The following is a 57,671-nucleotide window of genomic DNA, read 5'->3' as shown; positions in this document are numbered from 1 at the left end:
GGCCGTGGTGACCACCGGCCGACAGCGGGGCCGCCGGAAGCGTCAGGACGAACACCGCGCCCGCGGTTCCGGGCGGCGGCTCGACGCAGCGGAGGTCACCGCCGTGGGCCCGGGCGATCCCGCGTGCGATGGCCAGGCCCATACCCGCGCCGTCGCGGCGACGGTCGCGGGCGGCGTCGAGACGGACCAGGCGGTCGAAGATGTGCTCGCGTTCCGAGGCGGGTACGCCCGGACCGGTATCGGTGACGCGGATTTCGGCGACGGGGGACCCGACGTGCGGCGGGGCCGGCGCGGCGATCGCATGCGGGTCGCCGCCCGGTTCGTGACCCGGCACAGCGGGGCCGGCGACGGTGACGCTCACCGTTGCGCCCGGTCCCGCGGCCTGGCGGGCGTTGGCCAGCAGATTGACCAGAACTTGGCCGATGCGTTCCGGGTCGACGACCGCCCGCACCGGCCGGCCGACGAGTCGGACATCGATATCGGGATGCAGGACTCGCAGTCGGTCCAGCTGGATGCGAACCAGCTCGTGGAGATCGACCGATTGCGGGTGCAGCGTGAGGCCGGCGTCGATGCGAGCCATATCCAGCAGATCCTCCACCAGCCGTCCGGCTCGCTGGGCCTCGCGCACCAGCAGCAGGTACATGTGTTCGCGCTCTTCGGTGGCGGCGTCGGCGGGCTGGTGCAGCACCGCCTCGGCCATGGCCTTGATCCCCGCGATCGGGGTGCGCAGCTCGTGGGCGGCATCGCCGACGAAGGCGCGCATCTGCTGCTCGGAGGCTCGCGCCCGGGCTTCGGCGCCCTCCAGGGCGTCCAGCATCTCATCGAAAGCGCTTGCGGTGCGGCCCAATTCGGTATCGGTGCGGGCGGGGGAGAGGCGACGGCCGCGGCCGCCGCGGGCGATCTCGCGGGCCAGTCCGGTCATCGAATCCAGTGGCGCCAGCGCCCGCCGCAGCCCGAACCACAGTGCCGCGGTGATGACGACGAGCGCGGTCGCGGTCACGCCGATCAGAACCAGCCCCAGGCGCGACCGTAGTTTGTCCAGCAGCGGCGTATCGACCTGCAGGGTGAGCCGGGCGTGGTCCACCGCACCGCCGGCGAGGGTGATGGTTCTGGTGCGGGCGCTGCCCTCACCGGCGTGCCGGGGCGAGAGGCCGCCGTAGACGCTGCCGTCGGCCAGGATCAGCCGCGCCCGCACCGAGCGATTGTCCAGGCGTGTGATCAATTCCGTGGGCGGGGTGTTCTGCCGCGCGAGTTGGCGGGCCAGCTGGACCCGGTCGGTCAGTACCGTGTTCTCACTGCGCGCCACCACGATTCCGAACAGGCTGTGCACCGCCAGCGCCACCACGATCAGTGCGAGGCCGGAAACCGCTGCCGCCGTGACGGTTACCCGGCGTCGTAGCGATATCGTCGGCAGGGTGCGCGGTTCGGGTTCCGCTGCGGACGGTGCGGGGGAAAGCCGGTCTCGGCCCGGCGGGGAACCGGGCCGGGAAGTCCCGGAATCGTCCGGAGGACCGGGCGACGCGGGTGCGATGTCATCCGGGTCGCCGCTCATCGCGGATTCGCCCGTAACGCGTAGCCCATACCGCGCACCGTGTGCAGCAGGCGCGGGCCGTGTTCCTCCAGTTTGCGGCGCACCGCGCTGACGTAGACCTCGACCAGATTCGGGTCGTAGTCCTCGTAACCCCACACCGCGGTGAGGATTTGGGTCTTCGTGACGACTCGGTCGCGGTGGGCGGCGAGGTAGGCGAGGAGTTTGAATTCGGTGGCGGTGAGGCTGATCGGTTCGCTGCCGCGCAGCACCACGCCGGAATCGGTTTCCAGCACCAGGTCGGCGATGGTGATGCGGCTGTGCATACGTCCCATCCGCCGCAGCAGCGCCTCGATCCGTGCCATCAGTTCGGCCAGGTCGAACGGTTTCACCACGTAGTCGTCGGAACCGGAGCGCAGTCCGCGCACCCGGTCCTCCACACCGTCGCGCGCGGTCAGCATGACCACACCGGCGCCGCTGCGGGCGCGCACCACCTCGAGCAGGCCGAAACCGTCGCGACCCGGCAGCATCACGTCGAGGACGGCGACATCGGGTCGGAATCGCTCCAGATCGGCCTCGAGCCGATCGCCGTGCTCACGGGCCAGGACCTCGTGCCCGGCGGCGTGTAGGGCCGCCGCGACCGCCGTGCGAATGGCGTCGGCGTCTTCGATCACGAGAATGCGTCCCGGCTGCACCCGCACATTATTCGTCGCCCGGGCTGAGACCTCGCTGAATACTGCTCGAGAGTCGGGTGCGCGGTTCTGCGCGAGCGCCCCTACTTGTCGGTGGGCGGGCGTAGAATGACCGTTATCGGGATTTGGAAAAGGTTGGTGCACTTGGGAATTCGTCGATTCATCGAGAAGGTGACGGGGCGTCGCGCTACCGGCGACGGCACATCGGAAAAGCGGCAGCGGAGCAGGCGGGCGGCACGCGAAATCGCCTCGCTGCGCCGCGCGAACGAACGTTCGCGACCGCGGGAGGGCAACCCGTACGGGGAGTCGGGCACAGCGGGAATCGCGGGCTGACCCCGCATCGGCTCGATCGGCCGGACGGGTGCGGATCGGCGGTGCGGATGCGGCCCACCTACGATTCCTGTGCCGGGGCGCCCCTCGGCCGCCGGATGTGGTTGTCGCTGACTATCGGGAGTGGGTGTCGCCGGATGGGATTGGCCGGATCGGTGCGAGTGACGGCCCGGGTGCTGGTGGCCGTCACCGCCGCCACGGTGGCGGTGGCATGTGCCAACGGTGAGGGCGAGTCGACGATCACCGTCGGCGCCGGTGATTCGGCGCAGTCGGAGGTCGTCGCCGAAATCTACGCCCAGGCGCTCGCGCGCACCGGCACGCGGACCACGGTGAGAAAGCATCTCGGACAGCGCGCGGACTATCTGGCGGCCCTGGACGCGGGCACGATCACGCTGGTCGGCGACACCAGTGGTGATCTTCTGACCGCCTTCGACTCCTCGTCCTCGGCGACCGCGCCCGATCGCGCGACGGCCGCGACCGTCGCAGCGCAACACGAGCCCGGCCCGCCGATCGACAGGACCGCGGGGACGCCGATGACGTTCGAGGCGCGCTCGATCGGCTCGGTCGCCGACGATCTGAGCCGGGCCGTTCCGGAGGGGCTGACGGTGTCCGATTTCGCCGACGCCACCGATCTGCGGCCGCAGCTCGCACTCGGCGCCGCCGCGGCCGCGCGCTATCCGGCGAATGCCGCCGACCTCGCCGAGCATTGCGGTGAGCTGACCGTGGGCATCGCCGGCGGGCGCGAACTCGACCCGCTCCGGACGCCGCCGGACCCGCAACGCGACGTGGTGTCGCCGCTGCGCACGGTCTACGGCTGCGATATCACCCACCACGTCGGCTTTCCCGGTGATGCCGCACTGCGAAAGGCATTGCGCGACGGCACTGTCGACGCGGGCGTGTTCACCTCGGCCGTCGCACTGCTGCCGGGCGGCCCCGGTGATACGGCCGGCGGCACCGAACCGGCCGTCGTCACCGATCCGGCGTACGCCTTCCGCGCCCAGAACGTCGTCCCGCTGCTGCGCCAGGGCGCCTTGGACCAGCGGCAGATCAAGAAACTCAACTACGTAGCCGGGGAACTCACCACGGCCGACCTCGCGACGATGGTCCGCCGCGTCCGTGACGAACACGCCTCGGCGGCCGACCTGGCCCGCATGTGGCTCGACGAACACGCCCTCTGAGTACCCCGCTCGTCCGCCGTTCCCGCCCATCGTCCATGATCAGGTCCGAGACGGATTCGGGCGTACAGTGCGAATAGATCACCTGAGCGGGGGTCCGCATGGTCCTGGTCATCGCGTTGGGAGTGCTGGCCGCATTCCTGTTCGCCGCGGCCGGTTATCTGCAACAACGCGCGGCGCGCACCGTGGTCGCCGAACAACCCCGGGCGGCCCGGGTCTTCGGTATGACCACACTCATGCAGCGCCTGCTGCGCAGTGGCACCTGGCTGCGCGGCTGGATCACCAATCTCGCGGGCTTCTTCACCCAGGCGGTAGCACTGCATCTGGGCTCGGTGGCCGCCGTGCAGCCGTTGATGTCGACGCAGCTGCTGTTCGCTGTCCCGCTCGAGGCGTTCGGACGCCGGCGTCGCCCGCGCGGTCGCGACATCTGGTTCGCACTGCTGGTCTGCGCCGGCCTGGGCGTGCTGTTCGGCGTCGGCGGCGTGGCGCCGCTGTCGGGGGATCCGGATCGTGGCCGCGTGCTGCTGGCCACCTTCTCCGCCGCGGGGCTGGTGGCGCTGCTGGCCCTGATCAGCATCCGCTGCCCGATCTGGGTGGCCGCGAACCTCGTGGCGGTGGCCGCCGGCGTCTGTTTCGCGATGAGCGCCGTCTTCATGAAGTTGACCACAGAGGATCTGGTCTATCGCGGCGTCCCCGCCACCGCCACCGACTGGCCCGGTTATCTGCTCGCCGTCTCCACGCTCAGCGGGCTGGTGCTGGAACAGACCGCCTTCGCCGCCGGGCCGCTGCCCTGGGCGATCGCGGCGATGAGCGTGACGAATCCGATCGTCAGCTACGTGGTCGGCGTGCTGGCCTTCAAGGTCGAGCTGCCGCATACTCCCGGGGCGCTGGCCGGAGTCGCGGTCGCCGGCGCGCTGATCGCGGCCGGTATCGGCGGACTCGCGCATTCGCCGCTGGCCCGCGCCTTCTATGCCGGTAACGAGGAGATAACCGACGAATCGCCCAGCCTGATGTCGTAAAAGCTTGCGACGCATGTGTTATGACGGTTCTGTGGGCAATCCGTCGCGTCCGGTGCTGTGGCGGGACTGTGCGGCCGGGCTCGCGGTATTCGGGCTGTACCTGGCGGTCGATGCCCTGCACACCCCGGCCCGCCGCGAACTGGCCGACCGAAACGCCCACCGTATCGTCGATCTCGAGCAGTGGCTCGCGATCGACTTCGAGCGCCCGCTCAACCGCTGGCTGGAGTCGCGGGCGCTGCTCGCGACCCTTGCCAACTACGAATACGCCTTCACCTACATCGTCAGTGCGTTCGCGCTGCTGTTCTGGATGTATTTTCGCCGCCGCGCCGAATACGCCCGCGCCCGCGACTCGTTCCTGCTGCTGAACATCCTGGCCATCGCGTGTTTCGCGCTCTTCCCGGTCACCCCGCCGCGACTGCTGCCCGAACTGGGCTTCACCGACACCGTCGTCGCCGGCCACACCTGGGGGTCCTGGGGTTCGTCCCTGGTGTCCGGGGCGAATCAGCTCGCGGCCGTCCCCTCGCTGCACGTCGGCTGGGCGCTGTGGGTGAGTGTGGTGCTGGCCCGGGTCTCCGGCGGGTGGATCGTGCAGGTGCTCAGCGCGCTGCACGTCGGGCTGACCACCTACGTGATCGTCGCGACCGCCAACCACTTCGTCCTCGACGCGATGATCGCGGTGGCCTTCGTCGCGGCGAGTATCCAGCTGGTCGACCGCTGGTACGCGCGAGCGCCGGTGGTGCCGCCCGCCGACGCGTTCTTCCTGCACATCGAGAAGACCGGCATTCCGCAGCAGGTGGGCGGCATGGTCGTGTTCCGGCCGCGGGCCGACGGCGGGACCGACCTCGCCGCGGTGCGGAAACTGGTCCAAGGCGAGCTGGCACATCTGCCGCGATTCCGGCAGCGTCTGGACCAGCCGGGGCGGTGGCGCCGGGCCCGCTGGGTGGACAGTCCGGTCGACTGGGACTGGCACGTCACCGAGCGCACTGTTCCCGGCACCGATCCGGATGCCGTCGGCACGGCCGAAGCGGCCATGACACCGAGCGCGGTGGCGCGTCAGGTGGACGGAATCAGCCGGGTGGTCACGGATCTCGCCGCCGAGGTCCTGCCCAAGGATCGGCCGCTGTGGCGACTGGTTCTGGTGCGCGACCCGGAGGCGGGCGCGGTCGGCGTGGTCCTGCTGCTGCATCACGTGGTCGCCGACGGCATCGGCACGGTGGTGCAGGCCCTGCGCCTGCTGCGGCCGACCGTCGATCTGCCGGTGGCCGAGCGTGAGCCGCCGAGCTGGGGGACCACCGTCGCCGGTACCGCGGCCGGTCTGGCGCAGTTGGCCGCCGATGCCCAGCCGAAGGGAACGCTGCCCGACGACTGTGTGCGACGCGTGTTCACCGTCTGTTCGCTGGACCTGGAAACCGTTCGGGCCGTGGCCCGTTCGCATCATGCCCGGGTGACCGACGTACTGCTGAGCCTCACCGTCACGGCGCTGGCGCGTCTGCGCCCCGATCTGGGGGAGCGGTTGCGCGGGCAGATCCGGGTTGCGGTGCCGTTGATGGTGCGCGACCCCACGTCGGGCGCGGAGGGCAATTCGACCGCCGCCGTGATGATCGACATTCCGCTGACGGCCGCGACCCCGGCGCAGCGTCTTGCCGAGATCCGCACCCGCAGCGACCGGCTGCATTCCGGAACCCGCGCGTTCGCCTCGCATTTCGTGATGGATCGAGTGCTCAGGCTTTTCCCCGAACCGGCCGCCGGGGCATTCGCGCGGTCGGTGTACGGCGGGCGGTTCTTCCACGCCATCGTCTCCAACATGGCCGGTCCCGAACGGGCGATGACCTTCGCGAATATGCCGATCACCCAGGTGTTTCCGATTCTGCCGTCGGCTCCGGGAGTTCCGCTGGTCGCCGGGGTGCTGAGCTGGAACGGGGCAGTGGGGATCGGGCTCTCGGTGGATCCGGCGCTGCTCGACGCGCGTGCGGTCGCCGCCGAGTTGCCCGATGTCCTGGCCGAACTCGCCGATACCACGTTCGTGTCCGATAAGCGTCCGTAGCCCGGTTCCGGCGAGTAGTCTTCGAGCGAGTTGATCATCGAGCCTACCGCACCGAGGGAGGCCGTCTTATGTTCGATCGCGCGATAGTGGCGAAAATGCTTGCGGCATGCGCACTTACCGCATTGGTGACCGCCGCTGCCGCCTGCGGCAGCGATGATTCCGGCAGCAAATCCGCCGAATCGTCGAGTAGCGGCACGCCGACGGTGACCCAGGCGGTGACTCGGAACTTCGAGCGCTTCTTCGACGGATCCACCTCCGCCGACCAGAAGGTCGCGCTGCTGGAGAACGGGCCCGCGTTCGCCGCCGCGATCAAGGCGCAGGCCGATTCACCGATGGCCAGATCCGCCTCGGCCAAGGTCACCAATGTCGCCAGCACCAGCACCGACCACGCCGACGTCACCTTCGATGTGCTGTTCAACGGCACACCGGCGCTGTCCGGCCAGCAGGGCGGCGCGGTGCAGATCGAGGGCACCTGGAAGGTGACGGCCGCGACCTTCTGCGCACTGCTGACGCTGGAGGGCGCGGCCCCGCCGGTCTGCGGCGTGGCCTCGGGAACGCCGAGTCCGGGGGCGACGCCCGCCGCGCCGGGCGGCCCCACCATCGTTCCCGCGCCGACCAGTTGAGGCCGCGATGACGTCGTCGGACCGCCGCGGTGCCCGATCGCGGTGGTCGCTGCGTCGCGCCGCCTCGGCCGCGCCACATTCCGGAGCGGGAGCCGGGGCCGAATCCACCGCGCCGGACACCGAGCCCGCCGTGAGCGCTCACGCCGAGACCGGCGCGGCGACCGGTGCGGACCGTGGCGTCGCAGCGGATTCCGTTGCGGCACAGGCGGTGTCGAGCGGCGCACAGCGTCCCTATGTGGCGCTCGCGGTGGTCACGGCCGTCCTGTTCGTTACCTTCCTCGACACCACGATCGTCAGCGTGGTCCTCGGCGATATCCAGTCCGACGTCCATGCCGGTGTGGTGTCGCTGCAATGGGTGGTGAACGCCTACACGCTGGTGTTCGCGAGTCTGATGCTCACCGCCGGAACCCTCGGCGACCGGTGGGGCCGCAAACGCGTCATGGTCGGCGGGCTGGTGGTGTTCGCCATCGGCTCGGTGTTGTCCGCGGTGGCCGGAAGTGTGTCGATCCTGATCGCCGGTCGAGCGGTGATGGGCGTCGGTGCGGCGGCCTCCGAACCGGGCACCCTGTCGGTGATCCGGCACATCTTCCCCGATCGCGGCGCCCGCGCGAAGGCGCTGGGGGCGTGGGCGGCGGTCTCCGGATTGGCGCTGGCGCTGGGGCCGGTGATCGGCGGGCTGCTGGTCGGGGCGTTCGGCTGGCGCTCCATCTTCTGGTTCAACCTGATCATCGGCGTGATCGTGCTGGCGGCGGCGTGGAAATTCGTGCCGGAAAGCGCCGATCCGCAGCCCGGCCCGGTCGATTGGGCCGGATTCGTCCTGGGCGCAACGTTTCTCGCCTGCGTGATCTACGCGGCCATCTCCGGTGAGCAGGTGGGCTATTCGGCCGCCTCGGTGATCACGCTGTTCGTGATCGGCGGGATCGCCTTCGTCGCCTTCCTGGTGGTCGAGTCGCGCGCGGCCAATCCGATGTTCGACTTCCACTACCTGGAGCGTCCACTGGTACGCAGTGCGCTGGTGGTGGCGTTCGCCGTCTACTTCGGGATCTTCTCGATCTTCTTCTTCACCGCGCTGTATCTGCAAGAGGTGCTGGACTATTCGGGGTGGCGAACCGCCGCGGTGTTCGGCCCGATGGCCGTGGCGATCATCGTCGGCTCGCTGATCTCCGGATTCTGGGTGGCGCTGCGCGGCTCCCGCACGCCGATGATCGCCGGGTGTGTGCTCGGTGCGGCGGGCATCCTGCTCACGCGCCAGTTCCTCGGCGTCACGGTCGAATTCACGCCGCTGGCGCTGGCCCTGATGCTGGCCGGCCTCGGTTTCGGTATCGCGGTGGTGCCGCTGACCTCGGCCGTGCTGTCCGGCGTTCCGGCCGAACATTCCGGTATGGCGGCCGCCGCCACCAACACCATGCGCCAGGTCGGAGCGGTGGTGGGTGTGGCCGTACTGGGTTCGCTGGTCAATTCCTTCCTGAACTCGGACTTGCGGGATCGATTGCGGCAGATCGGCGTGCCGGCGAATTTCCAGGCCATCGTCATCGACGCCATCGAGACCGGCAACGTCCCGGCCGGGGGTGACGCGGCGGCCTCGGCCGCCTACGGACCGATCGTGAACCGGGTCATCCACGCCACCTACGAGGCCTTCCACCGTGGACTCGAGGTGGCGCTGCTGGTGTCGGCGATCATGATTCTGATCGCCGCCGTGGTCACCGCGCTCTGGCTACCGCGGCGCGGCGATCGGGCCGGATACGTGCACGAGAACTGAGATCACGCAGGCAGCGCGCTGCCGTGATCAAGCGGGCAGCGCGCTGCCGTGATCACGCGGGCAGCGCGCTGCCGTCGGCCGACCCGGCGAGCCATTCGGTGAGCACGGGATGCATGGCGAGTGCGGGCAGTGCGCCGACCAGGGTGTCGATCAACTCGGTGCGGCCGATCTGCTCCTCGCGCAACCAGATCAGGGTCGTCTCCTCGACGAACGCGATCCAGCCGCGGAACACCAGGCGAAGTCGCGGCAGTTCGGGATCGTCCGCGGCCAGCGGTGTTTCGGTGAGGATGCGATCGACCATGGCATTGCGGGTGGCGTCGGCGAGCGCCATCAGTTCGGGGCTGCCGCTGGCGGGGCCGCGGAGCAGGCCCTGGTAGGAGATCCGGTTCTCGCTGACGTACTCGACGTAGCGTTCGACCGCGTCACGCAGCATGCTGAACAGATCGAGGCTGCGGTCGGGCATGGTGCGAGCGAGTAGTTCCTCGTTGGCGCGGCGCACGATGGCGCGCTGGAAATCCTGCTTCGACGCGAAGTAATGGAAGAGCAGGCCGCGGGAGATGCCCGCCTGCCGGGCGATGTCCCCGATGGAGATGTCCTCGAGCGTGCGGTCGCGCAGCATCTTCACGCCCAGGGACACCAGCTGTTCGCGCCGCTCGTCCGGGCTCAGCCGCACCCGTTTGGTGCCGGGAACGTTGTCACTCACGGTTGCCATCCTACTGAACGGTAGTCAATACTGTTGACTCCTGCTCAATAGGATCGTAGGGTTGGATACATGAGTCGTAGGGTTACAGACAACGGCCGTAGCGACGCGCTCGGAGGCGGTAGCTTGGGTGACCACGGAGAGCGCCGCGAAGGCCGTAACGGGCGGAGCCGCGGTGCAGCGGGGGCGCGTCATGTGCATACGTTGATCGTCGGCAGTGGATTCTCGGGCCTCGGCCTGGCCATTCGGTTGAGCCAGCAGGGTCGCGACGACTACCTGGTGCTCGAGCGCGGCAACGATGTCGGTGGTACCTGGCGCGACAACACTTATCCCGGCGCCGCCTGCGATGTGCCGTCGCAGCTGTACTCCTACTCGTTCGCGCTGAATCCGAACTGGTCGCGCTCGTTCTCCAAGCAGCCGGAGATCCAGTCCTACATCCAGGGCGTGGCCGATCGTCACGGCGTGCGGGACAAGCACATCTTCGACTGCGAGATGACCGGCGCCCGGTGGAACGAGGAACAGGCCCGCTGGGAGGTGCAGACCAGCCAGGGCGCGTTCACCGCCGATATCCTGGTCTCCGCCGTCGGCGCGCTGTGCGAGCCGAACCTTCCGGATATCAAGGGCATCAACGATTTCCAGGGGCGCATCTTCCACTCGGCGCGCTGGGATCACGATGCGGATCTGACCGGCAAGCGGGTCGCGGTGATCGGCACCGGCGCCTCGGCCATCCAGATCGTGCCGTCGATCGCGCCGAAGGTGGCCCATCTCGACGTCTACCAGCGCACCGCCCCGTGGCTGCTGCCGCGCATGGACCGCCCCTACACCCTGCCCGAGCGACTGGCCTTCAAATACGTTCCGGGCGTGCAGAAGTTGTCGCGTGCCGCCATCTACGCCGCCCGCGAAACGCAGGTCGTCGGCCTGGCGAAATTCCCGCCGGCCATGCTCGCGCTGGAAGGTCTCGCCCGGCTGAAGCTGCGGCTCGAGGTGCCGGATGCCCAGCTGCGCGAGAAGGTCACGCCGAACTTCCGCATCGGCTGCAAGCGGATGCTGATCTCCAACGAGTACTACCCGGCGCTCGGCCGCGACAACGTCGACGTGGTCACCGACGGTATCCGTGAGATCCGCGCGAATTCGATCGTCACCGCCGACGGCACCGAGCGTGAGATCGACGCCCTCATCGTGGCGACCGGATTCCACGTCACCGACTCGCCGGTGTACGAGACGATCGCCGGCCGCGACGGGCGCACCCTCACCGAACTGTTCGACGAGATCGGGCAGCAGGGCTACAAGGGCGCCGCGATCCACAACTTCCCGAACTTGTTCTTCCTGCTCGGCCCGAATGTCGGCCTCGGCCACACCTCGATGGTGTACATGATCGAATCGCAGATCAATTACATCGCCGACGCGATCGCCACCTTCGACCAGCGCGGCCTGCGTACGGTCGAGGTGCGGAAAGACGTGCAGGACAGCTACAACCGCGATCTGCAGGACCGCATGTCCAACAGCGTCTGGCTCAACGGTGGTTGTGCCAGCTGGTATCTGGACAAGCACGGCAACAACACCACGCTGTGGCCCGATTTCACCTTCCGCTTCCGCAAGCTGACGGAGAAGTTCGACGTCGCGGCATACGACACGACCCGATCGACCGACGGGGCCGCGGGTCCCGATCTGAAAGTGGTAGCAGCACAGTGAGCAATGACGCTTATTTCACGGGCAAGGTATGTGTGATCACGGGCGCCGGTTCGGGTATCGGCCGCGCGCTGGCCGAGAATCTGGCCCGTCGGGGCGCGAAACTCGCCCTCTCCGACATCGATACCGAGGGGCTGGCCGAAACCGTCCGCCGCGTCGAGGCGCTGGGTGCGCAGGTGAAGTCCGATCGGCTCAACGTGGCCGAGCGTGAGGCGGTGCTGCTCTACGCCGACGAGGTGAAGAAACACTTCGGCGTGGTGCACCAGATCTACAACAACGCCGGCATCGCCTTCCACGGCGAGGTGGTCGACTCCCAGTTCAAAGACATCGAGCGCATCATGGATGTCGATTTCTGGGGCGTCGTCAACGGCACCAAGGCCTTCCTGCCCGCCCTCATCGAATCCGGCGACGGCCACGTGATCAACGTGTCCAGTCTGTTCGGCCTGATCGCGGTGCCGGGCCAGAGTGCGTACAACGCGGCCAAATTCGCGGTGCGCGGCTTCACCGAATCGCTGCGCCAGGAGATGATGGCGCGCAAGCACCCGGTCAAGGTCACCTGCGTCCATCCCGGCGGTATCAAGACCGCCGTGGCGCGCAACGCCACCTACGCCGAGGGGATCGACGCGCAGAAGTTCTCCTCCTTCTTCGACAAGCAGCTCGCCCTGCACACCCCGGAGATGGCCGCGCAGACCATCACCGAGGCCGTGCGCAAGGGGCACGGCCGCGTGCTGATCGGCTGGGAGGCGAAGGCGCTCGATCTGTTCGTGCGCACCACCGCGTCCTACTACCAGCGCATCGCGAACGTCGTCAACAGCCGGTTCCTGCCCTGATTCGCCGCGGGAACAGACTGTGATGCCTGGTCTTTCGAAACCCTTGTCCTTGCCGCTGCCCGTCGCGCGGGCCGTCCTCGGGCCGATGTTCCGGTTCGCCATGCACAGCCGGCTGCCGTGGGAGGTCCAGCGCTATCTGCTCGACGCCGGTTCGGTGCTGCAGACGCTGCCCGCCGGCACCCGGGTGCATCGGATGCGGCTCGGTGGCCGTCCCGCCGAGCGGGTGACCGCCGGACCGGCCGACGGCCCGGGCGTGGTGCTGTACCTGCACGGTGGTGGATACACCATCGGCTCGCCGGCCACCCATCGGTCGCTGGCGGCGCATCTGTCGCGCGAAATCGGTTGTCCCGTCTACGTTCCGGACTACCGGCTGGCGCCGGAACATCCGTATCCGGCCGCGCTCGACGATGCCGAGGCGGCATTCCTGGAGCTGGTGTCCACCGGACTCGCGCCGCAGCAGATCGCGGTCGCGGGGGACTCCGCCGGCGGCGGACTGTCGCTCGCGCTGGCGTTGCGCCTGCGTGACCGGCACGGAATGCGGCCCGCCGCACTGGGTTTGATCGCCCCGTGGGCCGACCCGAACGAACTGCCGGCCCGCGAGCGCGACCTGGTGGTCAACAAGGCGTGGTCGCGGTTGTGCGCCGCCGCCTATCTGGGTGACGGCGATCCGCTGGATCCCGGATACGCGCCGCTGCTCGGAGCGCTGGGCGGTCTGCCCGCGACCTACGTCCAGGTCGACGAGGGCGAACTGCTGCATTCGCAGTGCGTGCGCCTGGCGGCCGCGTTGCGGGCCGCCGAGGTGCCGGTTCAGTTCTCGGTGACGCGCGGGCTCTGGCACGTCTCGCAGCTGCAGGCGTCGCTGGTGGCGCCGGCCGCGCTCGCCGCGCGCGAACTGGCGGGATTCCTCGGTCAATCGCTGCAACCAGCGCAAACCGGATCCATAGGATAGAAGCCGTAGGACAGGTTCCGTCCGGCCGCACCCATGTCGAAATTTCTCGACCGGGCGGCCGGGCGGAGCCTGCCGTTGCGGCTGGCGTAAATTACTGGCGAGTAGACCACGTGGAAGGGCACCGATGCGAGAGTTCGAAGTCCCGGCTACCTACACCATCCCCGAAGACGCCAATATGTCCGATGGCGCCTTCCGGCACGCCGAGCGCACGCCCGGCCTGGTGGTGTTCAACAGGCCGGACGGCAAGGGCGGTTGGACAGATGTCACCGCCGCGGAGTTCGCGAAACACGTCACCGCGGTGGCCAAGGGACTGATCGCCTCCGGCATCGAACTCGGCGACCGGGTCGCCATCCTGGCCTCCACCCGGTACGAGTGGGTCGTGCTGGACTTCGCCATCTGGGCGGCCGGCGGCTGCACCGTCGCGATCTTCGACAGCTCCTCGGCCGAGCAGGCGCGCTGGATCCTGTCGGATTCGGCCACCAAGCTGATCGTGGTCGAGAACGCCCGGCACCGGGCCACCATCGCCGAGATCGAGGACGGCCTGCCCGAACTGGGCGAGCCGCTGGTGATCGACGACGGCGCGATCGACACCCTGGTCGCCCGGGGCGAGGATCTCGGCGACGAGGCCGTGCACGAGCGGCGCAAGCAGGTCAAGGCGGCGTCGCCGGCCTCGCTGATCTACACCTCCGGCACCACCGGCCGGCCCAAGGGCGTCATGCTCTCGCATGCCAACCTCTACGCCGAATCGGCCGCCGACCGTGCCGCGATGCCGCAGTTCCTCAAGCCGGGCCATCGCTCGCTGCTGTTCCTGCCGCTGGCTCACGTCTTCGCTCGCGCGGTCGCGCTGGCGGCCTTCGACGCCGGAGTCACCGTCGCGCACACGGCCGACTGGTCGACGCTGGTCGAGCAGTTCGGCGAGTACAAGCCGGACTTCATCCTCTCGGTGCCACGGGTATTCGAGAAGGTGTTCAACGGCGCGAAGCAGAAGGCGCACGACGGCGGCAAGGGCAAGATCTTCGATCTGGCCGCCGACACCGCGGTGGAGTACAGCCAGGCGCTCGACAACGGTGGCCCGGGCCTGGTGCTCAAGGTCAAGCACACCGTGTTCGACAAGCTGGTCTACGGCAAGCTGCGCGAGGCCATGGGCGGGCAGTGCAAGTCCGCGGTCTCCGGCGGCGGGCCGCTGGGCGCGCGGCTGGGCCACTTCTTCCGCGGCGTCGGCGTCACGATCTACGAGGGCTACGGCCTGACCGAGAGCACCGCCGCTGTTTCGGTGAACACCCCCGAACATCTGAAGGTCGGCTCGGTGGGCCGCCCGCTCGGCGGTCACGCCGCGAAGGTGGCCGAGGACGGCGAGTTGCTGCTGCGCGGCCCGGTCGTGTTCGCCGGCTACTGGAACAACCCGACCGCCACCGAGGACGCCTTCGACGACGGCTGGTTCAAGACCGGCGATCTCGGCGCCATCGACGAGCAGGGCTTCATCACGATCACCGGCCGCAAGAAGGAAATCATCGTCACCGCCGGCGGCAAGAACGTCTCCCCGGCGATGCTCGAGGACTCCCTGCGCTCGCATCCGCTGATCAGCCAGGTGATGGTGGTCGGTGACGGCAAGCCGTTCGTCGGCGCGCTGATCACCCTCGACCCGGAGGCGCTGCCGGGCTGGAAGACCCGCAACAACGTGCCCGAGGACACCCCGATCGAGAAGCTGATCGAGCTGCCCGAACTGACCGCCGAGATCGACAAGGCGGTCAAGGACACCAACAAGCTGGTCTCCCACGCCGAGGCGATCAAGAAGACCCGGATCCTGCCGGTCGACTGGACCGAGGAGAGCGGTGAGCTGACGCCGAAGATGTCGCTCAAGCGCAATGTGGTGATGAAGAACTACGCGAACGAGGTCGAGGCGATCTACGGCTGAGCCCGCTCGTCCGGCGAACGGCCCGTCTTCTCGAAGGCGGGCCGTTCGCGTTCGTGACGTGCGACGATATGCGCGATCGACCGCGATGAATTTTCCCGGCTGTCGCCGTCTCATCTGTTGGGGCAGTGGCCGCCGGCCGCAGGCCCGTATCCATTCCGGAGGAGGCAATCGTGAAGTCGGCTACCGCATATCTGATGTTCGACGGTGAGGCCGAGGAGGCATTCACCTTCTATCAGTCGGTTCTGGGCGGAGAACTGCAGATGGTCCGCTATCGCGATATGGGTGACGGCGGTGGCGGGAGCCTGCCCGAGGAGGTGGGCAAGCGCATCGCCAACGCCGCGTTGACGTGGCGCGAGGATCAGCTGCTGATGGGCTCGGACTGTCCGCCCGAGCAGCAACTCAACCGCGACAACGTCCCGTTCAGCGTCTGCCTGGATGTGGACGATGAGGCCGAGGCGGGACGGATCTTCACCGGACTGTCCGCGGGCGGACAGGTCACCATGCCGCTGGGCAAGACCGAGTGGGCACAGCAGTTCGGCATGGTCACCGACAAATACTCCGTGCCGTGGATGATCAATCTGTACGGCGGCGAATAGATTTCGACCGCACGCCGTGTCCTCTCCGCATCGTCCGCGGCGGGGCGGCGTCGGTTGTGGGGAGCTAGCTGTAGGGAAGGGGTTCGTTGGCGCGCGCCCACGCCTTCTCGGCCTCGCTGCCGGCGTCCGGTGGGAACAGTCCGTCGATCATCCACAGATCACGCGGGGATTCGTAGGTGTGGAATTCCCAGTGCAATCCACGCGCGCCGGTGTAGGGCTCCATGATCGAGTTGAGCCGCTGCGTCGACCGCTTGCGCATCTGCGGGTCGTCCAGATGGCGGGCGAGATGTTCCACGACGATTCGCACGGTGTTGTTCGACGGTTTCCCGCCGACGAAGAAGGACGTCTCCTCGATCTCCCGGAACAGGACGACGACGTAGAACTCCGGCAAGCCGAAGGAGGCGTACAGTGCGGTGATATCCCGGGCGAAATTCTGTTTGTCGGCGTCGGAATAGGTGCCGGCGGGGTGGTTGACATGCCACAGTGGCATCGGTGATTCCCTTCGAAAGATGATGTGCGAGAACGGATTCAGCGGGGAAGGGTCAGCGCGAGCCCTTCGACGGGGCCGGACAGCGCCGCCTTCACGCCGCGTGTGACGTCGTCGACCAGCACTTCGGAATCGCCGCGTAGCACGCCGTCGAAGACGGCCTCGGCCACCACGTTCGGCGCGATCTTGTCGCCCGGCAAACGCCGCACCATCTCGGTATCCGCGAATCCCAGATGGACGCCCACCACCTGCGTGCGCTGTGCGGCCAGCTCCAGCCGCAGCGAATTGGTCAGCGACCAGAGTGCCGCCTTGGAGGCACCGTAGGCCGCCGCACCCGCGGCCCACGACAGCACCGAATGGATGTCGATCAGCACGCCGCCGCCGTTGTCCGCCAGAATCGGCGCGAACGCCTGGGCCACCCGCAGCGGGCCGAAGACGTTGGTGTCGAACGTGGTGACGATATCGGCCATATCGGCGGTGAGCAGCGGCGCCGGGAGGAGAACGCCGGCATTGTTGACGACGATCTCGACGTCGCGGGCCCGACGTGCCGCGGCGGCAACCGAATCGGCGTCGGTGACGTCCAGGGCGAGGGGCTCGATGCGTGCGTCGCCGGCGGCCTTCGGGGCGCGGGCGGTGGTGTAGACCTTGGCCGCGCCGCGCCTGAGCAGCTCGTCGGTGAAGGCCTTGCCGAGCCCTCGTTGCCCACCGGTCACCAATGCGACCGCGCCTTCGATTCCGGCCATCTCTCGTCCTTTCGGATCGTCCGGGGCGACAGCCCGCCCTCTGGGTAACGATCTCGTTAGTTAGATGACAGCACAGCTGGCTGGGTAACGCAAGCGTTAGGTAACATGGGATCGTGTCGATGATGTTCGAGCCCCGGCTGAGCGACCGGGACGCCTGGTCGATCGGTGACCGATGTTCGGCCGGGCGGGTGCTCGAGTTGCTCAGCACCCGGACGGTATTCCTCGTCGTCCGCGAATGCTTCTACGGCACAACACGATTCGAGGACTTCACGACACGGATCGGCACCTCGGCGCCGGCGGTGTCGCGAGCGCTCAAACAGCTCGAATCGGCGGGCATCGTGGAACGGGTGCCGTATCGGGAACCCGGCCGGCGCGAACGCGCGGAATACCGCCTGACCGCGGCCGGCGAGGACCTGCTGCCGGTATTCCTGTCGCTGATGCAGTGGGGCGACAAATATCTGCAGGGCGGGAAGCCGCCGCTGTCGTTCGTCGACCGGGAATCCGGAGCGGTGGTGGGGGTGCGGGTCACGCCCGAGCCCATACCGGACAAGAAGGCCGAGGAGATCGAAATCCGACTGCACTCCTCGGGGCGGAAGCGACCTTCGCCGGCCGCGGACTGAGAGGGCTGTCGGCCGATACGCGAACCCCGCCGCATCCTCGCTGCGATGTCGGCGGGGCCGGATGTCGTCGGCGTCGGGTCAGCCCACCGGGCCCCGGGCGAGCGACGCTCGACCGGATTCGCTCTGTCCGGAACGGTCGACCCAGGTGAGGGTGACCGTATCGCCCGGGTGATGCTGATCCATCGAATTGGTCATCGTGGTCGCCGAATCGATGCTGTGACCGTCCAGGCCGGTGATCATATCGCCCGGGGCCAACCCCGCGGCCTGTGCCGGACCGCCGCTCACGATATTGCGGACCAGTGCGCCGGACCCGTTGGCATCGCTCATCGTGATACCGAGGAACGCGGAATCGCCGATGTGCACGCGGTCCGAACTCTTACCCGCCTGGATCTGCGCGGCGATCGTCTTCGCCTTGTCGATCGGAATCGCGAAGCCCTGACCACCGCTCGCGCCGAGCTGGAAACCCTGGGACGCGGCGGTGTTCACGCCGACCACCTGGCCGGAGGTGTTGATCAACGGGCCACCCGAATCACCCGGCTGGATGTTCGCGGCCACCTGGATGAGGCCGGTCAACTGCTCGGCGGCGCCGGCCGATTCGTCACTGGCGGTGATGGAACGGTCCAGTGCGGTGACGCGTCCGGCGGCGGCGGCCGGGGAGCCGGTGCCGCCCGCGTTGCCGACACCGACGATGGCATCGCCGACCTTCACCTGCTCCGAATCGCCGAGCGGCGCCGTCTGCAACCCGGAGGCACCCTGCAACTTCACCACCGCCAGATCGTCCTGCCGGTCGAATCCGGCCACGCCGCCGCTGTAGGTGCGGCCGTTGCCGAGATCGGTGACCGAGATGTCGGTCGCGCCTTCCACGACGTGGTTGTTGGTGAGGATCGTGCCGTCGGAGCCGAGCACGATGCCGGTTCCGGCGCCCGCCCCGTTCTGTATGCCGAGTTCGGTATTGATCACGACGATGCCCGGCACCACCGCGTTCGCCGCCTGCTCCAGGGCCGTGGACTGCGGTTGCGAATCGACCGGCTGCACCACCGAACCCTGGCCGTGGCCGAAGGGGGCCGCCTGGCTGGGGCCGTGCGCATCGATGCGGGATCCGACCAGGGCGATCGCGAGCGCCACCACCGCGACCAGGGCCGCCAGCATTCCGAAGGTCAGGCCGTGCCGTGGCGCGCGTCCTCGCGGCGGATACTGCTGCGGGTCGGGGTACTGCCCCGGGTAGGGCGGCTGACCCGGATACCCGTGCGGGCCGTACGCCTCCGACCGTGGTTCGTACGGTCCGGGCTGGTGCGGCCGATTGCCCTCGTTCGGATACACGCTCATCACGTCCTGTTCGGTCACATCCCGTGTGTCGGCTCGGACCCGGGCCCCGACGCATTCGGATCCTCTCTCAATTAAGCGCGCGATTCCTGAGAAGGGGCTGGGTGCTTGCCGTGGAACCGCCGACATCGGCCGGATCACGTCCGGCTTCAAGTTCTGACGAAACTGTGACGCTGTGGTCGATGCGTTCGTTCGGGCGGGTTCACCGGGGGGAATCCGCAGTACGCTCGCGGATATGGCCGGAACGGGACTGCGCGCGGCCTGCGGAATCGTGTCCGCGGGGCTGGCACTGGGCGTGGCCGAGTTGGTGTCGGTGCCGGTGGGAGCGGGGAGCGCGCCCCTGGCGGCGATCGGGGCGATGGTGGTCGACCACACGCCCGACGGGGTGCGGGAATGGGCGATCGACACCTTCGGTACCGACGACAAGATGATGCTGTACCTGCTGATGGGCGTGGTGGCGCTGATCGTCGCGGCGCTCGCCGGGGTGCTCGAGCGAACCGCGCGGCCGATCGGGTCGGCGGTACTCGGACTGTTCGGGATCGGGGCGGCGTGGGCTGCGCTCGAACGCCCGGCCGCCAACTGGACCTGGGCGTTGCCGTCGGTCGTGGGGGTGGCGCTGGCAATCGTGTCGCTGCGGTGGTTGATTCGGCGACACGAGGCGGCCGGTGCGCCGGCGATGGCGCGGGGTGGAGCCGGCGGAGGACCCGCGGCGCCCGATCCGGCGAAAGCCTCTGCGGCGCAAGAGGACCCGGACCACGCGGCGGAAATTCGGATCGAGCGTGGAGCAGCCGGGGCCGGCTCGGGTGGCGGTGCTGGTGCGGGCAGGGGTGCCGGGGCCGGTGCGGAAACGGGTGCGCAAGACCCGGCGGGCGGTGAGCGCAAGCTTCCGGCGCCCTTCGAGGGAGACGACGCCCGCCTGAGTGCGCGCGGAGCCGCCTGGCCGCGCGCGGTGAAACCCGATGTGGCGCAGGTCGATCGGCGGCGCGTGATGCGGGGGATCGTCGGGGTGGGCGTACTGGCGGTGGCCGCCGGAATCGCCGGGCGCGTACTCGGGGCGAGCGCGCGCAGTGTGGCGGGGGAACGCGCGGCGGTGCGGTTGCCGCCGCCGAATGTGCCTGTGCCCCCGGTGGATCCGGCCGCGGACCTGCGAGTACCGGGACTGGCGTCGTATCTCACCTCGAATTCCGACTTCTACCGGATCGATACCGCGCTGACCGTTCCGCAGGTCAGCAAGGAAACCTGGTCGCTGCGTATCCACGGCATGGTGGACCGCGAAATCCGGCTCGACTACGCGGATCTGGCACGCAGGCCGTCGGTGGAGCGCTTGGTGACCTTGACCTGCGTATCGAATCCGGTCGGCGGCGATCTGATCGGCAACGCGAGCTGGCTGGGCTATCGGCTCGACGAGTTGATCGCCGAGGCCGGTCCGCATCCCGACGCCGATATGGTCCTGTCCCGCAGTGCCGACGGCTTCACCGCCGGAAGCCCGCTCGCCGCGCTCACCGATGGGCGCGACGCGCTGCTGGCGGTCGGCATGAACGGTGAGCCGCTGCCCGTCGAACACGGATATCCGGCCCGGCTGGTCGTGCCCGGCCTCTACGGTTACGTCTCGGCCACCAAGTGGGTCACCGGACTCGAGATCACGAGATTCGATCGCGCCCAGGCCTATTGGACGCGGCGCGGCTGGTCCGAACGCGGTCCGATCAAAACCGGCACCCGCATCGACACCCCGCGCGGCGCCGTCCGGGCCGGGAAGGTGACGATCGCCGGTGTGGCCTGGGCGCAACACCGCGGCATCGACGCCGTCGAGGTCCAGATCGACAACGGCCCGTGGCAACCCGCCCGCCTGGCCGCCGAACCGTCCGTCGACACGTGGCGGCAATGGAGCTACGACTGGGACGCCTCGGCGGGCACGCATACCGTCCGCGCCCGTGCCACCGACGGCACCGGCACGGTGCAGACCGCGGAGGTCGCCGACGTCATCCCGGACGGGGCGAGCGGTTATCCGTCCCGGACGATCCGCGTCGGATAGACCTGCCACAGCGGAGACCCGGGACGCGACATTCCGCAAGACGGACCTGATGCGACGAGGCCCGCGCGGCATGGATTCCGCGCGGGCCTCGTCGGACGAAGCGAACTTCCGTACGCCGGTTCAGCCGGGGATGCCGGCCTTCTCCGGTTCGGAACCCGCCTCGGCCTCCTGCTGCTTCTTCGCCGAACTGCCGACGAACAGGGCCGAAGCCACCACACCGATCAGCAGGATCGCGCCGGGCAGGATCATCGCCTGCCCCAGGGCCGTACTGAACTTGTCGATGATCTGCTCGGGGATATGGCCCATTCCGGTGCCGCCGCCCTCGCCGAACTGTCCGCTGCCCAGACCCTGCGCGGACATGCGGGCCGAGACCAGCGCGCTGATCGCGGCGCTACCGAGCACCGAACCGACCTGGCGGGTGGTGTTGTAGACACCCGCGCCGGCGCCGGCCTGGTGGATCGGCAGGTTGCGGGTGGCGGTCGACGCCAGCGGCGCCCAGATGCAGGAGTTCGACAGACCGGCGACGGCCGCGACCACCAGGAACAGCACGATCGAGCTGTCCGGCTTCATCAGTGCCGCGAAGCCGAAGACGGTCAGGGCGAACACCCCGAATCCGAGGGTGGGCAGAATGCGCGGCGGCATCCGGTCGGAGATCTTGCCGATGAACGGCGCGGTCAGACCGGTGACGATCGCCATCGGCGCGAAGACCAGCGCGGCGCGGGTCGGGGTGTATTCGCGCACGGCCTCCAGGTAGAAGTACGCCGGCACCATCAGCGAGGTGACCGCGGCGCCCATCGCGGCGATCGCGACGCTCGACATCGAGAAGTTGCGGTCGCGGAACAGGCTCAGCGGAACCAGCGGCTCGTCCTTGTTGCGGGCCTGGTTCACCACGAACAGGCCCAGCACCACCAGTCCGGCGATGATCATCGTCCAGATCCAGGCATCCCAGTCCCGGGTGTTGCCCTCCTGAATGCCGAAGACCAGCAGGAACATGCCGACACCGCTGAGCGCCACGCCCACGAAGTCGAACTTGTGCTGGTGGGTCTCCAGGTTCGGAACCAGCCACACCGCCAGCGCGAACGCCGCCACGCCGATCGGCACGTTGATGTAGAAGATCCAGTTCCAGCCCTGCCAGTCGACCAGCACGCCGCCGAGGATCGGGCCGACCAGTGTCGCGAGGCCGGCGACGCCGCCCCACAGCCCCATCGCCGCGCCGCGCTTGTCCGGCGGGAAGGTGCGGGTGATGACGGCCATGGTCTGCGGCGTCATCAACGCCGCGCCCAGGCCCTGCACCGCACGAGCCGCGATCAGCATCTCCACATCGGCCGATACCGCGCACCACAGCGAGGCCAGGGTGAAGACCGCGAGACCGGCCAGGTAGATGTTCTTCGGGCCGAAACGGTCACCGAGGCGGCCGGTGACCAGCAGCGGCACCGCGTAGGTGAGCAGATAGGCGCTGGTCACCCAGATGACTTTGTTGATGTCGGTATGCAGATCCTGCATGATCGCCGGATTGGCCACCGCGACGATGGTCATATCCAGCAGGATCATGAAGAACCCGACGACCAGCGCGGTGAGCGCCAGCCACGGATTTCTTTGCGATGTCATAGATTTCGTTCCTGTTGACGGCATCGATCGACGGCGACGACCGATGGGTGGTTCGTATGAAGGTCTCGGGGCGCGCCGCATGCCCGCGCCCGGTCAGTGCTCGGCAGTGGTCGCACCACCTTTCCGCAGCTCGGCGAGTACGTCGTCGGTCAGCGCCGCACCCCAGTCGTGGCCGAGGTCGCCGGTCTTTTCGGGGCAACGGGTTCCGCCCTCGTCGAATTCCAGCCACGGCAGCGAACCGTCGCGCAACTCCTCGATGAGACCGCGCAGCCACGTTGCTTCGTGCCGCGCCAGCCCCACCAGATAGTCGATGACCATCCAGTACCGCCGGGGTACCTCGCGAGAGCGCGCCCATTCCCGGATGGCGTCGAGTTCGGTGATGTCGTTGTCCAGCCAGCCGATACGCTCGGTGATCAGGGCGATCACCTCGTCGACCGGAAGATTGTGTGCTTCGGCCAGGCCGATGGGAAAGATCGGATACTCACGAATCGGCCTGCGGACGATATCGGCGATCCGGGTACGCAGCGCCGCGGTCCCCGCTTCGGTGATGCAGTAGGTGGTGCGTTCCGGCCGGTTGCCCGAACGCTCGGTACCCTCCGCCTGGACGAGTCCTTGTTCGGCCAGCCGGGTCACCGTGTGATAGAGCGAGCCGGGGCGAATCTTGAGCAGATTGTCCTTCCGGCGTTTGAGCAGCAGTTGATACATCTCGTACGGATGCATGCGGTCTTCTTCCAGCAGCGCCAGTACCGAGATCGCCAATGGCGTCAACGTGGCACCCGGCTGCTTGGACATCGGTCTCGACTCCCTTCGTCACTGCCGCCGCACACTACGCGGACGGCCCGACATGTTCCGTCTCAAATATTCCACGCCGAATATACGACGTGGAAGTGAGTCGGCACAAGGTGGTTCCACTCATAACGACGATCGAGCGCGCCCGGATGTGACACGAGTGCGGCGCCGGAAACGACGAACGCCGGACCGAACCGCTCGGCAGAGCGATCCGGCCCGGCGTCCGGGCGATACGACCTATTCGGTGGGGGCGAACGCCTCGTCCACGATCTCCTGCTGCTCCACCGCGTGCACCTTGGACGAACCCGAGGACGGGGCCGACATGGCACGGCGGGAGATGCGGCGCAGCTTGTTGAACCGGTCCGGCAGGATCTCCGGCAGGTTCAAGCCGAAGAACGGCCAGGCGCCCTGGTTGGCCGGCTCCTCCTGGACCCACGCCAGATCCGTGGCGTTGGGGTAGGTCGCCAGCTTTTCGTTGAGCCGGTAGGACGGGATCGGGTACAGCTGTTCGATGCGCACGATCGCGACGTCGTCACGGTTCTTCTTGGCCTTCTCGGCGACCAGCTCGTAGTAGAGCTTGCCGCTGGTCAGCAGGATCCGCTTGACCTTCGACCGGTCGCCGTCGCCGCTCTCGTAGGTCGGCTCCTCGAGCACCGAGCGGAACTTCGCGTCGGTGAAGTCCTCGACGTTGGAGACGACGGCCTTGTTGCGCAGCATCGACTTCGGAGTGAAGACGATCAGCGGACGGCGGATGCCGTCGAGCGCGTGCCGGCGCAGCAGGTGGAAGTAGTTCGACGGAGTGGAGGGCACCGCCACCGTCATCGAACCCTCGGCGCACAGCTGCAGGAACCGCTCGATGCGGCCGGAGGTGTGGTCGGGACCCTGACCCTCGTGACCGTGCGGCAGCAGCAGCACGACCTCCGACAGCTGACCCCACTTGGCCTCACCGGAGGAGATGAACTCGTCGATGATCGACTGCGCGCCGTTGACGAAGTCACCGAACTGCGCCTCCCACAGGACCAGCGCGTCCGGGTTGCCCAGCGAGTAGCCGTATTCGAAACCGACGGCCGCGAACTCGCTCAGCGCCGAGTCGTGCACCGCGAACCAGCCCGGATTCTCGCTGCCGATGTTGTGCAGCGGGGTGTACTCCGCACCGGACTTGCGGTCGATGATCACCGAATGCCGCTGGGTGAACGTGCCGCGCCGGGAGTCCTGACCGGTCAAGCGCACCGCGCGGCCCTCGTCGATCAAGGTGCCGAAGGCGAGCAACTCGGCGAAGGCCCAGTCGATCTTGCCCTCGTAGGCCATCTCGCGACGGCGTTCCAGCACCGGTTTGACGCGCGGGTGCACGCTGAAACCGTCCGGCACGCCGAGGAAGGCGTCACCGATGCGCTGCAGCACGGACTTGTCCACGGCGGTGACCACGGTGCCCGGCACGGTCTGCTCCTCCTCGACCGATTCGCTCGGCTCCGGCGGATACTTCTCCAGCTCGCGGACCTCGTTGAACACCCGCTCCAGCTGACCCTGGTAGTCGCGCAGGGCGTCCTCGGCCTCTTTCATCGAGATGTCGCCACGGCCGATCAGAGCCTCGGTGTAGGACTTGCGGACGCTGCGCTTGGTGTCGATGACGTCGTACATGTACGGCTGGGTCATCGACGGGTCGTCGCCCTCGTTGTGGCCGCGACGGCGGTAGCAGATGAGGTCGATGACCACGTCCTTGTGGAACTTCTCGCGGAAGTCGGTCGCCAGGCGCGCCACCCAGGTGCAGGCCTCGGGATCGTCGCCGTTGACGTGGAAGATCGGCGCGCCGATCGACTTGGCGATATCGGTCGAGTACTCGGTGGAGCGGCTGTTCTCCGGTGCGGTGGTGAAGCCGATCTGGTTGTTCACCACGATGTGCACGGTGCCGCCGACGCGGTAGCCGCGCAGCCCGGACATGTTCAGCGTCTCGGCGACCACACCCTGGCCGGCGAAGGCCGCGTCACCGTGCAGCATCAGCGGCACGACCGAGAAGGTGCGCGCCTCCTCGCCCTTGGTGACCAGGTCTTCCTTGGTGAGCAGATCCTGCTTGGCGCGGACCAGGCCTTCCAGCACCGGGTCGACGGCCTCGAGGTGCGACGGGTTGGCCGTCAGCGAGACCTCGATGTCGTTGTCGCCGAACATCTGGATGTAGGTGCCGTGCGCGCCGAGGTGGTACTTCACATCGCCCGAGCCGTGGGTGGCGGCCGGGTTCATGTTGCCCTCGAACTCGGTGAAGATCTGCGAGTACGGCTTGCCGACGATATTGGCCAGCACGTTCAGGCGGCCGCGATGCGGCATGCCGATGACGACCTCGTCCAGCCCGTGCTCGGCGCACTGGTCGATGACGGCGTCCATCATCGGGATGGTCGACTCGGCGCCCTCCAGCGAGAAGCGCTTCTGGCCGACGTACTTGGTCTGCAGGAAGGTCTCGAACGCCTCGGCCGCGTTCAGGCGCGACAGGATGTACTTCTGCTGGGCGACGGTCGGCTTCTCGTGCTTCTGCTCGACCCGGTCCTGAATCCATTGCAGCTGTTCGGTTTCCAGGATGTGGGTGTACTCCACGCCGACGTGCCGGCAGTACGCGTCGCGCAGCACCGAGAGCACATCGCGCAGCTTCATCCGCTCCTGACCGTGGAAGCCCGCGACGTTGAATTCGCGGTCGAGGTCCCACAGGGTCAGCCCGTGCTGGGTGACGTCGAGGTCGGGGTGGCTGCGGAACTTGTCCTTCACCAGCCGCAGCGGATCGGTGTCGGCCATCAGGTGGCCGCGACTGCGATACGCCGCGATCAGCTCCTGGACCCGCACGCTCTTGTCGACGCCGCGCTCTTTGATGTCCTTGCGCCAGCGGACCGGCTCGTAGGGCACGCCCATGCCGTGGAAGATCTCGTCGAAGAATTCGTCGGAGATCAGCAGGTTGTGGATGGTGCGCAGGAAATCACCCGACTCCGCGCCCTGGATGATGCGGTGGTCGTAGGTGGAGGTCAGCGTCATCAGCTTGCCGATACCGATCTCGGCGAGCTGCTGATCGCTCATGCCCTGGAATTCGGCCGGGTACTCCATGGCGCCCGCGCCGATGATCGCGCCCTGGCCGGGCATCAGCCGCGGCACCGAGTGGTTGGTGCCGATGGTGCCCGGGTTGGTCAGCGAGATGGTGACGCCGGTGAAGTCCTCGGTGGTGAGCTTGCCGTCGCGCGCCCGGCGCACGATGTCCTCGTAGGCGCTGTGGAACTGCGCGAACGACATCGTCTCGGTGTTCTTGATCGCCGCGACGACCAGGGTGCGGCTGCCGTCCTTGCCCGGCAGGTCGATCGCCAGGCCGAGGTTGGTGTGCGCGGGAGTGACCGAGTTCGGCTTGCCGTCGACCTCGGCGAAGTGGCGGTTCATGTTCGGGAACGCCTTGACCGCCTGGACGATCGCGTAGCCGAGCAGATGGGTGAACGAGATCTTGCCACCGCGGGTACGGGCCAGATGGTTGTTGATGACCAGACGGTTGTCGATCATCAACTTCGCCGGAATGGCACGCACGCTGGTCGCGGTCGGGATGGTCAGCGACGACGACATGTTCTTGACGATCGCCGCGGCCGGGCCGCGCAGCACCTTCGACTCGTCGGCGGCCGTTTCGGCCGGAGCGGTCTTGGTGGGGGCGGCGTTGGAGGTCGGCGCCGGGGTGGTGCTGGCCTGCGGCTTGCTGCCGCGAGCCTGCGGCGGAGCGGCGGCGGCCGACGCGGCGGCGGTGGCCTTCGGCGCGGCCGGAGCCGAGGCGGCAGGAGCCGAGGCGGCAGGAGCCGCGGGCGCCGGAGCCGGGGCGGGCGCCGGGGTGGGGGCGGTCCTCGGCGCGGCGTTGGATGCGTTCGAGTTGGCCGGAGCCGGAGTGGCCGGCGCGCTGGGGGCGGCGGTCGGCGCGGACGCGGCGGGACTGCTGTTACCTGTCTCACCCGGCGATTCCGGTGTGTAGTCGGCGAGGAACTCATGCCAGCTCTCATCGACCGACGACGGATCTTGCTTGTACTTCTGGTACATCTCGTCGACGAGCCACTGGTTCTGTCCGAACTGGGATGTTGAGCTGCTCACAGCAGGTGTTCGCCTCATTTCGTTCTTCGCGCTGCGACGTTTGTGACGTGCCCGGCACGGGTCGATCGGCACGATGTGCGCCGATGCGCCCTTTCTGAGGATAGGCCCAGCCGTGACAGCGTGCCCCAGCGCGGCCATGCGTAGGCGCACCGTCGCGCCACTGTCCGGTTAACGACCCCCGGACAGACCCAGCCTCATAGGTGACGACTCGTCCCGTGTCGAGAATATTCCTTCGTCGGAATCGGCTGCCTCCCAGAGTCGGTTATAGATTCCGCGCTCCGCCAGTAAATGCGCGTGCGCGCCGAATTCCACGATCCGCCCGTGTGCGACGACCGCGATCCGATCGGCGCGCGCGGCGGTCGCCAAACGGTGCGCCACGATCACCGTGGTGCGTCCCCGTGCCAGCGATCTGCTCGCTACCAGCACCTTCTCCTCGTTGGCCGGATCCAGGACCGCGGTGGCCTCGTCGAGCAACAGCAGATCCGGATCGACCAGTTCCGCACGCGCCAGCGCGATCAGCTGGCGCTGACCGGCCGAGAGCCCGCGCCCGCCCTCACCGATCGGCTGGGCCATACCCCGCGGCAGTGTCTCGATCATCTCGAGCGCGCCGACCGCCGCGGCGGCCCGGGCGATATCGGCCGATGTGGCACAAGGTTTCCCGAATGCAATGTTGCCGGCGACGTCGCCGGTGAACAGGTGAGCTTCCTGAGGGACCACGCCGAGCCGGCCACGGAACTGCGCGAGCCGGTAATCCCGGATATCGATCTCGTCCACGCGGATGGACCCGGGGTGGGCCGCGGCGGCCCCGTCCGCGTTCGGATGCGAGCGAGGAAGGTCGTAGAGGCGCGCCAGCAGTTTGACCACCGTCGATTTGCCCGCCCCGGTCTCACCCACCAGCGCGAGCGTCGAGCCGGCCGGAATGTGCAGGGAAACATCTTCCAGCGCAGGTGTTCTGGCATCGGGGTAGCGGAAGGTGACGCCGTCGAAGCGCACCTCACCGCGCAGCCCGCCCTCGATCTCGACCGCATCGGCCGGATCGGGGGCGATCGAGGACGGGGTGTGCAGGAGAGTTTCGATGCGCCGCAATCCGACCCGGGCCTGCTGGTAGCCGTCGAAGACTTGGGAGAGCTGGGTGATCGGCCCGAACAGCAGGCTCAGGTAGAGCACGAAGGCGACCAGGGTGCCGGCGGTCGTGGTGCCGTGTGCGACCTCGCGGGCGCCCAGATACACCACCGCCGCCTGCGCCAGATCCGCCCAGGCCAGCACGAACGCGAAATACAGCGCGATGGCGCGCTGGGCCCGCAAGCGCGCCCGGCGGTATCGATCGGAGTAGCCGGTGAACCGGCGGGCGGCCTCGGCCTCGTGGCGGTAGGCCTGGGTCGCGCGCAGGCCCGCGACGTTCTCCTGGAAGTCGGCGTTGACGGTGGCCACCCGTTCGCGCGAGGCCGAATACGCCGACGCCGAGACGCGGCGGAAGAACAACGTCGCCACGATCAGCGGCGGCAGCGCCACGAACACCACCACGGCCAGGGCGGCATCGATCACCAGGAGTGCGATCACGATGCCCACGACCGTGACCAGGCTGATGAGGGCTGTGCTCAGCCCGGTCTGCAGGAATGTCGACAGCGCGTCGATATCGGTCGTCATCCGCGTCATGATCCGGCCGGACAGTTCGCGCTCGTAGTAGTCCAGGCCGAGTCGTTGCAGGTGGGCGTAGCTGCGCACCCGCAGCCCGTACAGCACCCGCTCGCCGCCGCGGGCCGAGAGCCGAGTTCCCAGTACCTCGTCCACCCAGCTCAGGAGCACCAACCCCACCCCCGCGAGGGCCGCGACCGCCAGCACGGCGCCGCGATGCTGTCCGACGCCGTCGTCGAGCGCGAATCGGGTGAGCGCCGGGAACGCCACCGAGATGGCCGCGTCCACGGCCAGCAGCGCGATCACGGCCGCCAGCAGCCAGCGCACCGGCCGCAGCAACCGCACCAGCCGGAATTTCGGGTCCGGCTGTTCCAGCTCGCGATCGTCGAGTCCCGGTAGTTCGGTGGCCGGAGCCAGTCTCGCCAGGGCGGCCCGCATCTCGGGCGGCGCATCCGGTTCCGGGTCCGAATCAGCCACGGCGACAACGTCTTCGGAATGCGGCGTCGCGGCGGGATGCGCAGGCTCGCCCGGGTGCTGTGTGCCGATGGCGTCCGCCGTCGAAACAGGTGTGGCCCGGGGCGGGCCGGAGGGACCCACGCCGTCGTGGGCCGGCAGCTCGATACCGGGCGCGACGATGGCGCCGTCGGCGTGGGCCGAGGCGTATTCGGTGCGGTCCGAGGCGGCCGACGCCCGAGGGCCGGGCTCGACCACGTCGCCGGGTTCGACCGCGGCGTTGTCGCTCCGATCCGCCGTACGTCCGCTCGGCGCGGGCAGGCGGACGACGCGATCCGCGTGGGCCAGGGTCGATTCGCGATGCGCGAGGATCAGTGTGGTGCGGCCGTGGGCGGGCAGTGCGTCGAAGATCGCGGCCTCGGTGACGGCGTCCACCGCGGAGGTGGCGTCGTCGAGGACGAGGATGCGCGGGTCGGCGAGCAAGGCGCGCGCCAGGGCCAGGCGTTGCCGCTGCCCGCCCGAGAGCGTGAGACCGCGCTCGCCCACGACGGTGTCGTAGCCGTCCGGCAGTGCGCGGATGAATTCATCGGCCGCGGCCATCCGCGCGGCGGCGCGGATCTCCTCGGGATCGGCATCCGGTTTGCCGAGCGCGATATTGGCGGAGACGGTGTCGGAGAACAGGAACGGCTCGTCGAAGACGACGCCGATCGCCGCGCGCAGGTCGGCGGCCCGTACTCGCGCGATATCGATTCCGGCGGTCTCCGGATCCTGGTCCGCTCCGGCCCCGAAGAGACTGATCCGTCCCGCCTCCGGCGTGTGGAAGCGCGGCAACAGCAGTGTCAGCGTCGATTTCCCGGAGCCGGCCGGGCCGATGACCGCCACCGTCTCGCCGGGACGCACGGTGAGATCGAGTTCGTGCAGTACCGGGCGATCCGCTTCGAATCCGAAGGTGAGGCCCCGGATGTGCAGGCCGAGCGGCCCCTCCGGCAGCGGTTGCGGATCGGGTGGGTCGATGTTCTCCGGCGCCTCGTCGATCACCTGATAGACGCGTTCGGCCGCGGCCCGGGTCAGCTGTGCCATGACCAGGACGTTCGACAGAATGCGGGTGCTCGACGCCATCATGGTCACGTAGGTCGCGAAGGCCAGGAAGGTGCCGACGCCGATCACCGCATGCAGTGCCAGTGTGCCGCCGAGTGCGATCACGATCACCAGCCCCGCCTGCGGAATCGCCGACACCGTCGGCGCGAACCGGGAATCGATGCGGGCCGCGCGCATCCGGTGGGCGTAGAGCCGCCGCCCGTGCTCCTCCAGAATCCGTACCATCCGCGATTCCTGGCCGAAGCCCTTCACCACCCGGACGCCGGTGACGGTCTCCTCGACGTGCTGGGCGAGATCGGCCGCGCGCTGCTGCGCCGACCAGGTGGCGGCGTGCAGCCGCGGTCGCACCCGGTACACCACCAGCGCCAGCACCGGCACGGTCAGCAGTGACACCAGGGCCAGAGGCGGCGACAGCACGAGCATGGCCACCGCGGCGAAGGCGAAGATCAGCAGCGACGCAGCCGACAGCGGCGCCATCGCGAGCAGTCCCTGCACCAATTGCAGATCGCTGATCGATCGCGATACCACCTGGCCCGTGCGCAACCGGTCCTGTCGCGGCCCGTCGTAGCGGTGCAGCGCGGTGAGCAGGTCGACCCGCACCTCGTGTTGTACGTCCAGCGCCAGCCGTCCCGCGAGCCAGCGCCGCCCGTAGGTCGCCGCGAATCGGGCCACCGCCAGGGCGACCAGTATCCCGGCGATCGGCGCGAGCGCCCCGACCTCGCCCAGCCGAGCGTGGTCCAACGCGGCCTTGGCGGCGAGCGGCACCGCGGCCTCCGCGCCGGCCCCCGCGACCACCGCCGCAATGACGCCGGTCAGGACCCGCGGATGGCCCCGGCAGGCGGTCCAGAGCCGCCGCAGCCAGCCGCTGTGGCCGGCACCGCGCGCGGACAGCTCACGGGAGGGTGTCGCGCCGGCGTCGCGGCCGGATCCGGAGTCGAGGGTTTGGGTGTCGTTCATGTCGATTCGACGGTACCGACGGGCCCCGACACCCGGCTGCTCCCGCACCCCGTGCGGGTGCAGCCGCGATCAGATGTCGCGCGTGCGCAGATACCACCAACCGGCCGCGCCGGCGGCCACGGCCCAGATCACCAGCGCCACGGCGGAGGCCGCATTGGGCGGCAGGAAGGGACTCTCCGCGAAGGAACCGACCGCGACCGAGCCGATGGTGGCCGAACCCGGCAGCAGCACCACGACGCCCGCGATGCCCGCACCCTTGGCGACCAGCCAGATCAGCGGTTCCAGGAGGAACAGCCATCCCGCCATCGCGATCACGGCCAGATTCGGCGATCGCACCAGCAATCCCAGGCTCACGCCGATCACGCCCCAGCACACCGCCGCGAGCAGGCCACCGCCGAACACCCCGGCCAGTCGCCAGCCGAATTCGACGGTGTGCCGCCCGAACGCCAGCAGGCCCACCGCCGCGCCGACCTCCGCGCACGCCGCGAGCACCAGCGAATAGACCGCGGCCACACCGGCTTTCGCGCCGAAGAGCACATTCCGGTCGGGTGTGAACAGTGCGGTGAGTCCCATGCTGCGGTAGCGGTACTCGTCGCCCGCGGTGACCGCGCCGCCGATCGCCGCCGCACCCACCGCCACCGCGATCGCCAGATACAACCCGACGGTCGCCGTTCCCGTCGCCAAAGCCTCGTGCGGTTGCGGACCCGAGCCGCGCACCGCGGACGCCGAGGCGACGACGAAGGCGACGGCCGCGAGCACCGGGGGCAGCAGCCATCCCGAGCGCACCGCGGTGATCTTGCGGAGTTCGGCGGTCGCCGCCCGGCTCACCTCGGCGGGAACGGTGGGCAGGGTCGGCAGCATCATCGGGTTCCGTACATGGTCGCAGGGGCGGGGGCGGGATAGGCCGGAGGCGCGGACGATTTGGTGAGGATGGCCAGTACCCGATCCGGATGGACGGGTTCGGCCACCACCTCGCCCAGGTGAACCCGCGCCAGCGCCGCGGCGGCCTCGATCTCGGCGCGCGACGCGTCGGCGACGGCGAGCCTGCCGTCGCTGCGCATGACCGCGTCGGTGAAACCCCGCGCCGCCAGCGTCGTGGCCAGCGCGATCGGACTCGACGCCGCGACCACCAGCCGATCCGGGTGGTTGCGCCGCAGCCGCCGCGGACTGCCCTGATAGGCCACCGACCCGGCCGAGAGCACGATCACCTGATCGCATACCGGCACGGCCGCGGCCAGGCTCTGCGAGGTGAACAGGGTGGTCCCGCCACGGCGGGCATGAGTCCGCAGATAATCGAAAAGCCATGCCCGCTCGGCTGATTCGAGACCGTCGAACGGGTCGTCGAGCACCAGCAGGCGGGGCTGCGCGAGCAGTGCCTGCGCCACGGCGAGCCGCGTGCGCAGGCCCTCGGGGATATCCCGTATCCGCGTCGTGGCCGCCTCGCCGAGGCGCAGCATCGCGAGCATCGCGTCCACCCGATCGTCGTCCACGCCGGCCGCCGCCGCGTATACCCGCAACTGGGCGCGCACGGCCCGGGCCGGATGCAGACCGCGCGGCTGCAGCACCGCGCCGATCCCGCCGCCGCCCGGGGCCTCGGCGATACCGGAATCCGCGCGCAGCAGTCCGAGCAGAATGTCGACGAGCGTGGACTTTCCGGAGCCGGGCGGGCCGACCAGGGCCGCGGTGGTGCCGGCCGGAACGGTGAACGAGACGTCGCGCAGGGCCACGAGACCCTCGAACTGCTTGTGCAGTCCGCTGATCGAGACGGCGAGCGAGCGGGCCGCGCTCATCGCTGCTCGGCCGTCGAACCGGAGGCGGTGCCGTCCGGATCACCCAGCGCCGGAAGCGGATCCGCGTCGATCACGGTGCCATGCGCGGTACCGCCGGACCAGCGCATCGGCGCGGGCCCGAATGCCTTGTGCGCGTTGGCGATCACATTCTTCCCCAGCGCACGGTTACCGAATCCGCCGATGGCCGCGCCGATTCCGGCCGGCAGCACCTTGCCGAACATGAGCATGCTGCGTTTGGTGATGAACTGGACGACGAAACGCTTCATCAGTGATTCGTTCATGCCCTTGATGCCCGGTACCCGCTCCGCCAGCAGCGTGCCCCAGTTCTTGGCCGAACGGCCCACGCTCTGCTGCACGATCTCCATACCGCTCTCGCCGAGCACCACCGCCAGGACCAGCGCGCGCCGGCGCTCCTTGTCCTCGGGGGCGATGCCGTGCACGGCGGCGACGGCGAGGGTGAAGACGGCCGAGGCCTCGAGGAAGAAGGTGGTTTCCGCGCTCATCGCCGCGAGCGAGGTCAGGGTGCCCACACCCGGTACGGCGGCGGTGGCGCCGACCGCGGTGCCGCTGCCGGTCACGGTCGTGAGATAGATCTTCTCCAGCCGGTCGAGGATCTGGGCCGGACTCTCGTCCGGATGGGATCGGCGGAACCGGTCGACGTACTTCGCGACCGCGGGAGCCTGCACTTGTGCCCCGTTGTCCAGCAGTGACCGCACGGCCTTTTCCACGCCGCTGTCGAACATCGGTAACGCACCCCTCTCGTCCGGTCGGCACAAACTCTAGTGGTGCCGGTCCGACGGCCGCGGACGAAGTCGGCGAGGGTGGCCGATACGGCCGTCGACCATGCAACGAATCGCGCCCGGGTCCGGTTCCGCCGAGCCCGCACGACGCCTACCGTGGAGGAGGTGAGTGGTGTCTCCGCGGGAGCGCGCCGGTTGCCGGCCCCGTCGTTGCGGCCCTACCTCGGCCGCTACGACGGATATCTGCTGCACGGCTTCGACCCGGGCGTGCACGTCGGTATGCCGAGTACCACGATCACCGTGATCCTCACCATCGGCGAACCGATCGACGTGCCGGTGTCCTCCCATCCCGATCAGGCAGGCGGCCGCTGGGACGCGCTGGCCGGCGGACTGACACTGCGACCGACCCTCATCGCGCACAACGGGTATCAGCACGGCATCCAATTGGCGGTGACACCGCTGGGTGCGCGGGCGCTGTTCGGAATTCCCGCCGGTGAGCTGGGGGAGTGGATCGTCGACCTGTCGGACCTGCTGGGATCCGACGCCGAGCGGGTGCGTGAGCGGATCGCCGCGACCTCCGACTGGCGGGCCCGGTTCGCGGTGCTGGACGAGGTCTTCTGCGCGCGGGTCGCCGCCCTCGATCCGCGCCGGCTCGATATGGACGCCAATCTCCGCCGGGCCTGGCGGCTGCTGACCGACCCCGCGGGCGCCCCCGCGGTCGCCCGGGTGGCGCACGACATCGGCTGGAGCAGAAGACATCTGGCCGCGCGATTCACCGGTGAGTTCGGCATCACGCCGAAGGAGGCCGCGCGGCTGACCCGTTTCGAGGTCTCGCACCGCCTGTTGCGCCGCCCCGAGGTGAGCATCGCCGAGGTGGCCGCCGCGACCGGCTACTACGACCAGGCTCATATGGCCCGCGAATGGCGCGAATCGGCCGGTTGCCCGCCCTCGGTGTGGCGTGCCCGCGAGGTGTTCCCATTCGTCCAAGACGACGGGGTGCCGAGCGAGAAAGGCTGGGAGCATGACCGAAACAACCCATACCGCGACGACCGAAACCGCGACGAAGACGGCCCCGCTGTGGCCGACCTTCATCTACCGTGACGCCCCGGCGGCGATCGATTTCCTGCAGCGCGCCTTCGGCTTCGTCGAAGTCGCCCGCTACGTCACCGGCGATGTGGTCCAGCACGCCGAACTTGGCTGGCCCGGGGGCGGCGGGATCATGCTCGGTTCGCAGCGCGACGATTCCGCGCTCTGCGAGCAGCCGCCGGGGACCGGCTCGGTGTACATCGTCGTCGACGATCCCGACGGCCTCTTCGAACGCGCCCGCTCCGCCGGTGCGACCATCGTGCGCGGACTCCGCGACGAGGATTACGGCTCGCGCGGGTTCACCTGCCGCGATCCCGAGGGCGTGTTCTGGAGCTTCGGCACCTACGCCGGAACCACCGCGTGACGAAACGACGATCCGGTGCGGAGGCGGACCGGCCGCCTCCGCACCGGTGAGACTCAGACCTGGCCGGCGGCCGGAACGCGTTCCGCGGGCAGCGGCGGCGGAGGTGGGGTGCCGTCGCCGAAGGGCTTGCCGCCCAGCGCTTCTCGCCCGTGCGGCGTGAGCCAGCCCGACAGTTCCGGCCCCTTCGGCACGATCCCGGTCGGATTGATATCGCTGTGCACGACGTAGTAATGCCGCTTGATCTGCGCGAAATCGATGGTATCGCCGAAGCCGGGGGTCTGGAACAGGTCGCGGGCGTACGCCCACAGCACCGGCTGTTCGGTCAGCTTGTTCCGATTGCACTTGAAATGGCCGTGATACACCGGGTCGAACCGCACCAGGGTGGTGAACAGCCGCACGTCGGCCTCGGTGATGGTGTCGCCGACCAGATAGCGCTGGTCGCTCAACCGTTCCGACAGCCAGTCCAGCGCGGTGAACAGCCGGTCGTAGGCGGCGTCGTAGGCGTCCTGGCTGCCGGCGAAGCCGCAGCGGTAGACGCCGTTGTTGACCTCGGTGTAGACGCGCCGGTTCACCTGGTCGATCTCGGCACGCAGCGGTTCGGGATACAGCTGCGGCGCGCCCGGCCGGTGGAACTGCGTCCACTCGGTGGAGAAGTCGAGCGTGATCTGCGGATAGTCGTTGGTGGCCACCTGTCCGGTCGGCACGTCCACCACCGCTGGGACCGTGATGCCGCGCGGATACTCCGGATCGCGCGCGAGGTAGGCATCGCGCAGGAAGTGGATGCCCAGCACCGGGTCCACCTCGCCCGGATCGAGGTCGAAGGTCCAGCTGCGTTTGTCGTGGGTCGGCCCGCACAATCCCAGCGAGATCACCTGTTCCAGACCGAGCAGCCGCCGCACGATCAGGGTGCGGTTGGCCCACGGGCAGGCCCGCGCCGCGATCAGCCGATAGCGATGCGGTTCGACGGGATAGCCGTCGCGGCCGTCGGCGGTGATCCGGGTGGTGATGTAGTTCGTGTCGCGCTTGAATTCGCCGGGTTCGACGTAGGTCGCGGTGTTCGAACCGGCGTTCTCGGTCGGCGAGGTATCCACGGCACCAGTCTGGCAGACCGGCGGCCGGGGTACCGGTTACGTTCCGTTCTGGATAGATTCGGCCGATGAGCGATTCGAAACCCACCCGGTTGGAACGGACCGAGACCGAGGCCGGCGCCCAGCTCGCGATCATCACCATCGACCATCCGCCGTTGAACCTGTTCGATTCGGCGCTGCTGGGATCGCTCGCCGCCGATCTCGCCGAGCTGACCGCGAACCCGCCGCGCGCGCTGCTGATCCGCGCCGAGGGCAAGGTGGTCTCCGGCGGCGTCGACGTTCACGAATTCGACGGATTGAGCGTGGATCAGGGCGCTGACCTGTGGCAGCGCCTGTTCCAGGGCATCATCCACCCGGTCGAGGCGCTGCCCTGCCCGGTGGTTTTCGCCGCCCACGGACTCACTCTGACCGCCGCCTTCGAGATCTCGCTGGCCTGCGACATCCTGCTGGCCGCGCCGAAGGCCAAGTTCGGTCTGGTGGAGACGGTCGTGGGCCTGACGCCGTCGATGGGCGGCCCGCAGCGGCTGGCCGAGCGCGCCGGTTCCGGCCGGGCCCGGGAACTGGTCATGACCGGCGACCTGTACGACGCGTCCACCCTCGCCGACTGGGGTGTGGTCAACGCGGTGCACGAGGATGTCGACGCCGCGGCCCGGGCGCTGGCCGCCCGCCTCGCCGACGGCCCGACTCGGGCACACGCGGCCACCAAGCAGATCATCGAGGCGTGGCGGTCCGGCGGCGTCGAACATGCCGATTCGGTGACGCCCAAGGTCTCCGGCGAACTGTTCGATACCGAGGATTTGCGGGGCGCGGTGCGCAGCTTCCTCGAGGTGGGCCCGGGGAAGGCGAGTTACACCGGGCGGTGATCGCTCGGACATCTTTGTCGCCTAACGCCCCGCGGTTGTGATCTGCGTCATATAGTCACAGGTGCCTGTTGATCGAGGCATCCGGAGGGACTTGATGACGCAGCTTCTGATCGAATATCCGCAGACGCGAAATCCGTGGTGCGGCAACCCTCTTGCTCGCGGAGCCGACGGCGTGCTGCGGTACGGAAATCTGAATCCGGCCCTCACCGAACTCCTCGATGTGCAGGTACACGCGTTCTCGGCCCGGGAGGCGGTCGTCGAAATCGGCGGGCCGCGGCTGACCTACCGGCAGCTGTGGCATGCCGCGTCCCGGATTGCCGGGGGGCTGCAGGAACACGGAATCGGCTACGGCGACCGGGTTGCCGTGCGGATGCCGGTGGGTGCGCGCTGGGTGCAGGCGTTCCTCGGCGCCCTGCTGTCCGGTGCGGTGCCGGTGCTGGTGCACGACGGACTGACCGATGCCGTCGCCGCCCAGGTGATCGCGGACAGCTGCGCGGATTTCGTCCTCGACGGCGGCGGCGCCGAAGCCGGTTACGCCGACTTCCCCGACGGTGCGGCCTTCATCGACGACGGCGCCTCGCTGAGCGAGCTCGCCCTGCTGTGCTACACCAGCGGCGCTGCGGGCCAAGGTTTTCCGGAGGCGCCGGGCGGTCCGCGCGGTGTCGAGTTGACCAACGAGAATCTGCTGTCGGCGGTGCGTTCGGTGGTGGGGGCCTTCGATCTGCCGACCGAGGGATTGCGCAATCTGGTCCTGATGCCGCTGGCCCACGCGAGCGGCTGCGTCGATCAACTGCTGCCGACCTTCGCCGTGGGCGGCACGGTCGTCCTCGCCCCGGACCCCGCCATGATCGCCGAGACGATCGTCGCCGAACGCATCGATATGGTGGCCGCGACGCCCCGCATCTTCGCGGGCCTGCTTCCGGAACTCGCCGGATTGCGGGCGGAGGGCGTGCGCCAGGTGTGCAGTGCGGGACATCGCGCCGAACTGGCCGCGACCGACGCCGGCACCGCGGAAATCGTCGCCGAGGCGTTGCGCGAGGTGTTCCCGCTGGCCCGGCAGTGGTCGGTCTGGGGTGCGACCGAAACCAGCGGTATCGGATTGGCTCTGGTGGGCAGCGGCGCGACCCCCGGCAGCGACGTCCTCGGATTCCCGTTCGGCGGTACGGAATTGGCGCTGTGGGGGCCGCGGGCCGGGGTGGGAAGCGGGGAGTTGCTCTGTCGCGGCCCGAATATCACCCCGCGCTACTGGAACGACCCGCAGACCACCGAATCGCGGTTCACCGGCAGCTGGTTCCACACCGGAAATCAGGTCAGCATCGATACCGACGGTCTGGTCCACCGCACCGGATAGCCGATGCGGTGCGCCGGTGCCGGCTCACTCCAGCATGCGGGTGTGCAGGGCGGCCCGCAGCTGCGGCGTGATGCCGATGGACTCGAGATAGCCGTCGATGGTGCCGTAGCGGCGGTGCATGGCCTCGGTGCCGGCGGCGAGATATTCGACGCTCACCCCCAGCAACGCGGGCGGCAGCGGCTCGCCGGAATTGCGCGCGACATCGGCGGCCAGCGATTCGACCGCCTCGTTGCTGAGCAGGTAGTCGGCCAGCACATCGTCCTCGGTGACGCCGACCGCGCGCAGCAGGGTGGCGACCGCCCAGCCGGTGCGATCCTTACCGGCCGCGCAGTGCACCAGGACCGCGCCGTCGCCGCGGGCCAGCGACCGCGCCATGGCGGTGATCGCGGCGCCCGCCTCCGGCATCGAGGGGAATTCGGCGTAGACCTCGAGCAGATCGAGATGGCGGCTGGTCGTCGAGGCATCGTCTCGCGCCGCGGCCTCGTGCGGCGGCAGCGCCGGTTCCGGTGGGGCCTCGTGCGGGGCCCGGGCGGCGCCGATGCCGGAGTGGAACGGTGTCACCTCCAGGCGCACGCCGGCGGGAAGGATGTCGCCGCCCATTCGGTCGGCCTCGCCGGGCCCGCGCAGATCGTGCACGGTGGCGACGCCGAGCCGGCGCAGGATGTCGTGTCCGCGTTCGTCCAACCGGCACAGCTGGGCCGACCGGAGCAGAACTCCGTTGCGGATCTTGGTCCCGCTCGCCGTGCGCAGGCCGCCGACGTCGCGGTAGTTGAAGGTGCCGGGAATGTGGAGATGATCGGGGCGCACCGTTGTCACGACTCCAGGTTATCGGCGGGTTCGCGGCGGTGGGGTGGCGTTGGATCACCTGTGTGCTCGCCCACATCGATATAACGATTCCGGCCCGGAGGCCGTAGAGTTCTGGGCGTTTGCGCCTGGGCGCCGCCCGCGCTGACCGTGGCGGATCCGCCGCCGGACCACCGCGCGGGGTGTGTCGGGGAGGTAACAAAACAATCTTTCAGTACGGAATGGCCTATCGAACCTGGTCACGATCCCCGAAAACCCTCTAACATTGACGGATGTTGAACGGGTCGCCCGAGGTAGAGCTCGGAAGAGATCACCGCGGATCGGATGCCCGTTGAGCGAGCCGCGCAGGCGAGGTGCGCGAGTTCTTTCGCCGAGGGAGTCGTCGTTGAGCGCTAGTGGAGAGATGATTCAGGTTCGGCCGCGGCCGATCGTGCAGGAGGCCATCGACGCCGCGTCGGCCGCTTGCGATTGCACGGGCACGCGCGCGTTACGGGTGGTGCTGCACGCCGGGGTGAGCGCGATGTGGTCGGCCATCCGGGCCACGCCGCAACGGCAGGTGCACACGCTCGATCTCACGATCAGCGCCTTACGTCGCCGCTGGGAGGGGGAGACCGACTGTTCCGGGCTCTCGGCCGCAGAGTGGCTGCACGATCTGGACGCCGAGGTCGGTGCGGCGCTGGACGCCTGTGCCGAGCGATCCAACACCCAGTGGATCGAGCCGGTGGCGGCCATCTCGGCGTATGTGCTGGCCGTGATCCAGGGCGCGGTGCTGCGCTGGCTCGCCGACGGTGACGACGAGACCACCCTCGTGGTGCTGGACGATCTGGTCGCGACCCTGATCACCAAGGCGGTCGATCGGTAACGACGCGCCCGCTTCTCCTGGACGTTTGACCAGTTTCGTGATTGGCTGGTGCGGTGACAGATGCGTCGCCCATCGCCGACCTGCACGCCGCCACCGCGGACCTCGATCCGCCCCTGGCCGCGCTGGACCTGAGCGCGCTGCGCGCCAACGCGGCCGACCTCGTGCGCCGGGCCCGCGGTGTGCCGATCCGGGTGGCCAGTAAATCGGTGCGCTGCCGCGCGGTCCTCGAGGAAGTGCTCGGACCGCAGCTCACCGGCCGCGGCGGATTCGCCGGCATCATGTCCTATTCGTTGCGTGAGGCGCTGTGGCTGGCCGGCCACGGGGCGCGCGACATTCTGCTCGGCTATCCGAGCGTCGATCGCGCCGCACTGGCCGACTTGGGCGCCGATACCACCCTGCTCGACTCGATCACGCTGATGGTCGACGACGTCGCGCAGCTGGATCTGATTCGCGCCGCGGTCGGCGGCGCCGGAATCAGCCCGCGCGTATGCCTGGATGTCGATGCCTCGTTGCGAGTCGGCCCGCTGCATCTGGGGGTGCGCCGATCGCCGATCCGGACGCCCCAGCAGGCCGAGCGGCTGGCCCGGGTCGCGCGCGAGCGCGGGTTCCGGGTCGTGGGTGTGATGACCTACGAGGCTCAGATCGCCGGCCTGCCCGACACCAATCCCGCGGTACGGCTGGTCAAGCGGCTCTCCGCGGCCGAAATCGGCACGCGCCGCACGCAAGTGCTGGACGCGGTGCGTGCGGTGGCCGGTGAACTCGAGATCGTCAACAGTGGCGGCAGCGGGTCGATCGAGGTGAGCGTGGCAGCGCCCGAGGTCACCGAGGTGACGGCGGGATCCGGCCTCTACGTGCCGACGCTGTTCGACGGATATCGCGCGTTCACACCCCACCCGGCGCTGTACTTCGCGCTGCCGGTGCTGCGCCGGCCGGCCGCCGATATCGCGACCGTCTTCGCCGGCGGCTATATCGCCTCCGGTCCGGCCGGTGCGTCGCGCGTGCCGAAGCCGGTGTGGCCCAAGGGTTTACGATTGATCGGCACCGAGGGTGCGGGGGAGGTGCAAACGCCGTTCACGGGCGCCGCGGACCTGGCCGTCGGGGATCGGGTGTGGATGCGCCACGCCAAAGCCGGTGAGCTGTGCGAACGCTTCGATGCCATCCACGTCGTCGACGCCGACGACCGGCGCACCACGGTGCCGACGTATCGGGGTGAGGGCCGCAACTTCGGCTAGCCGCGCCCGGTCAGTTCGAGGTAGGCGGCCAGATCGGGCAGCTGCTCGGGCGTCTCGGGCAGATAGTCCGTGAGCAGCGGCGAGGCCACGACGATCGCCGACCACATCGCGCGGGAGACGGCGGTGGTCAGCCAGTGCCGGGAGAGCAGGTCGTCCATTCCGTGCGGCGCGTCGGCGGGGGCCGAGGTCGTCATCGAGATCAGCACGACCGCCGCCTCCCGGCCGCGGAAGCGGTCGGCGGTGCCGACCACCACATCCTCGATCCGGGCCCGTGACAACAGCATTCGAATGCGCGCGACCTGCGCGTGATAGGGCGTGACCACCAGGATGTCGTGCGGATGCAGCCGCCGGGTGAGCACGCCTTGGCGCCAGGTGCGGCCCAGCAGGGACCGGACCTGGCGGACGATCTCGCGGGCCTCCTCCGCGGATTCGGTGCTGTTGCCGTGATGTTCGACCGGCACCGCGCGCACGCCCGGCGCGACGCCGTCGAGTTCCCGGGCGAGGGTGACCGTCTCGTTGGAGCGCAGCCGGCGGCCGTAGCGCAGCGACGACACCGGCCCGCACACCTGCGGATGCATTCGCCAGGTACGTTCCAGGAAATAGCCGAAAGCAGTGGGCACCGTGGGGTTGTCGCCGACGATGCGGCCCAAGGCCGATTCGTGGACGCGCTCCGGGTGCACGCCGGTGCCCGGTAACGGCGCCGGATCGCCGACCAGCAGCAGATTCCGCGCCGAGGCACCCACCGCGATCGCCTGGGCCAGCGGGAAATACCCGGCGTCGGCGATCACCAGCAGATCCAGACTCTGCGGCGCCATCTGCTCGGGATCGGTGAAATCGGCTGTGAGACCGCCGATCACACAGCCGTTCACCGCGTTGTCGAGGAAGCGCGGATAGCGGTCGGCGGCGATCCCCAGCCATTCCGGCGCCACGGAGTGCACATCCGATTTGGCGACCAGTTCGGGCAGGACGCCCACGCGCACCACGGCGTCGAGCAACACCTCGGCGGCCGAATGGGTTTGCGCCACCACGCCGACGCGCCATTTGTAGCGGGTGACCAGCCGCTCGATCACCCGCGCGGTGGTGTCGAGTTTGCCGGTGCCGGAGGGCCCCTGCACCGCGAGATACGAGCAGTCGAGATCGAGCACCGCGGCGGTGATCGCGGCCGCGTAGTCGCCGAAAACCTGTGGTAGCGCGGTCGATCCGTGCAGCCGCGGCCGTCGCCGGCACAGCAGGTCGAAGGCGGCCGTCAGCGGGACGTCCGGCAGGCTGACCAGCAGATCGTGCGCCACGGCGTTCAGCGCCTGTTCCAGATTGTCGTCGCGGCCCGGCGGATCGGGCACGATGGCGACGGGCAGTTCGTCGTAGGGGGCACAGCCCGGAGGCAGCAGTTCCTCTACCCGCACCACATCGTCGAAGTTGTCGTCGAGGGCGAAGCCGAGCACCGTCGCCGCCGCGGTGGCGCGCCGGCCGGGGGTGGCCGGTAGATCGGGCACCGGCGAGTCGTAGAGCGTGCGTACCGCGGTGCCCGGCGGCGGCGGGCGACCGGTGCCCAGCCGGCCGGTGAGCTTCAGGTAGCGCCGCATCGGCCGGTCGTCGGTGTGCTGCCATTTGGTGTCGACGCTGGCCCAGTCCGCGACGAGAACGCCGGGGGTATCGGCCCATTCGCCGATCGGCCGGTGCAGGCGGTCCTCGTGTGCCCAGTGCAGCGGCTGCCGTTCGCGCCGGTGGTAGCCCAGTACCGCGGCCATCATGGCGGCGGCTTGCTGTCCGGCGCTGCGGGTTTCGTCGTAGTCGAAGGCGAATTCGCGCAGCGCCGCCTCCACCGCCGCCGGTTGTTCGGCGAGGGTGCGGCGCGGCACCGGGCAGGGCTGGATGTCGTGCTCGGCGGCGAGTTCGCGGAGTCGCTCGCGCAGGCGCAGTGTGGCCGCACAGGACGATTCGAGGTCGGCGCGGATCGGTTCCGAGTCGGGGTCGAGCAGGCCGAGTACTTCCGGCAGATCGTAGGTCCGGGCGCCGATCAGTAGTGCGGAACGCACGATCGGGTACAAATCCAGCAGCGCGCCGAGCAGATCGTCGGCGGTCTCCTCGTCGGCCCCGCAGCGCGCGCACAGGTCGGCCAGCAGTGTCCGGATCGGTGAACAGAAGTGGTAGATCCGCAGGTCGGGGTGGTGCTGCTGGCGATCGGCGAGAAATTCGAGCAGCGCTACCGGGTCGTGCGTGGTGAAGGCGTGGAACAGGAACACCCCGTCGCCGCCGTCCGCGCTACGCGCCGCGACGCCGACGCCGACGGCCGACCCTGCGACCGCGACGAAGACGTCGCCGGCATCGGGCGGAGCCAGCTCACCGAAGGCGGCCGCATCCGTGACCGCGTAGGCCGGGCGTCCGGTGCGCTCGCGGCGCAATTGCAGTTCGGCCTGCCGTCGCAGCGTCGAAAAGGTCTGCACCGCAACGCCGGTCACCGACGAATCCGCGGCGGCGAGGCGATCGACCGTGGTGATGCCGGCATCGCGCAGCTGCGCCCGCACCGACGGCCGCATGCCGGCCACCAGCAGCAGATCGCGCCCGGCCACCAGTTCGGCGGTGCAGCTCGCGCATCGCCCGCAGGCGAGGTAGCGGCGGTCTCCCCACTGCACGGGCAGCAGTTCGTCCTGTTTGGCGGTGAGGATCGCGGCGAGCCGACTCCGCCGCGCCGCGTAGACGGTCTCGGCCGGACCGAGTTCGTGAATCCGCTCCGCACCCGCGGCATCCCGGATCCGGACCCACGGATCGACGTCGAACCCGTTGTCCCGCACCAGGCGCGCACACGCGGCGGCCTCCATGAGCGCCGCGACATCGGACGACGACGAGCGGACGTACAGGACGAAGGTGGAATTCGGGATCGGCGGCGCTTCGCGGACCTCGCCGACGACGGCCGCTGCCCCCGCCTCGTCGGACGCGACGATGTCCGGCAGCGCCGCGGGCCGCCGCGCGCGCACCGGTGTGGGGTCGTCGCGGCGGACGAGAACGGCGCATCCGGCCGCGAAGGTTCCGTCGAAGAATGTCGCCCCGAATATCGCCGGCGCGTCGGTGCCGAGGGCGGCGACGGTGCGGTCGTGCGCGCCGCGCAACTCCGAGGCGGTGGCGGCGGCCGGCGGATCGATGGTGATCACGCTCGCACCGAGGGCGGCGTACACATCGTCGAAGACCTCGTCCGGCAGTGCGTCCGAGCCGAGCGGAAAGTGCACCGAATCGGTCGCATCCGGCGAAAGAACAAGGCCCAGTTCGGTATCGAGCGCGCGCAACAGCGCGAATTCGCAGCGCGCTGCCCTCACCAGGTCATCGGTGCTGCACACGACACGATCACCGAACAGAATCAATCGCGGCCCTCCTGAGTTCCGGACACCCGCACGCGGCCGGCGCCCGCTCGCGTGCCGAGTCGCGCAACAGCGTAATCATTCGAGGTCGTACGGCGTGGCGTGAGGGGGGCGTGTCGGATATCGGACTCACTTCGCCGGGCCGGGCCGGCTCTCGGACGGCCCGCCCGTGACAATGGGCTGATGCCGTACTTCCAGGGTGCCCGCGGCCGACTGCACTACCGGCGGTGGCCGGTGGAGCGGCCGGTGGCGCTGATGGCGTTTCTGCCCGGAACCGGCCAGCACAGCGGGCATTACCATCGGCTCGGGCGCGGCCTGGGCGCGCGCGGCATCGAAGTCTGGTGTCTGGACACCGCCGGCCAGGGGCTGAGCGAAGGCGATCCGGAGGCGCCGGGAACGCTGCCCGAACTCGCGGGTGACGCCGCCGCACTGGTCCGGGTGCTGCGCGCCGAGCGGCCCGATCCGCCGCTGTTCCTGGCCGGCCACTCGCTCGGCGCGGCGACCTGTCTCGCGTCGATGTCGCTACCGGAGATGTCCGGGTGCGCGGGCATGGTGCTGACCGGCACCCCGAAGCGGGCCGTCGAATCGTCCGCTGCCCTCCCGCCCGGACTGCCGATTCTGGCGCTGCACGGCGTCGACGACCGCCGCGCACCCATCGACTCCGCGCGTGCGTGGTCTGCCCGGCACCCGTCGGTGGGGTTGCACGAGTACACCGATGCCGGGCACGATTTGCTGCACGAGCCGGTGCATGCGGCAGTCACCGCCGATATCGCGGAGTGGATTCGCGAGGTCGCGGACCGTCGTCACGGCGCCGCGGAAGTGGGTTGAGAAAGGGGGACCGCGATGCAGTCACAAGAGGCCGGGGATCTGCGCAACGATGTCGGTGCGCTGGCCCAGGCGGTCGACGACGGAGAGCTGTGGATCGACGGGGTACTCGTCGGCGACGGCACCCACGAGCGCTGCGCGCGCCGCTACGAGTCGCTGGCCGACCAGGTCGAGCAGCAGATCAAGACACTCGGCGCCGCCGCGTCCCTGCCGGGCTTCGGCGGTTTCGAGTCGGGACACGCGCTGCGCCGCGGCTTCGAGGGCAAGGCCGCCGACGCGGTCGATCGGTTACGCGAATACGCCGATGCCGCACGGCAATTGGCCCAGACCCTGCGCGCGGCCGCGGCCGCGTACGCCCAGCACGATGCCGATGCCGCCGCGGCGATCGGCAAGGCCGCACCACCTCCGGTGGTCGTAGCGCCGTCGCAGCCGGTGGGGGTGGGACATGCATAGGGTCAGCGGCAACGGGACACCGCCGGCGCAGGGGAATACCGATCCGGATTACGCCCCGACGGTCGAAATGTTCGACCACCTCACCCATCGCGATATCCAGCGTGGGGTGCAGGAATTGAATCCCGAGATCATCACCGCGGGCCGCCAGGCCTGGCAGAGTTCGGCCGCCGCCCTGGCCGATGCGGTCCAGTCCGCGCACACCGAAATCCGCGGCGCCATCGCCGACGGCTGGCGCGGTGGTGGCGCGCAGCTGGCCGCCGACGCGGTGACCGCCTTCGAACGACTGGGCCAGCAGCTGTCCGATGTGATGGCGGTTGTCGGACAACGACTCGCGCAGGCCAACGACGCAGCCGAGACATTGCGCGCCTCGGTCTCCCAGCAGGTGACCGCGCATCCGGATCTGGAAGCGGCACTGCTGGATCCGAAACAGGCCACCGCCAATGTCGCCGTGCAGAAGAGCGCCGAGAACGTGCGCCAGGACGCCGTGCGGGTGATGGACTCGGTCTACGCCGGTGTCTTCCTGCGCACCGGCGACAGTGTGCCGGCGTTTCCCGACGGCGGTATGTATCCGAATCCCGCTGTCGTACAACCGGGTAACGAGGCGACCGCGCCGGGCGGGGGGAGTGCGGATCTGATCGGGCGAGCGACGGGCGCACAGGTGACGCCGACGGTGGACGGCCCCCCGGGCCCGGAAGCGGCTCCGGCGAATCGGCCCGCCGCACCCGCCGACGACCCGGCCGACGGTGATCGGCCCGGCGGTGATCAGCAGGTATCCGATCGTCCCGCGGCCGTCGCACCCGCCGCGGCCGCACCGGCGCTCGTGGAGCCCTCCACTCCGGTGCACAGCACGCTTGCGGGCGCCGCGGTTCCCGAGGCGCCGGTGGTCGTGACCGCGAATCCGGTTGTCACACCATCGAAACCGTCGAGCGCCGCGCACTCCGTCCCTGCGGTAGCGGCACCGGCCGGCGTTCCCGGCGTGGTCCCCGCGGCCGCCGTCGCGGGTCCCGCCGGGGCGGCCACCACGCCGGCGTCGACCGCGCAGAACTCCGATGCGACCAAGCGCGACGACCACGACCAGGACCACCCCGGCGCCGACTCGATGTCCGGGATGGGTGCGGGCATCGTGGGCGGCCTGGCCGGGGGCGCTTTCGCCGCGGGCGATGCGGTGCGGCAGGGCCCGTCGACTCCGGTGGCGGCGAAGCCGATCCGCCGCGACGAGGACGAGGACGAGGACTACTACTCCGAATTCGACGACGAGCCGACCTTCCTCGAACCGGCCGAGCCGGGTGGCGAACTGGTCGGAATCCTCGACCCGACCACCCCGCCCGTGCTGGGCGAATGGTCCGAGGATGACTGACCGCGCGGTGACGGCGGACGACGAGGCGGGCCGGCGGCGGTGAAATGGACGCTGACACCCGATCAATTCGCGATGGCATGGCAGCGGATCGACGGTGACCGGATCCCGTATCCGCTCGCGGTCCGGTCGTCCGCCCGCGACAGCGCCGAGCGGGCCGCGCAGCTGCCGGATCTGACCGAGTGGTGCGACCGCGCCGTGGACCCCGATCTGGAGGCGGCGCTGCGGCTGCTCGCCCGGCCCACCGTCTGCGTCGAGGTCTTCGGCGAATGCGGCGCGGAGGAGGTCCGGCCCGTACGGGTGCTCGGCGTGGCCGCCGGCCACATCACGGTGGTCGCGGCCCAGCGCCACGGCGACTCGGCCGATCGCGGCGGTGACGTGCGGCTGTTCGTCGGGAATTCCGCCTCCCTCGCGGCGCGGGTGGTCTCGCTGCTGCCGGAGTATCCGGCCGGGACCGAACCGCGCCGCACGGCACCACTGGACCGGGTGCGCGAGGACAGTCGCGATCTGGTGACGGTGCCGGTCGCCGGTCCGTCCACGACCGCGCGGATGCGGCGGTTGCTCAAACAGCCTCGCGACGGCATCGGTCAGATCGTGGTCTCCGCGCGCCGCGCCGACGACAGCATGCGCCCGCTCGGCGTGCTGTGCTGGATCGACGTCGCCGGCGACGGCCGCTACGCGGTCCGCACCCGCGCGGACGTGGATATCGTCGGGGTCACCGCGGAAACCTTTGCCGCGCAATTGCGCCCGATGGTCGCGGCCGCGGAACGAGTGGTCGCCGACGACAACGAATGGTGAGAACGCATGCCCTTCCTCGCCGTGCATCGCGCAGGGGTGCGTGAGATCGACTCGGAGAGCGAATGATTCGTGCCGGCGCGGTTCCTCAGCCGCCGTGCCGGTGCGCCGTCGGCAGCAGGTCCAGCATCTCCTCGTCGTCGAGTTGATGGAAATCGCGATACGCCCCGCCGACTCCGCCGAGGGAACGCGGAATCAGCGGGCAGACCGTCTCCCGGGCGAGACCGCGCAGGCGCTCCATAGCCTCGATCGAGGACACCGGCACCGCCACCGTGATCCACCGGGGCCGATGCGACTGCGCCACGCGGCACGCCGCGGCGACCGTCGCGCCCGTGGCCATCCCGTCGTCGACGATCACCACTGTGCGATCGCTGATCGGCACCCGCGGCACCCGCGCGCGCACCATGCGCTGCCGGCGCGACAGTTCCGCGCGCTCGGCCTCCTCCACGGCGGCGATCTGTTCGGTTCGCACGCCGGTCTGCCGCAGCACGTCGTCGTTGAGAACCCGGACCCCGTCCTCGCCGATGGCCCCCATCGCCAGTTCGGGTTGCCACGGCACGCCGAGTTTCCGGACGAGCAGCACATCCAGATCGCCGCCGATGACCTCGCGCACCGCGGCCGCGACCGGCACCCCACCGCGCGGCAGTCCCAGCACCAGGGGATGCCACGCCCGCAGGTGCGACAGTGAATCACCCAGCGTGCGACCGGCCGACCGACGATCCGGATAGATCATGGTGCCACCAGTCTATGGCTCGACGGTGAAGCGGCGCAGGCTCAGGCTCGGGTTGGTGGTGCGGATCTGCCGCAGGTGGTCGAGGTCGATGCGGCTGGTGGCGATACCGGGGGCATCACCGAGTTCGGCGAGCAGATTGCCGGAGGGGTCCACGATCATCGACGCGCCCGCGCCGCGCGGGGCGCAGTGGTCCGCGGCGGCCACGTAGACCGTGTTCTCGATGGCACGGGCGCGCAGCAGCGTGGTCCACTGATCCAGCTTGCCCGGTCCCGGAATCCATTGCGCGGGAAGTAACAACACCTGCGCTCCCGCGGCGGCCACCCGGCGGCAGCCCTCCGGAAAGCGCAGGTCGAAGCAGGTCTGCAGGCCGAAGGTGACGCCGTCGACGGTGAAGGTGGCGGGATCCTCGATCGGGCCGGGAGCGACCACCTCCGATTCGCGGAATCCGAACGCGTCGTAGAGGTGCACCTTGCGGTAGACCGCCGCGAACTCGGCATCGGGACCGGCCGCGATCAGCGTGTTGTAGATGCGGTCGGTGATCTGCCCGCCCGGCGCCTCGACGACGCCGGCGACCACGTGCACCCCGAATTCGGCGGCGAGGCCGCGCAATTCGCTCGCCCACGGGCCGGTGATCGGCTCGGCCGCCGCCACCACCCGTTCGTCCAGCCGCTTGACCGCGAACATCGAATATTCCGGGGCGACAACCACTTTCGCCCCGTGCTCGGCGGCGGCGCGAACATGGTCGCGCAGCGCGGCGAGATTGGCGGCCTTGTCGGTGTACGGCCCGAATTGCACGACCGCGATATCGACCGCCTGCGTCGGAGCCGGGGCGGTCGCCGGTCGGGCGGCGGGCCGGGGTTCGAGTCCACCGGCCACCGCGGGAGCGGGCCGCCCGGCCTCCGCGGTGGTGGAGTAGGTGATCACGATCGGGACGGGACTGCCGATGGGGTCGGCGGTGGAGGTTCCGGCGTCCGGGCGGGCGGTTCCGGGTGCGTCCGCAGTGTCGGATTCGTCACTTACGAGTGCGCCGGCACCGCCGCGAGAATTCGGCTCGGCGGGCGCAGATGCGGTGGGCCGCAGTGGTTCGGCGGATTCCGGAACGTCGCGCAAGGGCGGCTGCTGCGGGTGCATAGGTCTCACCGTATTGGCCCGATGGTCCGGGCGGCCACCGCAAGGCATTAAACTGCTGGTCAATATGAACAACTCATCGGTCGACAGCGTGCCCGGCGGCGGGGGCGACAGGCCCGAAGGCGCAGACGAGCGCAACCACGAAGGGCCCGCGGACGCCGCCACCGGGTACCGCGGCGACAGCGGCGACGTGACCGAGCCGTCGTTCGCCGACCTCGGCATCGACGATCGGCTGCTCGCGGCGATCGCCGATGTCGGCTACGAGTCTCCGTCGCCGATCCAGGCGGCCACCATTCCTCCGCTGCTCGCGGGCGCCGACGTCGTCGGCCTGGCCCAGACCGGCACCGGTAAGACGGCGGCCTTCGCGATCCCGATTCTGATGGGCCTGGACAAGCGGCCGAAGCCGCCGCAGGCGCTGGTGCTCGCGCCGACCCGCGAGCTGGCGATCCAGGTGGCCGAGGCGTTCGGCCGCTATTCGGCACATCTGCCGGGCATCCATGTGCTGCCGATCTACGGCGGTCAGAACTACGCGGTCCAACTGCAGGGTCTGCGGCGCGGCGCGCAGGTCGTCGTCGGCACGCCGGGCCGAGTCATCGACCACCTCGAACGCGGCACTCTCGATCTCACCCAGCTGCGGTATCTGGTGCTCGACGAGGCCGACGAGATGCTGAAGATGGGTTTCCAGGAGGACGTCGAACGCATTCTGCGCGACACTCCCGCGGAGAAGCAGGTCGCGCTGTTCTCGGCCACCATGCCGTCGGTGATCCGCAAGATCTCCAAGCAGTACCTCAAGGATCCGGTCGAGATCACGGTCAAGTCCAAGACCTCGACCAACACCAACATCACCCAGCGCTGGGTGCACGTCTCGCATCAGCGCAAACTCGACGCGCTCACCCGGATTCTCGAGGTCGAGCCGTTCGAGGCGATGATCATCTTCGTGCGCACCAAGCAGGCCACCGAGGAGCTGGCCGAGAAACTGCGCTCGCGCGGCTACTCGGCCGCCGCGATCAATGGCGATATCGCGCAGAACCAGCGCGAACGCACGATCGGCCAGCTGAAATCCGGCACCCTCGACATCCTGGTCGCCACCGATGTGGCCGCGCGCGGGCTCGACGTCGACCGCATCTCGCATGTGGTCAACTACGACATCCCGCACGACACCGAGTCCTATGTACACCGCATCGGCCGCACCGGCCGGGCCGGGCGCACCGGTGAGGCGCTGCTGTTCGTCGCGCCGCGCGAGCGCCGGCTGCTGGATGCCATCGAGCGTGCCACCCGCCAGCCGCTGACCGAAATGCAGCTGCCCAGCGTCGACGATGTGAACGCCCAGCGTGTGGTCAAATTCCACGACGCGATCACGGAGAATCTGTCCGCGTCGAATCTCGCGCTGTTCCGCAAGCTGATCGAGGATTACGAGGCCGAGCACAACATCCCGCTCGCCGACATCGCCGCCGCTCTGGCGGTGGGTGGCCACGACGGCGACAACTTCTTCATGGAGGCCGAGGCCGAGCCGATCCGCCCGCCGCGCCGCGAACGGGCCCCGCGTGAGGACCGCGAGCGTCGGCCCGAGGGCGGTCCGCAGCGTCATCGCGCCACCGACGCGGAGATGGCCACCTACCGTATCGCGGTCGGCAAACGGCATCGTGTGGTTCCCGGCGCGATCGTCGGCGCCATCGCCAACGAGGGCGGTCTGCGTCGCAGCGACTTCGGCCATATCAGCATCCGCCCCGACCACAGCCTGGTCGAGCTTCCCGCCGACCTGTCGTCGGAGACCCTGGATGCGTTGCGCCGCACCAGGATCAGCGGCGTCCTGATCCAGTTGCAGCTGGATCAGGGCCCGCCGTCGCATCGTTCCCTGAGCCGCGGTCCGCGCCGCGAGGGCCCGCGCAAATACGACCGCCGCAAGCCGCGCAGCTAGTCACCGGCCGCGGCGGCGCGGGAGAGGCGCCAGACGTTGTCGACCCGGGTGCCGGAGCGGCCGTCGGGGGAGGTCAGCGCGCGTTCGACCGGCTCGCAGGTGCGAACGGTCCATTCGCCGTCGAGACGCAGGGTGTGCACGACGCCGTCGAGGGTGGGAAAGACGGCGTCGAAAGGGTATTCGTCGGGCGTCATCCAGGTCGGCCAGCCGGCGTGCATGACGATCAGCAGGGTGCCGCCGGGTGCCACCGCGTCGGCGGCCCGGCGCAGGACGCCGTCTTGATCCAGGGCCACCGGTGACTGCAGGAACTGAGCGTTGATCAGGTCGTAGCTGCCGTCCGGGAAGGTGCGCCCGAGTTCGTGGCGCTGCCATGAGATGCGCTCGCCCAGGCCGGCCTGCTCGGCATGGGCCTGGGCCCGTTCCAGCGCGGTCTGCGAGATGTCCACGCCGGTCACCTGCCAGCCCTGCCCGGCCAGCCAGACCGCGTCGGCGCCTTCGCCGCAGCCCAGATCCACGGCGCGGCCCGGCCGCAGATCCGCGGTCTCGCGCACCAGCAACGGATTCGGATTCCCGCTCCAGACCCGGTCGCTGTCGCGATACTGCTGCTCCCAGAACACCGCGGGCTCGGTGGGTGATGTGGCGGACATGAGACTCCTCGTCGCTCGGGGCGCCCGGTCGGCGCCTGCACCCAGGATCACCGGGCGCGGCGAAAACCGGCAAGGTTTCTTGCCGAAACGGCAAATCGGTCCGCGGTCCGGCGTCGCGGCGTCGATCGCCCGGCGCGTTTACCGTGACGGGGAAATAGGCGGAGCGCATGCGAATTGTCATTAACTTATTCCGCGCCGTGCGAATTACGCAGGGTACGGCCATTTCGCTACAACCTAAAGGTTCCTTCTCGCCGGTCGCGGCAGCGGGCCGCCCAGGATCGCGGCATCGGGCGCGATTCGTCGTTTATGATCCGGTCGACGAGCGGTTCGATTCGAGGCGTAGATTCGATTCGGACCTACGAAATACGGTGGGAGATGCCCATGAAACTTGCCCTGTCACCCGACGAGGTGGCCTTCCGGGACGAACTACGCGCGTTCTTTCGCACCGAGATACCGGCGGAGATCCGGGACAAGGTCGAAAACGGCCGGGAACTCTCCCGCGAGGACATCGTCACCGCCCATAAACTCCTGCACGCCAAGGGCATCGCGGTGCCGAAGTGGCCGGTGGAGTGGGGCGGTCAGGACTGGACCTCGATGCAGCGCCACATCTGGGAAGACGAGATGCAGCTGGCCTGCGTACCCGAGCCGCTGACCTTCAACGCGAACATGATCGGCCCGGTCATCGCGCAATTCGGCTCGGAGGAACTCAAGCAGCGCTTCCTGCCGCCGACCGCCGCCCTCGACATCTGGTGGTGCCAGGGCTTCTCCGAGCCCGACGCCGGATCCGACCTCGCCTCGCTGCGCACCACCGCGGTGCGCGACGGTGATTCCTATATCGTCAACGGCCAGAAGATCTGGACGACGCTGGCCCAGTACGCCGACTGGATCTTCTGCCTGGTGCGCACCGATCCGACTGCGCCGAAGAAGCAGGCCGGTATTTCGATGCTGCTCTTCGATATGAAATCGCCGGGCGTCACCGTGCGGCCGATCAAATTGATCGACGGCCGCCACGAGGTCAACGAGGTCTTCTTCGAAAACGTGCGGGTGCCCGCCGATCAACTGGTCGGTGAGGAGAATGCGGGCTGGACCTACGCGAAATTCCTGCTCGGCAACGAGCGCACGGGTATCGCCGGCGTGGGCCGCACCAAGGTCGTGATCGCCACCGCGAAAAAGCATGCGGCACAGATTCCGACGGGTTCCGGGACGCTGCTGGAGGATCCGGTGTTCGCCGCCCGCGTCGCCGAGCTGGAGAACGAACTGCTGGCGCTGGAACTGACGCTGTTGCGGGTGGTGGCCAATTCCGCCGAGGGCAAACCGAATCCGGTGTCGTCGGTGCTGAAGTTGCGCGGTACCGAATTGCAGCAGGCGGCCACCGAGCTGATGCTCGATGTGGCGGGCCCGGACGCGGTGCCGGTCGGCGCCGACGACATCGCCGCGCCGGACTGGGCGCAGCGCACCGGACCCACTTATCTGAACTACCGCAAGACCAGCATCTACGGAGGCTCGAACGAGGTGCAGCGCACCATCATCGCCTCCACCATCCTCGGATTGTGAGGCGCTGCCATGGATTTCGAACTGACCGATGAACAGGTCATGCTGGGCGAGACGGTGCGTGATCTGCTGGCCCGTGCCTACGACCCGGAGAGCCGGCTGAAGGTGCTCGACACCGAACTCGGCTGGAGTCGCGACGTCTGGTCACAGCTGGCCGAATTGGGCGTCCTCGGACTGTCTTTCAGTGAGGAGGACGGCGGCGTCGGTGCCGGACCCGTGGAGACCATGGTCGTCATGGAGGAGGTCGGCCGCCGTCTCGCTCCCGAACCGCTGCTGGACGCGGTCCTGCTGCCCGGCGGTCTGATCGCCTCGCTCGGCACCGCCGCCCAGCGGCAGCGGATTCTGCCGGAGGTGGCCGGCGGATCCCGGCTGCTGGCCTTCGCGCACGAGGAGGCCGGTTCGCGCTGGCCGGATATCACGGTCGCGACCACTGCTGCCGCCGACGGCGACGGCTACCGGCTCTCCGGTGTGAAAAGCCGGGTGCCGCACGGTGATTGCGCCGACGAGCTGGTCGTCACCGCCCTCGGACCCGACGGTGTGCTGCGGCTGTTCCTGGTGGCCGCCGATGCCGAGGGGGTGTCGCGCACCGCCTACCGCACGTTCGACGAACGCCGGGGTGCGCAGATCGAATTCGCCTCGGCTCCGGCCGAACTGCTCGGCGCCGCCGAGGCCGGCGATGTCACCGAGGCGGTCGCCACCGCCATCGCGACCGCCCAGGCGAGCCTGTGCGCGGAATCGATCGGCGCGATGGGTGAGGCGCTGCGGCTGACCACCGAATATCTCAAGACGCGCAAGCAGTTCGGGGTCACGCTCTCGAAGTTCCAGACCTTGACCCAGCGCGCCGCCGATATGTACGTCGCGATGGAACTGGCTCGCAGTATGAGCTTCTACGCGACCGCCTCGCTGGCCGAGGGCACGGTCGATCCGATCGCGCTGTCGCGGGCCCGCCTGCAGGTCGGCCGCGGCGCCCGCCACATCGGGCAGGAAGCGGTGCAGATGCACGGTGGAATCGGTATCACCACCGAATATCCGGTCAGCCACTACGTCGCCCGGCTCACCGCCGTGGACCAGACCTTCGGTGGCCGGCGCGAACATCTGGGGGTGCTGAGCAGCCGGGTCGGGGAGTACGGCCTGGCCGAACTCTGATCCGCACGCAAGTGCACCGCTGAGGGTGGTGGTCGTCGCGAATCCGCGCGGGCGCCACCCTTTTCGGTGTGCGGGTCAGTTGCCGCTGTTCTCGGTCGCCGGCGCCGGCTGCAGGTCGGTCGTCGGTCCGGATTCCTCGACGGTGCGCGGCGCGTGATGCGGCCGGGTGGTTGTCGGGCTGTCGGATTCGGCGTAGGGATCGCTGACGGACGGTTCCGTGGTCGGGGTGGGAGTCTGCGTTGTGGTGGTGGTGGTCGGCGCGGGCGGTGCGAACGCCGTGTAGCTCGGCTCGGCCTCGGTCGTGGTGCCGGTCGCCGTCGCGGAGGTGGTGCGCCGCGCCGGAGTGTTCGCCGCGACCCGCCAGGAGGGGGAGGGGGGAATGATCACCGCGGGAGCTGTGGTGGTGCCGCTGCGCGTGATCGGGGTGGTGGCCACCTGCAGATCCGCGGCGAGCGGCGGCGGCGCGACATAGACGTCCTTGTGGCCGATCCCGCACGCCCCGATCAACACCAAACCCAGCGATACCGCACCGGCGGCCATCGCGGGACCCGCGACCCTCATGTTCAGACGGCCCGGGGTCTCCTCATCGGCGCGATCCCCCGTGCTCGCCCTGTCGTCCATGGATGTGGTGCTCCCTCAAACTGTTTCCGAGTGGCCTCACAGTAACCGAGAGCCGCAACCCGGGGCCAGGCATGCCGGTTGGTCCGCAAAATACCGGACGGTAACCTGAAAAGCCAATGCTTCACATAACGAAGTAGTTACGTTCGGCGTGTCGCGGGCACGTGTCGCGTGGAGTTTCGGCGGCGGCCACGTAACGTGTGAGCGAAGTTACATGTGAGGCGCATGTTATTTACCGGGCGAAACAGACGTTTCGACAGTCTCGGTGGGCGTCATCGAGGAGTAGTGATGGGAGCTTATTCGACATCCCCCACGCGCGCGGTGTCACAGGGTGATTCGGCTGCCGCCGAATCCGGACACAGCGCCTGGACGATCACCTCCCGCATCGCGGCCTGGTTGATCTTCCTCGGCGGATTGGTCGGTGCGGTGCTCGGCATCGCGGGCCTTCGTGTCGAAATCACTGTCGCCGGACTGATTCTGGCCTGCACCGCCGGTCTGGTCCTGCTGAAACTTCGCGCCGACGGGCAACAATCGGTCTGAGAATCACCTATCCGGAAAAATCGGTGGGAGACCTGCTCCGACGGGCCTACCGTTGGTCGGCATGCGGATCGAGCTGACCACGGACCCGTTCGAGTTCCAAGCCCGCGCCGGGCATTGCCTGGCGCGAGACCCCCTGCGGCACACCGTCATTGCCACGATGGTCCGCAACGGCGTGGCCGGGGCGATGACGACGGAACCGGTGTTCGCCATGGTCTGCGACGGCGATGCGGTGGTGGGTGTCGCCATCGATACCCCGGGGCACGGCGCGTATCTGGGTGACATACCCGCCTCCGCGTTGCCGGGGGTGGCCGCGGCACTGTTCGACCGAGACCCCGCCGTCGTCGCGGTCGAGGGAGATCCCCACTCCGCATCGGACTTCGCCGGCCATTGGCAACGACTGTCCGGCAATGCCTTTCGGCTGCAGTGGACGACGCGGCTGTATCGCCTCGGGGAGTTGCGCGTCCCCGCCGTGCCCGGCATCGTCCGCCGCGCCGGCGACGCCGATGTCGATCTCTGTATTCGCTGGGCCGAGCGCATGCGTCGCGAGGAGGACATCGGTCCCGACCCGCGTGCGGTCCCCGATCGGATCGCCGCAGGGCAGTGGTGGCTGTGGGAGGACGCGGGTGTTCCGGTATCGGTGGTCGCGCATCAGCGGCGCGCATACGGCTGGACCCGCATCGGGCCGGTCTACACTCCGCCCGAATTCCGCCGCCGTGGGTACGCCGCGGCCGCCACCGCGCACGT

The 57,671-nt window shown here is 69.2% G+C and carries 47 protein-coding genes (2 of these 47 only partly in view); 27 read left to right on the top strand and 20 right to left on the bottom strand.

Translation table 11 applies throughout. The features are described 5' to 3' along the window. Positions 1-1,552, bottom strand: partial view of a HAMP domain-containing sensor histidine kinase gene (locus NMI01S_RS08000; protein ID WP_084512690.1) — the 5' portion only. It extends 35 nt beyond the left edge of the window; the window shows 1,552 of its 1,587 coding nt (coding positions 1-1,552); it begins with the start codon at positions 1,550-1,552; the stop codon falls past the left edge of the window. Beyond that, on the bottom strand, positions 1,549-2,223 hold the full coding sequence (locus NMI01S_RS07995) for a response regulator transcription factor (RefSeq protein ID WP_062995334.1): 675 nt from the start codon (positions 2,221-2,223) through the stop codon (positions 1,549-1,551). Before NMI01S_RS07995 ends, NMI01S_RS08000 begins: the two co-directional genes overlap by 4 nt. A gap of 464 nt (positions 2,224-2,687) precedes the next feature. Between NMI01S_RS07995 and NMI01S_RS07990 the strand changes: the two genes are divergently transcribed. The 5 genes from NMI01S_RS07990 (at position 2,688) to NMI01S_RS07970 (ending at position 9,170) form a co-directional block, all read left to right on the top strand. Further along, a complete protein-coding gene (locus NMI01S_RS07990) occupies positions 2,688-3,728 on the top strand; it encodes a glycine betaine ABC transporter substrate-binding protein (RefSeq protein ID WP_062995333.1) in 1,041 nt (346 codons plus the stop codon). Positions 3,729-3,826: 98 nt separating this feature from the next. After that, positions 3,827-4,744 (top strand): DMT family transporter, encoded by a 918-nt coding sequence (locus NMI01S_RS07985; RefSeq protein ID WP_062995332.1) that lies wholly within the window; start codon positions 3,827-3,829, stop codon positions 4,742-4,744. Positions 4,745-4,775: 31 nt separating this feature from the next. Next, positions 4,776-6,788 carry a bifunctional phosphatase PAP2/O-acyltransferase family protein gene (locus NMI01S_RS07980; protein WP_062995331.1) on the top strand — a complete coding sequence of 671 codons (2,013 nt, stop codon included), beginning with the start codon at positions 4,776-4,778 and terminating at the stop codon, positions 6,786-6,788. A 95-nt stretch (positions 6,789-6,883) separates the two neighbouring features. Further along, positions 6,884-7,411: an MTB12 C-terminal domain-containing protein gene (locus tag NMI01S_RS07975; protein ID WP_157126083.1), complete on the top strand. Its 528-nt coding sequence runs from the start codon at positions 6,884-6,886 to the stop codon at positions 7,409-7,411. Positions 7,412-7,418: 7 nt separating this feature from the next. After that, on the top strand, positions 7,419-9,170 hold the full coding sequence (locus NMI01S_RS07970) for an MFS transporter (protein ID WP_084512684.1): 1,752 nt from the start codon (positions 7,419-7,421) through the stop codon (positions 9,168-9,170). A 52-nt stretch (positions 9,171-9,222) separates the two neighbouring features. Here the strand turns inward: NMI01S_RS07970 and NMI01S_RS07965 are convergent, their stop codons facing one another. Further along, a complete protein-coding gene (locus NMI01S_RS07965) occupies positions 9,223-9,882 on the bottom strand; it encodes a TetR/AcrR family transcriptional regulator (protein WP_062995329.1) in 660 nt (219 codons plus the stop codon). A 60-nt stretch (positions 9,883-9,942) separates the two neighbouring features. Between NMI01S_RS07965 and NMI01S_RS07960 the strand changes: the two genes are divergently transcribed. The 5 genes from NMI01S_RS07960 to NMI01S_RS07940 all read left to right on the top strand — a co-directional run bounded on the left by NMI01S_RS07960 (position 9,943) and on the right by NMI01S_RS07940 (position 15,849). After that, positions 9,943-11,562, top strand: a complete 1,620-nt coding sequence (locus NMI01S_RS07960) for a flavin-containing monooxygenase (protein ID WP_084512681.1) — start codon at positions 9,943-9,945, stop codon at positions 11,560-11,562. Beyond that, positions 11,559-12,389, top strand: coding sequence for an SDR family NAD(P)-dependent oxidoreductase (locus NMI01S_RS07955; RefSeq protein WP_062965948.1), 831 nt, complete (start codon positions 11,559-11,561; stop codon positions 12,387-12,389). Before NMI01S_RS07960 ends, NMI01S_RS07955 begins: the two co-directional genes overlap by 4 nt. A 22-nt stretch (positions 12,390-12,411) precedes the next feature. Then, positions 12,412-13,338, top strand: coding sequence for an alpha/beta hydrolase (locus NMI01S_RS07950; protein WP_062995327.1), 927 nt, complete (start codon positions 12,412-12,414; stop codon positions 13,336-13,338). Positions 13,339-13,462: 124 nt separating this feature from the next. Continuing rightward, positions 13,463-15,253 (top strand): AMP-dependent synthetase/ligase, encoded by a 1,791-nt coding sequence (locus NMI01S_RS07945; RefSeq protein WP_062995326.1) that lies wholly within the window; start codon positions 13,463-13,465, stop codon positions 15,251-15,253. 170 nt (positions 15,254-15,423) lie between these two features. Then, positions 15,424-15,849 (top strand): VOC family protein, encoded by a 426-nt coding sequence (locus tag NMI01S_RS07940; RefSeq protein WP_218020940.1) that lies wholly within the window; start codon positions 15,424-15,426, stop codon positions 15,847-15,849. Between the two features lie 64 nt (positions 15,850-15,913). On the opposite strand, the gene NMI01S_RS07935 is transcribed toward NMI01S_RS07940, so the two are convergent. Together NMI01S_RS07935 and NMI01S_RS07930 are read right to left on the bottom strand one after the other, a co-directional pair. Further along, positions 15,914-16,339 carry a tautomerase family protein gene (locus NMI01S_RS07935; protein ID WP_062995324.1) on the bottom strand — a complete coding sequence of 142 codons (426 nt, stop codon included), beginning with the start codon at positions 16,337-16,339 and terminating at the stop codon, positions 15,914-15,916. A 38-nt stretch (positions 16,340-16,377) separates the two neighbouring features. Continuing rightward, a complete protein-coding gene (locus NMI01S_RS07930; RefSeq protein ID WP_062995323.1) occupies positions 16,378-17,079 on the bottom strand; it encodes an SDR family oxidoreductase in 702 nt (233 codons plus the stop codon). Positions 17,080-17,198: 119 nt separating this feature from the next. Between NMI01S_RS07930 and NMI01S_RS07925 the strand changes: the two genes are divergently transcribed. Further along, entirely contained in the window at positions 17,199-17,699 is a 501-nt protein-coding gene (locus tag NMI01S_RS07925) for a winged helix-turn-helix transcriptional regulator (RefSeq protein WP_062995322.1), read from the top strand. A gap of 78 nt (positions 17,700-17,777) precedes the next feature. Here the strand turns inward: NMI01S_RS07925 and NMI01S_RS07920 are convergent, their stop codons facing one another. Beyond that, complete coding sequence (locus NMI01S_RS07920; RefSeq protein ID WP_245716761.1) at positions 17,778-19,043, bottom strand: S1C family serine protease; 1,266 nt, start codon at positions 19,041-19,043, stop codon at positions 17,778-17,780. Positions 19,044-19,257: 214 nt separating this feature from the next. Between NMI01S_RS07920 and NMI01S_RS07915 the strand changes: the two genes are divergently transcribed. Beyond that, on the top strand, positions 19,258-21,054 hold the full coding sequence (locus NMI01S_RS07915; protein ID WP_062995604.1) for a molybdopterin-dependent oxidoreductase: 1,797 nt from the start codon (positions 19,258-19,260) through the stop codon (positions 21,052-21,054). A 120-nt stretch (positions 21,055-21,174) separates the two neighbouring features. On the opposite strand, the gene NMI01S_RS07910 is transcribed toward NMI01S_RS07915, so the two are convergent. The 7 genes from NMI01S_RS07910 to NMI01S_RS07880 all read right to left on the bottom strand — a co-directional run bounded on the left by NMI01S_RS07910 (position 21,175) and on the right by NMI01S_RS07880 (position 34,219). After that, on the bottom strand, positions 21,175-22,662 hold the full coding sequence (locus NMI01S_RS07910) for a DHA2 family efflux MFS transporter permease subunit (protein ID WP_062995321.1): 1,488 nt from the start codon (positions 22,660-22,662) through the stop codon (positions 21,175-21,177). Between the two features lie 93 nt (positions 22,663-22,755). Then, entirely contained in the window at positions 22,756-23,454 is a 699-nt protein-coding gene (locus NMI01S_RS07905; RefSeq protein WP_062995320.1) for a PadR family transcriptional regulator, read from the bottom strand. Positions 23,455-23,688: 234 nt separating this feature from the next. Further along, positions 23,689-27,561 carry a multifunctional oxoglutarate decarboxylase/oxoglutarate dehydrogenase thiamine pyrophosphate-binding subunit/dihydrolipoyllysine-residue succinyltransferase subunit gene (locus NMI01S_RS07900; protein ID WP_084512674.1) on the bottom strand — a complete coding sequence of 1,291 codons (3,873 nt, stop codon included), beginning with the start codon at positions 27,559-27,561 and terminating at the stop codon, positions 23,689-23,691. Positions 27,562-27,711: 150 nt separating this feature from the next. After that, positions 27,712-31,686, bottom strand: coding sequence for an ABC transporter ATP-binding protein (locus NMI01S_RS07895; protein ID WP_084512671.1), 3,975 nt, complete (start codon positions 31,684-31,686; stop codon positions 27,712-27,714). A 69-nt stretch (positions 31,687-31,755) separates the two neighbouring features. After that, positions 31,756-32,550, bottom strand: a complete 795-nt coding sequence (locus NMI01S_RS07890) for an ABC transporter permease (protein WP_245716760.1) — start codon at positions 32,548-32,550, stop codon at positions 31,756-31,758. Continuing rightward, complete coding sequence (locus NMI01S_RS07885; protein ID WP_062995318.1) at positions 32,547-33,476, bottom strand: ATP-binding cassette domain-containing protein; 930 nt, start codon at positions 33,474-33,476, stop codon at positions 32,547-32,549. The genes NMI01S_RS07890 and NMI01S_RS07885 overlap by 4 nt, the downstream gene beginning before the upstream one ends. After that, positions 33,473-34,219: a hypothetical protein gene (locus NMI01S_RS07880; RefSeq protein ID WP_062995317.1), complete on the bottom strand. Its 747-nt coding sequence runs from the start codon at positions 34,217-34,219 to the stop codon at positions 33,473-33,475. Before NMI01S_RS07880 ends, NMI01S_RS07885 begins: the two co-directional genes overlap by 4 nt. 162 nt (positions 34,220-34,381) lie before the next feature. Here NMI01S_RS07880 and NMI01S_RS07875 point away from each other — a divergent pair, with 162 nt between their 5' ends. Next, positions 34,382-35,317, top strand: a complete 936-nt coding sequence (locus tag NMI01S_RS07875; protein ID WP_084512805.1) for a helix-turn-helix domain-containing protein — start codon at positions 34,382-34,384, stop codon at positions 35,315-35,317. Next, positions 35,238-35,666, top strand: a complete 429-nt coding sequence (locus NMI01S_RS07870) for a VOC family protein (RefSeq protein WP_062995316.1) — start codon at positions 35,238-35,240, stop codon at positions 35,664-35,666. Before NMI01S_RS07875 ends, NMI01S_RS07870 begins: the two co-directional genes overlap by 80 nt. 53 nt (positions 35,667-35,719) lie before the next feature. Here NMI01S_RS07870 and NMI01S_RS07865 read toward each other — a convergent pair whose 3' ends face one another. Beyond that, positions 35,720-36,757, bottom strand: coding sequence for a glutathione S-transferase family protein (locus NMI01S_RS07865; protein WP_062995315.1), 1,038 nt, complete (start codon positions 36,755-36,757; stop codon positions 35,720-35,722). Between the two features lie 65 nt (positions 36,758-36,822). Between NMI01S_RS07865 and NMI01S_RS07860 the strand changes: the two genes are divergently transcribed. Together NMI01S_RS07860 and NMI01S_RS07855 are read left to right on the top strand one after the other, a co-directional pair. After that, positions 36,823-37,617, top strand: a complete 795-nt coding sequence (locus NMI01S_RS07860) for an enoyl-CoA hydratase/isomerase family protein (RefSeq protein ID WP_062995314.1) — start codon at positions 36,823-36,825, stop codon at positions 37,615-37,617. A gap of 94 nt (positions 37,618-37,711) precedes the next feature. After that, complete coding sequence (locus tag NMI01S_RS07855; RefSeq protein ID WP_062995313.1) at positions 37,712-38,968, top strand: class I adenylate-forming enzyme family protein; 1,257 nt, start codon at positions 37,712-37,714, stop codon at positions 38,966-38,968. Positions 38,969-38,992: 24 nt separating this feature from the next. Here NMI01S_RS07855 and NMI01S_RS07850 read toward each other — a convergent pair whose 3' ends face one another. After that, positions 38,993-39,784 (bottom strand): tyrosine-protein phosphatase, encoded by a 792-nt coding sequence (locus NMI01S_RS07850; RefSeq protein ID WP_062995312.1) that lies wholly within the window; start codon positions 39,782-39,784, stop codon positions 38,993-38,995. Between the two features lie 373 nt (positions 39,785-40,157). Between NMI01S_RS07850 and NMI01S_RS07845 the strand changes: the two genes are divergently transcribed. Further along, positions 40,158-40,634, top strand: coding sequence for a TetR family transcriptional regulator (locus tag NMI01S_RS07845; RefSeq protein ID WP_245716759.1), 477 nt, complete (start codon positions 40,158-40,160; stop codon positions 40,632-40,634). A 53-nt stretch (positions 40,635-40,687) separates the two neighbouring features. After that, positions 40,688-41,866 carry an amino acid deaminase/aldolase gene (locus NMI01S_RS07840; protein ID WP_062995310.1) on the top strand — a complete coding sequence of 393 codons (1,179 nt, stop codon included), beginning with the start codon at positions 40,688-40,690 and terminating at the stop codon, positions 41,864-41,866. Here NMI01S_RS07840 and NMI01S_RS07835 read toward each other — a convergent pair. After that, on the bottom strand, positions 41,863-45,198 hold the full coding sequence (locus NMI01S_RS07835; protein ID WP_245716758.1) for a bifunctional RecB family nuclease/DEAD/DEAH box helicase: 3,336 nt from the start codon (positions 45,196-45,198) through the stop codon (positions 41,863-41,865). The genes NMI01S_RS07840 and NMI01S_RS07835 overlap by 4 nt on opposite strands. 204 nt (positions 45,199-45,402) lie before the next feature. Between NMI01S_RS07835 and NMI01S_RS07830 the strand changes: the two genes are divergently transcribed. The 4 genes from NMI01S_RS07830 to NMI01S_RS07815 are packed head-to-tail and all read left to right on the top strand — an operon-like array spanning position 45,403 to position 48,649. Next, positions 45,403-46,047, top strand: a complete 645-nt coding sequence (locus NMI01S_RS07830) for an alpha/beta hydrolase (RefSeq protein ID WP_062995308.1) — start codon at positions 45,403-45,405, stop codon at positions 46,045-46,047. A gap of 15 nt (positions 46,048-46,062) precedes the next feature. Then, positions 46,063-46,497, top strand: a complete 435-nt coding sequence (locus NMI01S_RS07825; protein ID WP_062995307.1) for a hypothetical protein — start codon at positions 46,063-46,065, stop codon at positions 46,495-46,497. Next, positions 46,490-47,854 carry a PPE domain-containing protein gene (locus NMI01S_RS34740; protein WP_062995306.1) on the top strand — a complete coding sequence of 455 codons (1,365 nt, stop codon included), beginning with the start codon at positions 46,490-46,492 and terminating at the stop codon, positions 47,852-47,854. The genes NMI01S_RS07825 and NMI01S_RS34740 overlap by 8 nt, the downstream gene beginning before the upstream one ends. A gap of 39 nt (positions 47,855-47,893) precedes the next feature. Next, on the top strand, positions 47,894-48,649 hold the full coding sequence (locus NMI01S_RS07815) for an ESX secretion-associated protein EspG (RefSeq protein ID WP_062995305.1): 756 nt from the start codon (positions 47,894-47,896) through the stop codon (positions 48,647-48,649). Positions 48,650-48,734: 85 nt separating this feature from the next. Here the strand turns inward: NMI01S_RS07815 and NMI01S_RS07810 are convergent, their stop codons facing one another. After that, on the bottom strand, positions 48,735-49,379 hold the full coding sequence (locus NMI01S_RS07810) for a phosphoribosyltransferase (protein ID WP_062995304.1): 645 nt from the start codon (positions 49,377-49,379) through the stop codon (positions 48,735-48,737). A gap of 12 nt (positions 49,380-49,391) precedes the next feature. Further along, on the bottom strand, positions 49,392-50,183 hold the full coding sequence (locus NMI01S_RS07805; RefSeq protein WP_062995598.1) for a carbon-nitrogen hydrolase family protein: 792 nt from the start codon (positions 50,181-50,183) through the stop codon (positions 49,392-49,394). Positions 50,184-50,574: 391 nt separating this feature from the next. On the opposite strand from NMI01S_RS07805, the gene NMI01S_RS07800 reads away from it, so the two are divergent. Next, a complete protein-coding gene (locus tag NMI01S_RS07800) occupies positions 50,575-52,425 on the top strand; it encodes a DEAD/DEAH box helicase (RefSeq protein WP_084512662.1) in 1,851 nt (616 codons plus the stop codon). Here the strand turns inward: NMI01S_RS07800 and NMI01S_RS07795 are convergent. Beyond that, positions 52,422-53,072, bottom strand: coding sequence for a class I SAM-dependent methyltransferase (locus NMI01S_RS07795; RefSeq protein WP_062995303.1), 651 nt, complete (start codon positions 53,070-53,072; stop codon positions 52,422-52,424). The two genes, NMI01S_RS07800 and NMI01S_RS07795, sit on opposite strands and share 4 nt — an antisense overlap. A gap of 381 nt (positions 53,073-53,453) precedes the next feature. Between NMI01S_RS07795 and NMI01S_RS07790 the strand changes: the two genes are divergently transcribed. Both NMI01S_RS07790 and NMI01S_RS07785 read left to right on the top strand, forming a co-directional pair. After that, entirely contained in the window at positions 53,454-54,626 is a 1,173-nt protein-coding gene (locus NMI01S_RS07790) for an acyl-CoA dehydrogenase family protein (RefSeq protein WP_062995302.1), read from the top strand. A gap of 9 nt (positions 54,627-54,635) precedes the next feature. Continuing rightward, the gene (locus NMI01S_RS07785; protein WP_062995301.1) at positions 54,636-55,769 is read left to right on the top strand and encodes an acyl-CoA dehydrogenase family protein; all 1,134 of its coding nucleotides are present in this window, start codon (positions 54,636-54,638) and stop codon (positions 55,767-55,769) included. A 75-nt stretch (positions 55,770-55,844) separates the two neighbouring features. Here NMI01S_RS07785 and NMI01S_RS07780 read toward each other — a convergent pair whose 3' ends face one another. After that, a complete protein-coding gene (locus NMI01S_RS07780; protein ID WP_062995300.1) occupies positions 55,845-56,390 on the bottom strand; it encodes a hypothetical protein in 546 nt (181 codons plus the stop codon). Between the two features lie 285 nt (positions 56,391-56,675). Here NMI01S_RS07780 and NMI01S_RS07775 point away from each other — a divergent pair, with 285 nt between their 5' ends. Next, positions 56,676-56,927 carry a hypothetical protein gene (locus tag NMI01S_RS07775; protein ID WP_157126081.1) on the top strand — a complete coding sequence of 84 codons (252 nt, stop codon included), beginning with the start codon at positions 56,676-56,678 and terminating at the stop codon, positions 56,925-56,927. Positions 56,928-56,988: 61 nt separating this feature from the next. Then, positions 56,989-57,671, top strand: partial view of a GNAT family N-acetyltransferase gene (locus NMI01S_RS07770; RefSeq protein ID WP_157126080.1) — the 5' portion only. It continues 142 nt past the right edge of the window; only the first 683 of its 825 coding nucleotides appear in the window; it begins with the start codon at positions 56,989-56,991; its stop codon lies beyond the right edge, outside the window.

It is taken from the genome of Nocardia mikamii NBRC 108933 (assembly GCF_001613505.1).
Lineage (GTDB): Bacteria > Actinomycetota > Actinomycetes > Mycobacteriales > Mycobacteriaceae > Nocardia > Nocardia mikamii.
This window is presented reverse-complemented; position numbering and strand designations above follow the sequence as displayed.

What these genes read in the sequence shown, in the direction of transcription:
- NMI01S_RS07990 (WP_062995333.1), top strand. Translation starts at nt 2,688, where the DNA reads ATGGGATTGGCCGGATCGGTGCGAGTGACGGCCCGGGTGCTGGTGGCC.
- NMI01S_RS07985 (WP_062995332.1), top strand. Translation starts at nt 3,827, where the DNA reads ATGGTCCTGGTCATCGCGTTGGGAGTGCTGGCCGCATTCCTGTTCGCC.
- NMI01S_RS07975 (WP_157126083.1), top strand. Translation starts at nt 6,884, where the DNA reads ATGCTTGCGGCATGCGCACTTACCGCATTGGTGACCGCCGCTGCCGCC.
- NMI01S_RS07970 (WP_084512684.1), top strand. Translation starts at nt 7,419, where the DNA reads ATGACGTCGTCGGACCGCCGCGGTGCCCGATCGCGGTGGTCGCTGCGT.
- NMI01S_RS07965 (WP_062995329.1), bottom strand. Translation starts at nt 9,882, where the DNA reads ATGGCAACCGTGAGTGACAACGTTCCCGGCACCAAACGGGTGCGGCTG.
- NMI01S_RS07960 (WP_084512681.1), top strand. Translation starts at nt 9,943, where the DNA reads ATGAGTCGTAGGGTTACAGACAACGGCCGTAGCGACGCGCTCGGAGGC.
- NMI01S_RS07950 (WP_062995327.1), top strand. Translation starts at nt 12,412, where the DNA reads ATGCCTGGTCTTTCGAAACCCTTGTCCTTGCCGCTGCCCGTCGCGCGG.
- NMI01S_RS07945 (WP_062995326.1), top strand. Translation starts at nt 13,463, where the DNA reads ATGCGAGAGTTCGAAGTCCCGGCTACCTACACCATCCCCGAAGACGCC.
- NMI01S_RS07935 (WP_062995324.1), bottom strand. Translation starts at nt 16,339, where the DNA reads ATGCCACTGTGGCATGTCAACCACCCCGCCGGCACCTATTCCGACGCC.
- NMI01S_RS07930 (WP_062995323.1), bottom strand. Translation starts at nt 17,079, where the DNA reads ATGGCCGGAATCGAAGGCGCGGTCGCATTGGTGACCGGTGGGCAACGA.
- NMI01S_RS07925 (WP_062995322.1), top strand. Translation starts at nt 17,199, where the DNA reads ATGATGTTCGAGCCCCGGCTGAGCGACCGGGACGCCTGGTCGATCGGT.
- NMI01S_RS07915 (WP_062995604.1), top strand. Translation starts at nt 19,258, where the DNA reads ATGGCCGGAACGGGACTGCGCGCGGCCTGCGGAATCGTGTCCGCGGGG.
- NMI01S_RS07910 (WP_062995321.1), bottom strand. Translation starts at nt 22,662, where the DNA reads ATGACATCGCAAAGAAATCCGTGGCTGGCGCTCACCGCGCTGGTCGTC.
- NMI01S_RS07905 (WP_062995320.1), bottom strand. Translation starts at nt 23,454, where the DNA reads ATGTCCAAGCAGCCGGGTGCCACGTTGACGCCATTGGCGATCTCGGTA.
- NMI01S_RS07900 (WP_084512674.1), bottom strand. Translation starts at nt 27,561, where the DNA reads ATGAGGCGAACACCTGCTGTGAGCAGCTCAACATCCCAGTTCGGACAG.
- NMI01S_RS07895 (WP_084512671.1), bottom strand. Translation starts at nt 31,686, where the DNA reads ATGAACGACACCCAAACCCTCGACTCCGGATCCGGCCGCGACGCCGGC.
- NMI01S_RS07890 (WP_245716760.1), bottom strand. Translation starts at nt 32,550, where the DNA reads ATGATGCTGCCGACCCTGCCCACCGTTCCCGCCGAGGTGAGCCGGGCG.
- NMI01S_RS07885 (WP_062995318.1), bottom strand. Translation starts at nt 33,476, where the DNA reads ATGAGCGCGGCCCGCTCGCTCGCCGTCTCGATCAGCGGACTGCACAAG.
- NMI01S_RS07880 (WP_062995317.1), bottom strand. Translation starts at nt 34,219, where the DNA reads ATGTTCGACAGCGGCGTGGAAAAGGCCGTGCGGTCACTGCTGGACAAC.
- NMI01S_RS07870 (WP_062995316.1), top strand. Translation starts at nt 35,238, where the DNA reads ATGACCGAAACAACCCATACCGCGACGACCGAAACCGCGACGAAGACG.
- NMI01S_RS07860 (WP_062995314.1), top strand. Translation starts at nt 36,823, where the DNA reads ATGAGCGATTCGAAACCCACCCGGTTGGAACGGACCGAGACCGAGGCC.
- NMI01S_RS07855 (WP_062995313.1), top strand. Translation starts at nt 37,712, where the DNA reads ATGACGCAGCTTCTGATCGAATATCCGCAGACGCGAAATCCGTGGTGC.
- NMI01S_RS07830 (WP_062995308.1), top strand. Translation starts at nt 45,403, where the DNA reads ATGCCGTACTTCCAGGGTGCCCGCGGCCGACTGCACTACCGGCGGTGG.
- NMI01S_RS07825 (WP_062995307.1), top strand. Translation starts at nt 46,063, where the DNA reads ATGCAGTCACAAGAGGCCGGGGATCTGCGCAACGATGTCGGTGCGCTG.
- NMI01S_RS34740 (WP_062995306.1), top strand. Translation starts at nt 46,490, where the DNA reads ATGCATAGGGTCAGCGGCAACGGGACACCGCCGGCGCAGGGGAATACC.
- NMI01S_RS07810 (WP_062995304.1), bottom strand. Translation starts at nt 49,379, where the DNA reads ATGATCTATCCGGATCGTCGGTCGGCCGGTCGCACGCTGGGTGATTCA.
- NMI01S_RS07800 (WP_084512662.1), top strand. Translation starts at nt 50,575, where the DNA reads ATGAACAACTCATCGGTCGACAGCGTGCCCGGCGGCGGGGGCGACAGG.
- NMI01S_RS07795 (WP_062995303.1), bottom strand. Translation starts at nt 53,072, where the DNA reads ATGTCCGCCACATCACCCACCGAGCCCGCGGTGTTCTGGGAGCAGCAG.
- NMI01S_RS07790 (WP_062995302.1), top strand. Translation starts at nt 53,454, where the DNA reads ATGAAACTTGCCCTGTCACCCGACGAGGTGGCCTTCCGGGACGAACTA.
- NMI01S_RS07785 (WP_062995301.1), top strand. Translation starts at nt 54,636, where the DNA reads ATGGATTTCGAACTGACCGATGAACAGGTCATGCTGGGCGAGACGGTG.
- NMI01S_RS07780 (WP_062995300.1), bottom strand. Translation starts at nt 56,390, where the DNA reads ATGGACGACAGGGCGAGCACGGGGGATCGCGCCGATGAGGAGACCCCG.
- NMI01S_RS07775 (WP_157126081.1), top strand. Translation starts at nt 56,676, where the DNA reads ATGGGAGCTTATTCGACATCCCCCACGCGCGCGGTGTCACAGGGTGAT.